49 protein-coding genes and 1 tRNA gene (2 of these 50 running past the window's edge) are annotated in these 57,671 nt (G+C 59.7%); 23 read left to right on the top strand and 27 right to left on the bottom strand.

Going from position 1 to position 57,671, the window contains the following annotated elements; genetic code table 11:
- Positions 1-433 carry the start of an alanine racemase gene (gene alr, locus OKC42_RS01510; RefSeq protein ID WP_042056513.1) on the bottom strand. The gene continues 794 nt to the left of window position 1, outside the view, so only the first 433 of its 1,227 coding nucleotides appear in the window; its start codon is at positions 431-433; the stop codon falls past the left edge of the window.
- Between the two features lie 173 nt (positions 434-606).
- On the opposite strand from alr, the gene OKC42_RS01515 reads away from it, so the two are divergent.
- Positions 607-1,056, top strand: a complete 450-nt coding sequence (locus OKC42_RS01515) for a methyltransferase family protein (RefSeq protein ID WP_042056515.1) — start codon at positions 607-609, stop codon at positions 1,054-1,056.
- A 94-nt stretch (positions 1,057-1,150) separates the two neighbouring features.
- On the opposite strand, the gene tapW is transcribed toward OKC42_RS01515, so the two are convergent.
- Complete coding sequence (tapW, locus tag OKC42_RS01520; RefSeq protein ID WP_005353124.1) at positions 1,151-2,290, bottom strand: type IVa pilus ATPase TapW; 1,140 nt, start codon at positions 2,288-2,290, stop codon at positions 1,151-1,153.
- A 60-nt stretch (positions 2,291-2,350) separates the two neighbouring features.
- Positions 2,351-2,707, bottom strand: a complete 357-nt coding sequence (locus tag OKC42_RS01525; protein ID WP_005337656.1) for a DMT family protein — start codon at positions 2,705-2,707, stop codon at positions 2,351-2,353.
- Positions 2,708-2,819: 112 nt separating this feature from the next.
- Here OKC42_RS01525 and OKC42_RS01530 point away from each other — a divergent pair, with 112 nt between their 5' ends.
- From OKC42_RS01530 to OKC42_RS01540, 3 genes are all read left to right on the top strand, one after another.
- Entirely contained in the window at positions 2,820-3,551 is a 732-nt protein-coding gene (locus tag OKC42_RS01530) for a substrate-binding periplasmic protein (RefSeq protein WP_064336458.1), read from the top strand.
- A gap of 97 nt (positions 3,552-3,648) precedes the next feature.
- Positions 3,649-4,656: a vitamin B12 ABC transporter permease BtuC gene (gene btuC, locus OKC42_RS01535; protein WP_270819000.1), complete on the top strand. Its 1,008-nt coding sequence runs from the start codon at positions 3,649-3,651 to the stop codon at positions 4,654-4,656.
- Between the two features lie 65 nt (positions 4,657-4,721).
- On the top strand, positions 4,722-5,519 hold the full coding sequence (locus tag OKC42_RS01540; protein ID WP_270819009.1) for an ATP-binding cassette domain-containing protein: 798 nt from the start codon (positions 4,722-4,724) through the stop codon (positions 5,517-5,519).
- Between the two features lie 116 nt (positions 5,520-5,635).
- On the opposite strand, the gene OKC42_RS01545 is transcribed toward OKC42_RS01540, so the two are convergent.
- Positions 5,636-6,697, bottom strand: a complete 1,062-nt coding sequence (locus tag OKC42_RS01545; RefSeq protein WP_064336455.1) for a 3-deoxy-7-phosphoheptulonate synthase — start codon at positions 6,695-6,697, stop codon at positions 5,636-5,638.
- 144 nt (positions 6,698-6,841) lie between these two features.
- Between OKC42_RS01545 and OKC42_RS01550 the strand changes: the two genes are divergently transcribed.
- Positions 6,842-7,222 (top strand): diacylglycerol kinase, encoded by a 381-nt coding sequence (locus tag OKC42_RS01550; protein WP_005337641.1) that lies wholly within the window; start codon positions 6,842-6,844, stop codon positions 7,220-7,222.
- A gap of 81 nt (positions 7,223-7,303) precedes the next feature.
- Here the strand turns inward: OKC42_RS01550 and serA are convergent, their stop codons facing one another.
- The 5 genes from serA to OKC42_RS01575 form a co-directional block, all read right to left on the bottom strand.
- Complete coding sequence (serA, locus tag OKC42_RS01555) at positions 7,304-8,536, bottom strand: phosphoglycerate dehydrogenase (RefSeq protein WP_005337639.1); 1,233 nt, start codon at positions 8,534-8,536, stop codon at positions 7,304-7,306.
- 324 nt (positions 8,537-8,860) lie between these two features.
- The gene (gene rpiA, locus OKC42_RS01560; protein ID WP_005353106.1) at positions 8,861-9,514 is read right to left on the bottom strand and encodes a ribose-5-phosphate isomerase RpiA; all 654 of its coding nucleotides are present in this window, start codon (positions 9,512-9,514) and stop codon (positions 8,861-8,863) included.
- A 161-nt stretch (positions 9,515-9,675) separates the two neighbouring features.
- Positions 9,676-10,272 carry a 5-formyltetrahydrofolate cyclo-ligase gene (locus OKC42_RS01565; RefSeq protein WP_216953270.1) on the bottom strand — a complete coding sequence of 199 codons (597 nt, stop codon included), beginning with the start codon at positions 10,270-10,272 and terminating at the stop codon, positions 9,676-9,678.
- A gap of 212 nt (positions 10,273-10,484) precedes the next feature.
- A complete protein-coding gene (locus OKC42_RS01570) occupies positions 10,485-11,819 on the bottom strand; it encodes a Na+/H+ antiporter NhaC family protein (protein ID WP_069555428.1) in 1,335 nt (444 codons plus the stop codon).
- 438 nt (positions 11,820-12,257) lie between these two features.
- Positions 12,258-13,238, bottom strand: a complete 981-nt coding sequence (locus OKC42_RS01575) for an alpha/beta hydrolase (RefSeq protein WP_270803804.1) — start codon at positions 13,236-13,238, stop codon at positions 12,258-12,260.
- A gap of 273 nt (positions 13,239-13,511) precedes the next feature.
- Between OKC42_RS01575 and dapB the strand changes: the two genes are divergently transcribed.
- The 4 genes from dapB (at position 13,512) to OKC42_RS01595 (ending at position 20,829) form a co-directional block, all read left to right on the top strand.
- Entirely contained in the window at positions 13,512-14,324 is an 813-nt protein-coding gene (gene dapB / locus OKC42_RS01580; RefSeq protein WP_005347132.1) for a 4-hydroxy-tetrahydrodipicolinate reductase, read from the top strand.
- Between the two features lie 670 nt (positions 14,325-14,994).
- Complete coding sequence (carA, locus tag OKC42_RS01585) at positions 14,995-16,131, top strand: glutamine-hydrolyzing carbamoyl-phosphate synthase small subunit (protein ID WP_005337628.1); 1,137 nt, start codon at positions 14,995-14,997, stop codon at positions 16,129-16,131.
- 20 nt (positions 16,132-16,151) lie between these two features.
- The gene (gene carB / locus OKC42_RS01590; protein WP_005337626.1) at positions 16,152-19,376 is read left to right on the top strand and encodes a carbamoyl-phosphate synthase large subunit; all 3,225 of its coding nucleotides are present in this window, start codon (positions 16,152-16,154) and stop codon (positions 19,374-19,376) included.
- Between the two features lie 301 nt (positions 19,377-19,677).
- The gene (locus OKC42_RS01595) at positions 19,678-20,829 is read left to right on the top strand and encodes a DUF1615 domain-containing protein (protein WP_047437512.1); all 1,152 of its coding nucleotides are present in this window, start codon (positions 19,678-19,680) and stop codon (positions 20,827-20,829) included.
- Positions 20,830-20,989: 160 nt separating this feature from the next.
- On the opposite strand, the gene tyrA is transcribed toward OKC42_RS01595, so the two are convergent.
- The 12 genes from tyrA to hinT all read right to left on the bottom strand — a co-directional run bounded on the left by tyrA (position 20,990) and on the right by hinT (position 33,446).
- Positions 20,990-22,117, bottom strand: a complete 1,128-nt coding sequence (gene tyrA / locus OKC42_RS01600; protein WP_270803803.1) for a bifunctional chorismate mutase/prephenate dehydrogenase — start codon at positions 22,115-22,117, stop codon at positions 20,990-20,992.
- Positions 22,118-22,252: 135 nt separating this feature from the next.
- Positions 22,253-23,326: a 3-deoxy-7-phosphoheptulonate synthase gene (locus OKC42_RS01605; RefSeq protein WP_115521029.1), complete on the bottom strand. Its 1,074-nt coding sequence runs from the start codon at positions 23,324-23,326 to the stop codon at positions 22,253-22,255.
- Positions 23,327-23,735: 409 nt separating this feature from the next.
- A complete protein-coding gene (gene glgC, locus OKC42_RS01610) occupies positions 23,736-25,037 on the bottom strand; it encodes a glucose-1-phosphate adenylyltransferase (RefSeq protein WP_005334047.1) in 1,302 nt (433 codons plus the stop codon).
- A 289-nt stretch (positions 25,038-25,326) separates the two neighbouring features.
- Entirely contained in the window at positions 25,327-26,244 is a 918-nt protein-coding gene (secF, locus tag OKC42_RS01615) for a protein translocase subunit SecF (protein WP_270803801.1), read from the bottom strand.
- A gap of 151 nt (positions 26,245-26,395) precedes the next feature.
- Entirely contained in the window at positions 26,396-28,198 is a 1,803-nt protein-coding gene (secD, locus tag OKC42_RS01620) for a protein translocase subunit SecD (RefSeq protein ID WP_159143488.1), read from the bottom strand.
- Between the two features lie 158 nt (positions 28,199-28,356).
- Positions 28,357-28,791 (bottom strand): hypothetical protein, encoded by a 435-nt coding sequence (locus tag OKC42_RS01625; RefSeq protein ID WP_081253334.1) that lies wholly within the window; start codon positions 28,789-28,791, stop codon positions 28,357-28,359.
- A 94-nt stretch (positions 28,792-28,885) separates the two neighbouring features.
- Positions 28,886-29,743, bottom strand: a complete 858-nt coding sequence (locus OKC42_RS01630; RefSeq protein ID WP_064336756.1) for a DUF6279 family lipoprotein — start codon at positions 29,741-29,743, stop codon at positions 28,886-28,888.
- Between the two features lie 3 nt (positions 29,744-29,746).
- On the bottom strand, positions 29,747-30,592 hold the full coding sequence (locus tag OKC42_RS01635) for a phosphotransferase (protein ID WP_159143489.1): 846 nt from the start codon (positions 30,590-30,592) through the stop codon (positions 29,747-29,749).
- On the bottom strand, positions 30,582-31,178 hold the full coding sequence (gene lpoB, locus OKC42_RS01640) for a penicillin-binding protein activator LpoB (protein WP_005334041.1): 597 nt from the start codon (positions 31,176-31,178) through the stop codon (positions 30,582-30,584). The genes OKC42_RS01635 and lpoB overlap by 11 nt, the downstream gene beginning before the upstream one ends.
- Entirely contained in the window at positions 31,178-31,576 is a 399-nt protein-coding gene (locus OKC42_RS01645) for a YcfL family protein (protein ID WP_270803800.1), read from the bottom strand. The genes lpoB and OKC42_RS01645 overlap by 1 nt, the downstream gene beginning before the upstream one ends.
- Before the next feature lie 83 nt (positions 31,577-31,659).
- The gene (locus tag OKC42_RS01650; protein WP_270803799.1) at positions 31,660-33,096 is read right to left on the bottom strand and encodes a COG3014 family protein; all 1,437 of its coding nucleotides are present in this window, start codon (positions 33,094-33,096) and stop codon (positions 31,660-31,662) included.
- A complete protein-coding gene (hinT, locus tag OKC42_RS01655; protein WP_270803798.1) occupies positions 33,096-33,446 on the bottom strand; it encodes a purine nucleoside phosphoramidase in 351 nt (116 codons plus the stop codon). The genes OKC42_RS01650 and hinT overlap by 1 nt, the downstream gene beginning before the upstream one ends.
- 252 nt (positions 33,447-33,698) lie before the next feature.
- Here hinT and OKC42_RS01660 point away from each other — a divergent pair, with 252 nt between their 5' ends.
- Positions 33,699-35,711 (top strand): methyl-accepting chemotaxis protein, encoded by a 2,013-nt coding sequence (locus OKC42_RS01660; protein WP_270803797.1) that lies wholly within the window; start codon positions 33,699-33,701, stop codon positions 35,709-35,711.
- A 69-nt stretch (positions 35,712-35,780) separates the two neighbouring features.
- Here OKC42_RS01660 and OKC42_RS01665 read toward each other — a convergent pair whose 3' ends face one another.
- On the bottom strand, positions 35,781-36,656 hold the full coding sequence (locus OKC42_RS01665) for a 6-pyruvoyl trahydropterin synthase family protein (protein ID WP_270803796.1): 876 nt from the start codon (positions 36,654-36,656) through the stop codon (positions 35,781-35,783).
- Positions 36,657-36,736: 80 nt separating this feature from the next.
- On the opposite strand from OKC42_RS01665, the gene OKC42_RS01670 reads away from it, so the two are divergent.
- The 5 genes from OKC42_RS01670 to OKC42_RS01690 all read left to right on the top strand — a co-directional run bounded on the left by OKC42_RS01670 (position 36,737) and on the right by OKC42_RS01690 (position 42,105).
- Positions 36,737-38,080 (top strand): dihydroorotase, encoded by a 1,344-nt coding sequence (locus tag OKC42_RS01670; protein ID WP_270803795.1) that lies wholly within the window; start codon positions 36,737-36,739, stop codon positions 38,078-38,080.
- 112 nt (positions 38,081-38,192) lie between these two features.
- Positions 38,193-38,269, top strand: a tRNA-Pro gene (locus OKC42_RS01675).
- A 216-nt stretch (positions 38,270-38,485) separates the two neighbouring features.
- Positions 38,486-38,917: a CC0125/CC1285 family lipoprotein gene (locus OKC42_RS01680; protein ID WP_041235087.1), complete on the top strand. Its 432-nt coding sequence runs from the start codon at positions 38,486-38,488 to the stop codon at positions 38,915-38,917.
- 204 nt (positions 38,918-39,121) lie between these two features.
- Positions 39,122-40,381, top strand: coding sequence for a dicarboxylate/amino acid:cation symporter (locus OKC42_RS01685; protein ID WP_005334018.1), 1,260 nt, complete (start codon positions 39,122-39,124; stop codon positions 40,379-40,381).
- Positions 40,382-40,485: 104 nt separating this feature from the next.
- Entirely contained in the window at positions 40,486-42,105 is a 1,620-nt protein-coding gene (locus OKC42_RS01690) for a methyl-accepting chemotaxis protein (RefSeq protein WP_270803794.1), read from the top strand.
- A gap of 63 nt (positions 42,106-42,168) precedes the next feature.
- On the opposite strand, the gene OKC42_RS01695 is transcribed toward OKC42_RS01690, so the two are convergent.
- Positions 42,169-42,771, bottom strand: coding sequence for a DUF924 family protein (locus OKC42_RS01695; protein WP_270803793.1), 603 nt, complete (start codon positions 42,769-42,771; stop codon positions 42,169-42,171).
- A gap of 251 nt (positions 42,772-43,022) precedes the next feature.
- Between OKC42_RS01695 and OKC42_RS01700 the strand changes: the two genes are divergently transcribed.
- The 3 genes from OKC42_RS01700 (at position 43,023) to OKC42_RS01710 (ending at position 46,005) form a co-directional block, all read left to right on the top strand.
- Positions 43,023-43,163 carry a hypothetical protein gene (locus OKC42_RS01700; protein ID WP_167572119.1) on the top strand — a complete coding sequence of 47 codons (141 nt, stop codon included), beginning with the start codon at positions 43,023-43,025 and terminating at the stop codon, positions 43,161-43,163.
- 1 nt (position 43,164) lies between these two features.
- Positions 43,165-44,085: a DUF808 domain-containing protein gene (locus OKC42_RS01705; RefSeq protein WP_201957679.1), complete on the top strand. Its 921-nt coding sequence runs from the start codon at positions 43,165-43,167 to the stop codon at positions 44,083-44,085.
- 123 nt (positions 44,086-44,208) lie between these two features.
- Positions 44,209-46,005 (top strand): M3 family oligoendopeptidase, encoded by a 1,797-nt coding sequence (locus OKC42_RS01710; RefSeq protein WP_270803792.1) that lies wholly within the window; start codon positions 44,209-44,211, stop codon positions 46,003-46,005.
- Positions 46,006-46,068: 63 nt separating this feature from the next.
- On the opposite strand, the gene OKC42_RS01715 is transcribed toward OKC42_RS01710, so the two are convergent.
- Positions 46,069-47,475 (bottom strand): nucleobase:cation symporter-2 family protein, encoded by a 1,407-nt coding sequence (locus OKC42_RS01715; protein ID WP_270803791.1) that lies wholly within the window; start codon positions 47,473-47,475, stop codon positions 46,069-46,071.
- Between the two features lie 505 nt (positions 47,476-47,980).
- Between OKC42_RS01715 and ycfP the strand changes: the two genes are divergently transcribed.
- Together ycfP and OKC42_RS01725 are read left to right on the top strand one after the other, a co-directional pair.
- Positions 47,981-48,520 (top strand): alpha/beta hydrolase YcfP, encoded by a 540-nt coding sequence (ycfP, locus tag OKC42_RS01720; RefSeq protein WP_005334000.1) that lies wholly within the window; start codon positions 47,981-47,983, stop codon positions 48,518-48,520.
- Between the two features lie 74 nt (positions 48,521-48,594).
- Positions 48,595-49,887 carry an NAD(P)/FAD-dependent oxidoreductase gene (locus tag OKC42_RS01725; RefSeq protein WP_005353047.1) on the top strand — a complete coding sequence of 431 codons (1,293 nt, stop codon included), beginning with the start codon at positions 48,595-48,597 and terminating at the stop codon, positions 49,885-49,887.
- Between the two features lie 84 nt (positions 49,888-49,971).
- Here the strand turns inward: OKC42_RS01725 and OKC42_RS01730 are convergent, their stop codons facing one another.
- The 3 genes from OKC42_RS01730 to OKC42_RS01740 form a co-directional block, all read right to left on the bottom strand.
- The gene (locus OKC42_RS01730) at positions 49,972-50,613 is read right to left on the bottom strand and encodes an energy-coupling factor ABC transporter permease (RefSeq protein ID WP_270803790.1); all 642 of its coding nucleotides are present in this window, start codon (positions 50,611-50,613) and stop codon (positions 49,972-49,974) included.
- A gap of 88 nt (positions 50,614-50,701) precedes the next feature.
- The gene (gene pflA, locus OKC42_RS01735; protein WP_080768686.1) at positions 50,702-51,499 is read right to left on the bottom strand and encodes a pyruvate formate lyase 1-activating protein; all 798 of its coding nucleotides are present in this window, start codon (positions 51,497-51,499) and stop codon (positions 50,702-50,704) included.
- Positions 51,500-51,564: 65 nt separating this feature from the next.
- Positions 51,565-54,501, bottom strand: coding sequence for a sensor domain-containing phosphodiesterase (locus tag OKC42_RS01740; protein WP_270819001.1), 2,937 nt, complete (start codon positions 54,499-54,501; stop codon positions 51,565-51,567).
- Between the two features lie 135 nt (positions 54,502-54,636).
- Here OKC42_RS01740 and OKC42_RS01745 point away from each other — a divergent pair, with 135 nt between their 5' ends.
- The 3 genes from OKC42_RS01745 to OKC42_RS01755 all read left to right on the top strand — a co-directional run.
- Positions 54,637-56,325 (top strand): FAD-dependent oxidoreductase, encoded by a 1,689-nt coding sequence (locus tag OKC42_RS01745; RefSeq protein ID WP_270803788.1) that lies wholly within the window; start codon positions 54,637-54,639, stop codon positions 56,323-56,325.
- A gap of 214 nt (positions 56,326-56,539) precedes the next feature.
- Positions 56,540-57,199, top strand: a complete 660-nt coding sequence (locus OKC42_RS01750) for a DedA family protein (protein WP_005353037.1) — start codon at positions 56,540-56,542, stop codon at positions 57,197-57,199.
- A gap of 165 nt (positions 57,200-57,364) precedes the next feature.
- A protein-coding gene (locus tag OKC42_RS01755; RefSeq protein ID WP_270819002.1) for an alpha-2-macroglobulin family protein crosses the window boundary here: on the top strand, positions 57,365-57,671 show its 5' end (the start). It continues 4,580 nt past the right edge of the window; 307 of the gene's 4,887 nt are visible here — the first part of the coding sequence; the start codon lies at positions 57,365-57,367; its stop codon lies beyond the right edge, outside the window.

Raw genomic sequence — 57,671 nt, forward strand, 5'->3', positions numbered from 1 at the left:
TCACCAGACTGCCGATCAGCTCCTCCATCTTGTAGGGCAGGGCCTGCTCTACTTCATCCGGGGTGGCAGCACGCACCCGCATCAGACGGCCGGTAAAGCCCTTCTCGCGGGCGACGCGCGCCTCTTCGTTGCTGGCGATGCCGATGCAGGGGATATTGGCCTTGACCACGGAGGGGACCAGCAGGTCGATGCCATGACCGTAAGCGTCGGCCTTCATGATGGCGCAGATCTGCGGGCCCTTGTCGCCGAGGCGATCCTTGAGGGTCTGGATATTGTGTTCAAAGGCGCCCAGATCCACTTCCAACCAGGCGTTGCTGGCGGTTTGCTCCTGGCCGTTGCGATGGTCCGTCGCAAGGGGCAGATAGGGAGCCGCAACGGCTTGGCCCGCGAGCAGGCCGAAGATCAGGGTAGCCAGCAGAGTTTTCTTGTGCATGGTGATTCCTTTTTGTTATTCGCGTTGGATAGTTTGGACGGGGTCGGCCACATTGGTGGTGGTTTAACCACAACTTGTTGTTATTATTATGATCTTTGTCACTCTCAACAGGCGCTGACTGGTTGGGAGTCTACCGCAACACGGGTTCGGCCGACACTCGTCAGGGGAAGAAAATGGTCAATCTTGAGTTACGTTTGCCACCACCGCTGATCTTCCTGCTCTGTGCTGGGGCCATGTGGTGGCTAAGAGGGGAGAGTCAGCCCGGCATCTGGGCAATGGCGCTGATGGCTGTGCTGGTCGTTGCGGGGGCCATCATGGGCTTTGGTGCCCTGCAACGGTTTCGTCACCACCAAACCACGGTCAGCCCCACCAAACCTCAGCACACCAGTCGTCTGGTGACCTGTGGCGTCTATCGTGTCAGTCGCAATCCCATGTATCTGGGACTGCTCTGCTGGCTGGTCGCCTGGGGCTGCTATCTCGGTGGAAGTTGGGTCTGGGTTGGGCCAATCGTGCTGGTGGCCTGGCTGACCCGCTTTCAGATCATGCCGGAGGAGCGGCTGCTACGCGCCCGTTTCGGCGACGAGTATGTGGCGTATTGCCAGCGCGTTCGCCGTTGGTGCTGACTGGCTGTGATCTGCGTGGGCTGAGCGGATAAGTCGGGTCAGCCGTGCTGGATAAAGAGAACCCCGGGCGGGCCCGGGGTTCTCGAGGGGCTAGTTAGAAAAAATCGCCCTTCTCGTCCTTGGTGGGTTCGAGGCTCCAGCCGGTGGCATCGCTGCTGCTGGCAATCTGCCCCTTCTCCTTCCACAACTTGATCTTGAGGCGCAGGTTGTTGGCCGAGTCGGCGTTTTTCACCGCCTCTTCTTCCTCAATTACCCCTTCCACTACCAGATCAAACAGGGCACTGTCGAAGGTGACCATACCGAGGGCCTTGGATTTTTCCATCACCTCTTTGAGGCCGCCAAATTCGCCGCGCTTGATCATGTCGCGGATGGTGTGGGTGCCGAGCATGATCTCCACTGCGGCCCGGCGGCCGCCATCGGTGGTTTTCACCAGCCGTTGGGAGACAAAAGCCTTGAGGTTGTTGCCCAGATCGTTGAGCAGCTGGGGGCGGCGCTCCTCGGGGAAGAAGTTGATGATGCGATCCAGCGCCTGGTTGGCGTTGTTGGCGTGCAGGGTGGAGATGGCAAGGTGGCCGGTTTCGGAGAAGGCCAGCGCATGTTCCATGGTCTCGCGATCGCGGATCTCGCCGATAAGAATGACATCCGGCGCCTGACGCAGGGTGTTTTTCAGGGCGGCGTGGAAGCTACGGGTATCCACGCCAACCTCCCGCTGGTTGATGATGCTCTTGCGGTGGCGATGAACGAACTCCACCGGATCTTCGATGGTGATGATGTGGCCGCCGCTGTTGCGGTTGCGATGGTCGATAAGCGCCGCCAGCGAAGTGGATTTACCCGAGCCGGTACCGCCGACAAACAGCACCAGACCGCGTTTCTCCATGATGGTGTCGAGCAGCACAGGCGGGAGTTTGAGATCTTCAAAGCGGGGGATTTCGGTCTTGATGTTGCGGGCCACCAGAGAGACTTCGTTGCGCTGCTTGAAGATGTTGACCCGAAAGCGGCCGATCTGGGGCAGGGAGATGGCGAGGTTCATCTCCAGATCCTTCTCGAACTGCTGCTTCTGCTCGCCATCCATGATCTCGGCGGCGATCCGCGCCACTTCCCCCGGCTCCAGCGGCGTTTCGTTGAGGGGGCGCAGGCCGCCGTTAAACTTGGCGCAGGGGGGCGCGCCGGTCGACAGATAGAGGTCTGAGCCATCCTGCTTGGCCAGGATCTGTAACATGTCTCGCAATTCCATTTTTTTTTGCCTCGTCGATCAATGAGATGCCATGAGCGGGATGATATTGAGTGTACAGCCTCAGGCGCCGGTCAGTTTCTCGCGAAAGACAAAAAAGACCGCCCCGAGAATGCAGAGCCCTGCCCAGAGATAGTCCCATTTCAGATCTTCCTTGAGATAGAAGATAGAGAAGGGGACGAATACGGTGAGTGTGATCACTTCTTGCAGGATTTTAAGTTGGCCCACGCTCATCACCGTATGGCCGATGCGGTTGGCGGGCACTTGCAGCAGGTATTCGAACAGGGCGATACCCCAGCTCACCAGGGCGGCAATGATCCAGGGTTTATGGTTCATGCTCTTGAGGTGAGCGTACCAGGCGAAGGTCATAAAGACGTTGCTGCAGAGCAGCAGACCGATACTGGTGAAAATCGGGTTCATAGGGTTCTCCTTGAAAATCCGGCGCATTTTATCCCTGAACCACGGGTTTTCATACGTGGTGCGGGAGGGTATTTTTAACCAACAGGATAAGCCGTGCGAGGTATGCGACGGGATGGGCAAGTTATGCGGGATAGTGTTTTTACTGTTATTTGCCATGCCGGTGCGTGCGGCCCCGACGCTGACGGTGGCCACCGATCTGTGGCCGCCATTTCGCATCCTGCAAGCGGATGGCCGGTTGCAGGGGCTCGACATGGACATCCTGCGCCGGTTGCAGCAGGCGAGCGGCATTGAGTTGCAGGTACGGCGGATGCCGTGGGGCAGGGCGCTCAAGCAGATGCAGACCGGTCAGGTCGATCTGATGATTGGCCTCGCCTATACCGCCGAGCGGGCGCAGTTCATCGACTATCTGCAGCCTGCCTACTACCAGTGCTGGCCCGCGTTTTATGGTCAGCCGGTCAATGTGGCCCGGATCCACCAATACCGCGATCTGCAGGGGGTTAAGGTGGGCTATGTGCTCAACTCCGCCTACTTTGAGCCCTTCAACAGTGACAGCCGCCTCGACAAGCACGGAGTGCCCACCGAAGATCAGCTGCTGCGCATGGTGCAGCGCGGTCACCTGCCGCTGATGATTGGCACCGACTGTCAGGTGGACTATGCCTTGAGTCAGGAAAATGCCAGCCGGATAGGCAAGGCGGACTACCGCCCCGCCACGCCGGTGACCCTCTATCTGGGGATGAGCAAGCACTCACCTCACCAGTCGCTGCGCCAGCCCTTGCTGGTGGCTCTGCAAAATCTGGTGGCCAGCGGCGAGATAAGCGTGATGGCCAAGCGTTACCAGCCTTGACCTTGGGTGGCAAGCCACTGTTATCATGCCCTTTTCCTGCTTCTCCCCCGGCGCTGCGACAGGGCCGGGGGGAAGCCTTGTTATTCGGGGATCATCCTTGTACCTCTCCCTTATCGCCCGCCAGCAGCGCTGGCAGCGGCGCTGGCTCTGTGGCCTGACGCTGCTGACCCTGCTGCTGTTTCTCTTCTCCCTCGTCTGGGGCGAGTTTGTGCTGCTGCCCTGGCAGCCCCTTGGCGATCTCGAACAGAGCATCCTGCTGGAGCTGCGCCTGCCGCGCGCCCTGCTGGCCCTATTGGCTGGCGCCGCGCTCGCTTGTGGCGGCGCCGTATTGCAGGTGATGCTGCACAACCCGGTGGCCGAACCCGGGCTGCTTGGCGTTTCAGGCGGAGCAGGACTGGCTGCCATGGTGGCGATGGCGGTGGCCAAGTCCCTCGGCCTCTATCTGCCCGGCTGGGGGCTGTCGCTGGCGGCCTTTGGTGGCGCCTTGCTGGTGACCATGCTGCTCATTCGGCTGGCTCGCCGGGCGCGTCTCGGTCATGCTCGCTTGCTGTTGTTTGGTGTGGCCATCGGCATCCTCACCAATGCGGCCATGACCTGGCTGATGTACTTTGCCGACGATGGCTCCTTGCGTGAATTCATGTTCTGGATGATGGGGAGCCTCTCTTACGGCAGCCAGCAGTTTGCCTGGTGGTGGCTGGTGCTGCCGCTCACCCTGGGCTGGCTCTGCTGGCAGGGCAAGGCGCTGCAACAGTTGTTGTTGGGGGAGACTCAGGCCCGCCTGATGGGGATGGATGTCGACAAGATGCGGGGGCGGCTGGTGCTTGCGGTCTGTCTGCTGACCGGTGTGGCGGTGTCGTTGTGTGGTGTCATCGGTTTTGTCGGGTTGGTGGTGCCCCATCTGCTGCGGCTCTGCGGTGGCAGCGATCAGCGCTTCCTGCTGCCCGCCTCGGCGCTCGGCGGCGGGGCCCTGCTGCTGGCGGCCGATCTGGTTGCTCGATCCAGCCTGAGCGCGGGGGAGTTGCCTATAGGGGTCATCACCGCCTCGGTGGGGGCGCCGCTCTTTATCTACCTGCTATTGAGGCAAACTGCCGATGGTGCTGCATGAATATCTGCATGATTTGGTCGGGGCGCGCAGTCTCCTTATTTACCCGTTGTTGAGGCAAGATGCCGATGTCACCCGCTGATCCCATGCCGGTTTCTTCTCGTGCTGCTGCGCCGCTGCTGGAGGCGCACGCACTCGCTATTGCCGGACGGCTCTCTCCCCTAGATATCCGCTGGCATGGCGGCCAGTTGGTGGCGCTGCTTGGCCCCAATGGCAGTGGCAAGTCGACCCTGCTCGGGGCGCTGGCGGGGATTTTACCCGCCGATGGCACAGTGCTGCTGGGGGGGGCGGTGCTTACTGACCTGAGTTGGCCCGAGCTTGCCAAGCAGCGTGCCATGCTACCCCAGCGTCAGCCCCAGCTGTTTCATATTCCGGTGTTTCAGGTGTTGAGCCTGGGGTTCGATGAGGCGGTTGCGCCCGCCAGACAGAATGAGGCGATAAACGCACTGTGCGAGGCATTGGAGCTGGAAGCCTTGCTGGCTCGTGACTTTAGCCGGTTGTCGGGGGGCGAGCAGCAGCGGGTGCTGATTGCCCGCACCCTGCTGCAGGTGTGGCCGGGCCTCAATCCGACCGGCAAGGTGCTGCTGCTGGATGAACCGCTGGCGGGGCTCGATCTGCATCATCAGTTGGCGCTGTTGCGGTTGCTGAAAACCCTGGCCGGGCAGGGATTACTGGTGGTGCTCGCCATCCACGATATCAATCTGGCCATCGACTGGGCCGACCGCATTCTCTGCCTGCAAGGGGGCGCGGTGGTGCGCGAAGGGGGTGTCGAGCTGGTGGATGAGGCGCTGCTGGCGCAGGTATTCCAGATCCGCTCCGACCGCATCGAAGCGGCAGGCCGGGTGTGGTTTATGCCCAGTTTGTAAGTAGGGTGTACAGGAAAGAGGGCGCATGTAGGGCCGATTAGCGAAGCTTAATCGGCTGACAGCAAGAAGAAGGGGCCGGTATCAAAAATACCGGCCCCTTTGGTTTTATTCGCAGTTCAAGCCTGTTTGCTCAGGCGTACCTGCGCGGCTTCTGCCAGCATCGCCAGCAGAGTTTCGGTATCGCTCCATGACAGGCAGGCATCGGTGATGCTCTGGCCGAAGGTGGCGGCGCAGCCGTTCTCCACATCCTGACGCCCTTCCACCAGGAAGCTTTCTGCCATGATGCCGGCGATGCCGGTACGGCCGCGGCGCAGCTGATCGCAGATATCTTGCGCCACCAGCAGCTGACGACGGTGATCCTTCATGCTGTTGCCGTGGCTGAAATCGACCACCAGACGCTCCGGCAGGCCCACATCGGCCAACGCTTCACAGGCTTCATCGACACTGGCGGTGTCGTAGTTGGGTCGGTGGCCGCCACGCAGGATCACATGACCAAAGGGGTTACCGGCGGTGCGGTAGATGGTCATCTTGCCGTCCTTGTCCGGCGAATAGAAGATGTGGCTGTGACGGGCGGCGCGCACCGCATCGATGGCGATGCGGGTATTGCCGTCGGTGCCGTTCTTGAAGCCAACCGGGCAGGAGAGGGCCGAGGCCATCTCGCGGTGTACCTGGGATTCGGTGGTGCGTGCGCCGATGGCGCCCCAGGTGATGAGGTCGGCAATATACTGGCCGGTCACCATATCGAGGAACTCGGTGGCGGTGGGCATGCCGATCTCGTTGATGTCGACCAGCAGTTTACGCGCCAGTTTCAGCCCTTCGTTGACGTCGAAACTGCCATCGAGGCGCGGATCGTTGATGAGCCCTTTCCAGCCGACGATGGTGCGCGGTTTCTCGAAGTAGGTGCGCATCACGATGCAGAGGCTCTCTTTATACTGCTCGCGCAGGGCGTTGAGGCGCTGGGCATACTCGCGAGCAGCAGCGGGATCATGGATAGAGCAGGGGCCGACAATGACCAGCAGGCGCTGATCGTCTCCGGCCAGAATGGCTTCCACTTCGCGACGGGCATCCAGCAGATTCTGGGCAATGGTATCGGTGATCGGAAACGCGTGTGCAAGCTCGCTCGGAGTGATCAGTGACTCCAGGCGACGGGTGCGCAATTCATCTGTGTGAATGGACATACAACTCAAGTCTCGAGTGGGTGGTGTCAGCCGCAAGGGGCGAAAAAGCAAAGAGATAAAATAAAGCAAAAGTCCCCTGATTGAAACCTTGGGGGGCTCTGATAGGATGTGAGGCCAAAATCGATTCCAAATGAGGTAGATAGCGTGGCAAAGCCAGGGGCAACAGGGGTCACCCGCATCATCAACGCAACCGGTTACAGCATGAAGGGGCTCAAGTCAGCCTGGATTAACGAGGCGGCTTTTCGGCAGGAGCTGATGCTGATCCTGTTGCTGATGCCACTTGCCTTCTGGCTGGGGGATTCTCTCAACCAGATCCTGCTGCTTATCGTCATCAGCTGGCTGGTGGTGATCGTCGAGATCCTCAACTCCGCCATTGAAGCTGTGGTAGACAGGGTTGGCTCCGAGCATCATGAGCTCTCCGGCCGCGCCAAGGATCTGGGCTCCGCCGCCGTCTTTATCGCGCTGGCCCTCAATGCTCTGGTATGGGGGGCGCTGGTGGGGCGCAACCTGTTGGGGTGGTGGTAAGCCATCACGCTGCCTTTAGGTTCTGCTTCATACAAAAGCCCGTCATCACGACGGGCTTTTTGCTGCGCAGATAAGGGTCTATCAGTGGAGAATGCGGGCTCGGATGGTGCCGTTGATCTCCTTGAGCTTGGCGAGCGCCTTCTCGCTGTGCTCGGTCTCCACGTCGATCACCACGTAACCTATATGGCTGCTGGTCTGCAGGTATTGACCGGCGATGTTGATCCCCTCTTCGGCGAAGATCTGGTTGATCTGGTTCATCACGCCCGGCTGGTTGCGGTGAATGTGCAGCAGGCGGCTGGAGCCCTTGTGGCCTGGCAGCGACACTTCCGGGAAGTTGACGGCGGAGAGGGTAGAGCCGTTGTCGGAGTATTTGACCAGCTTGTTGGCTACTTCCAGCCCGATGTTCTCCTGCGCCTCATGGGTGGTGCCACCGATGTGCGGGGTCAGGATGACGTTCTCCAGCCCACGCAGCGGGCTTTGGAACTCTTCGTCATTGGACTTGGGCTCGACCGGGAAGACGTCGATGGCGGCACCGGCGATATGGCCGCTCTTGATGACGTCAGCCAGCGCATCGATATCCACCACGGTACCGCGGGCGGCGTTGATGAAGATGGCGCCCGGTTTCATCATCCGCAGCTGCTCGGCTCCGATCATGTTCTTGGTGGAGGCGGTCTCCGGCACGTGCAGGCTGATGACGTCAGACATATTGAGCAGCTCGACCATGCTCGGCACCTGAATGGCGTTACCCAGCGAGAGCTTGTTCTCGATATCGTAGTAATAAACCTTCATGCCGATGCTTTCGGCGATGATGCCAAGCTGGGTACCGATGTGGCCGTAGCCGATGATGCCGAGCTTCTTGCCGCGCGCTTCCACCGAGCGGTTGGCCAGTTTTTCCCACACGCCGCGATGGCACTTGGCGTTTTTCTCGGGGATGCCGCGCAGCAGCAGCAGGATCTCGCCCAGAACCAGCTCGGCGACCGAACGGGTGTTGGAGAAGGGGGCGTTGAAGACCGGAATACCGCGGATCTGGGCCGCTTCCAGCTCGACCTGGTTGGTACCGATGCAGAAGCAGCCGATGGCAACCAGCTTGTTGGCGGCGTCGAGGACTTTCTCGGTGATCTGGGTGCGGGAGCGCAGCCCGATGAAATGGACGTCGCGGATCTGCTCGATCAGCTCCTCTTCGGAGAGCGAGGTCTTGAGATACTCCACACTGGTGTAACCTGCGGCACGAAAGGTCTCTACGGTGTTGGGATGAACCCCCTCCAGCAGCAGAACCTTGATTTTATCCTTGTCCAACGAAAACTTGGCAGTCATGACGATCCCTCTGTATGTGCAAACGTAAGTGCAGATTTGGTGTGCGAAGAAAACCGTAAAGTAGCAAAAACGTTTGGGAGAGGGAATATTTGTGACGAAAGTCAAATTCTTTGAAGTTATCAACGAATGTTGTAAACATCCGTATGCAACTTGTTGAGGGATAAATAAAAACGGCGCCATCAGGCGCCGTCATTTATTCACAGTGCAATGTTTGGGTCATATCCCATCCCGGGGCTCAATCAACGCCGCTGCTGCGTCAGAGGTTGCAGAGTGGCGCTGGCGTGCGAGGGAGGATGCCGCTGCACTGTGCTGCCGGTGTCGGGATTACTGGGTAATCACGCCGTCCGGCGTACCGATCAGGACCACATCGGCGCCGCGGGCGGCGAACAGGCCGTTGGTGACCACACCAACAATGGCGTTCAGTCGTACTTCCAGCGCCTTGGCGTCGGTAATGGCCATGCCTTTCACATCCAGAATGTGGTTGCCGTTGTCGGTGACGACCCCTTCACGCCACACCGGGTTGCCACCCAGTTTGCGAATTTCGCGGGCCACGTATTCGCGGGCCATCGGGATCACTTCGACCGGCAGCGGGAACTGGCCCAGCACGTCGACGGTCTTGGTGTTGTCGATGATGCAGATGAACTTGTCAGCGACGGCGGCAACGATCTTCTCGCGGGTCAGGGCTGCGCCACCACCCTTGATCATGTCGCGGGTTGCGTTGATCTCGTCGGCGCCATCCACATAGACGGAGAGGGCGTCGATCTCGTTGAGATCATATACGGTGATGCCGAAGCCCTTGAGGCGCTCGGTAGAGGCCACGGAGCTGGATACCGCCCCCTTGATCTCGTCCTTCATGGTCGCCAGCGCGTCGATAAAGTGGTTGACGGTAGAGCCGGTGCCCACCCCGACGATGGTGCCGGGAACCACATACTTGAGCGCAGCCCAACCGGCCGCCTTCTTCATTTCATCTTGAGTCATGATCGTTCCTTAAGAAAAAAGCGGGCGCATTATATCCAACCCGGTACCCCGTCGCGACCTTGTTGCTCACGTTCCTGGGCAAAAAGAGGAACTTTGTAAATCGTTTGCCTGTTTATTCTGCGTTTGCGCGCACAAAGCCGGGGCTGCCGGCCAAAAACAGCCTATTCAAAGCGCCAGCAGTGGCTTGGGGTGATGATCTGGGGCAGCGGCACATCCCACTCCTCTTGCGGGACGGAATCTACCTGCTGGCAGTCGTGGGCAATGCCGAGTGGCTTGGGCCCCAGCTTGTGCTCATGCCAGATGGCGAGAGTGCGATCATAGTAGCCGCCCCCCATGCCAAGACGATTGCCCTGGGCATCGAAGGCGACCAGCGGGGTGCAGATAAGATCGAGCGTGCTGTGGGGCACCACCTGCAGGATATCCAGCTCCGGCTCTTCGATGCCGTAGCGGTTGCGTACCATGGGGCTGGTGGCGGTATAGCGCAAAAAGAGCAGGTGACCCGGGGTAAAGGGGTGGAGCACCGGCAGGTAGACCTCTTTGTGCTGGGCCCACAGCCAATGGATGGTGGGCAAGGGGTTGATCTCCCCGTCATTGGCCAGATAGAGGGCAATGCGTTTGGCGGCGAGGATCTCGGGGTGTTGCTTGAACTGGGCCAGCAGCTGTTGGGCCGCCAATTGCTGCTCGGCCGGACTCAGATTTTTGCGGCGTTGACGAACCAGTTGGCGCAGGGATTGACGTTCGGGTTGGGACTCATGCATGGGGAACCTCTGGTATAGCTGCGCATCGATGGCTTGAACGCGCTCTACCTTAGCACATTCACTCTTGACGTTAAGGGGGGCAGGGGAACTCCCGCCCCGGACGGCTGATGCCCGGGACGGTGGGATAAATGCTGGTGGATCCGTTAGTGAGCCAACAAGGGCCAGGATGTGGCCCGTGTTGATGGCATGTCGGCGCGTCAGCCTCTGGTCAGTTACTTCTCAGCCTTGCCGCGCATCTGGTGCTTCACAAACACGGCAATCAGTGCCGCTACAGCCAGCGCCATCGGGTAGAAACTCATGCTCACCACCGCCAACGGCGACAGGGCGAAGATGGATCCCAGCAGCAGCGCCTGTGCGCCCCAGGGGATCAGACCCTGTACCACGCAGGAGAAGATATCGAGCATGGAGGCGGCGCGGCGCGGGGTGACACCGTGGTGTTCGGCCAGATCTCGGGCTACCTTGCTGGCGACGATAATAGCCACCGTGTTGTTGGCGGTGCACAGGTTGGTTAGGCTCACCACCCCGGCGATGCCGAGCTCGGCCGCTTTCTCGTTCTGTTCACCATTGTGCTCGCGAGTGAAACGGGCAATCAGGGCGCTGATGCGCTCGCTGATCCATGCCAGTCCACCTTGACGCTCCATCAGGGCGCCGAGGCCGCCGATCAGCATGGAGAGCAGGAAGATCTCCTGCATGCCTGTAAAGCCCTGATAGATATCCTTGCTGAACTGACCGATGGCGTAGCCGTTGATCATGCCCACCACTCCGGCGGCCAGAATACCTATCCCCAGCACCACAAACACATTCACTCCGGCGAGCGCCAGCCCCAAGATCAGCAGATAAGGCATCACCTTGAACAGCTCGATGGCGCTGCCGCTGGCAGGGGATTCACCCACTGAGCCCAGGGTCAGATAGAGCAGGATCACCGCGATGGCAGCAGGGGCAGCAATCTTGAAGTTTTCGCGGAACTTGTCCTTCATCTCGCACCCCTGACTGCGGGTTGCTGCTATGGTGGTGTCGGAGATGATGGAGAGGTTATCGCCAAACATGGCGCCGGAGAGAATGGTGCCTGCCATCAGTACCGGATCGATACCAGCCGCCTGCGCCACGCCCAGCGCGACCGGCGCCACGGCACCTATGGTGCCCATGGAGGTGCCCATAGCGGTAGCAATAAAGGCAGAGATGAGGAACAGTCCGGGCAACAGCGCCCAGCCGGGAATGAGGGAGAGACCCAGCGCCACGGTGGCATCAACGCCGCCGGTGGCCTTGGCCACGCTGGCAAAGGCCCCCGCCAGCAGATAGATAAGGCACATCGCCATGATATTGCTGTGGCCGACCCCCTTGAAGAAGGTCTCCAGATTGCTGTTGAAGCTCTCTTTGCCAAGCAGCAGGGCGAGCATCACCGCAGGCAGGGCAGCAACCGGAGCGGGCAGCTGATAGAAGGCGAATTCGACCCCCTGCAGGGTCAGCCAGGTACCGGTACCGATAAAGAGTGCGAGAAAAACCAGAAGTGGCAACAAGGCCCTGGCACTGGGTTGAGTCTGGATCATGTGTTCCTCTGAAATTGAACAATGACCTCCTGTCATAAACTGCTTTGTACCTGTATCGGATAGGGATAGGGGGAAAACAGGGCGGGCATCCTGCCGCATTGGGGTGCCCACAGTAGTGAGTCAACCTCGCTTGGTCAAGATAGACGTCCAGATGGATAGGTGTTTTTGTTTGATGATTCTGGTGTTGTTGAGATATCCAAAGAATATTCGGAAAAAGAAGTTAGTGCTGATTATTGTTCATTGCTGTTCTGACACAGTCCGCCGGTATCTGGGGGTATCGCGTGCCTTTAATAAGGAAAGAGGTAAACGATAAGATCTCTGCATGCCATCTTGGGGATTTCTCCCGCAGCCAAACGTCAGCCGCACCTCTCTCTATCTCTACGTGAGCATGGTACGGATATTTCCAGAACGCGTGGACACAAGACCTGGGCTGTGTGGTTACTGTGCCAGTTTCTCCACCGCCTGAACGGCTGTCGCGAGAGCATCCTGTTCCAGCGTCAGGGGAATGTGGCCAATACCGGGCAGCAGGGTGACAGGCCAGGAGATGCCGAGACGTCTTAACTCAGGTTCAAGTTGATCTGTTTGGAAGGCTTCGTCATTTGCACCCGCGATCACGGCGCAGGGGCGTTGCACATTGCGTATGTTCTGCTGGTAGTCACGCTCCGGCTGAAAGTTCGAAGCAAGGTTGAAGGAGTAGGAGGGGGTCAGCAGGGATTTCGCCTCATCATTGAGGGCAAAGTTCAGCACGGTCAGATGGTTGAGTGCGGAAATATGGAAACCGTTGAGGATGCTCAGGGCGATGAGGCGAGGCAAGCCGACACGCACCCAGCCACCGCTGTTGGGCCGGTAGTTGGCGGCGGTGGGGCCAAGATAGGGGGAGAGCAGCAGATAGCTCTCGAACAGGGTTTGTCGCGCACTGCCAGCAACGCGCAGCACAAAGCCACCCCCTGACGAGAAGCCGACGAGTGTTGCAGGCTTGTCGGGGGCTACCGACTTGATGAAATCTTCCAGATCGTCCTCAAGCTGGCCGATGTAGGCAATGGTGCCTTTGTTGCCCGATGCGCCATGGCCGCGAATATCGAGGGCGTAGGCGTCATATCCCGCTTGCGAAAAGGCGTCCGCCATCTTGTGCATGCTCTGGCTGCTGGCAGAAGAGCCATGAACCAATACCACACTGCCCTTGACCTTGTTGTTCTTCGTATTGCCCTCTGCGCCATAGTGCCGATAGGCCAGCTGCGTGCCGTCACGCGCCGGGTATCTTGAGAGGGGTGGCATGTTGCTCCAGCCACTCCCCTTGAAAGGGTCGTTGATGCTGGCCATCGCCGATGCCGAGCTCGGCCCACCAAACAGCAGAGCCGCGGCCAGTATGACCAGGGTCAGTGATATCAACCCCACAGCAAACAGCAATCCTGCGCTCATCCTTGCACCTCGTTTGATATCGACACGGGCGTTGCCCTGATTTTGCTTATGCTGGCATTTCACTCGTTCGAACCTATCAGATGGCACCCGGTCTGCCAAATGATGGAGTGAGACGATGAAAAACGGCCTGTGACCAAAAGGAAGTTCTTGGCCAGCCAGTGTGCGCTGCCGTTGGCGAGCGCAGCAAGGAGTGGTGGCATCATGGCTTTTCAAACCCGGCGCGGGCTGGTAAAACGGTCTCTTTCCATAATTAAAAGAGATGAGAGGGTGGAGATGGACAATCCGATCCGTGTGGCCGTGATGGGCTGTAATGGTCGTATGGGCAAGGTGCTGCTGGAGGCCATCACCAACACCGATGGCGTAGTGGTCGGTGCCGCGCTGGAGCGGCCGGGTTCGGCGGTGATCGGTCTTGATGCCGGTGAGCTCAATGGGCTGGGCCATCTGGGTGTGGCCATCAGCGACAGTCTTGACAAGGTGCGCGATGAGTTTGATCTCATCATCGACTTCACCCGCCCCGAGGTGACCCTGGCCAATCTGGCCTTTGCGCTGGCCCACCACAAGCAGATGGTGATCGGCACCACCGGTTTTGACGATGCAGGCAAGGCCGCCCTGAAAGAGGCGGGCAAGCAGATCGGTATCGTGTTCGCCTCCAACTACTCGGTCGGGGTCAACCTGGTGTTCAAGCTGCTGGAGCAGGCCGCCAAGGTGATGGGGGATTACACCGACATCGAGATCATCGAGGGCCACCATCGCCACAAGGTGGATGCGCCATCCGGTACTGCGCTCTCCATGGGGGAAGTGGTCGCCAAAACCCTGGGTCGGGATCTGAAAGAGTGCGCCGTCTATGGCCGCGAGGGGATCACTGGCGAGCGGGATCGCAACACTATCGGCTTTGCCACCATTCGTGCTGGCGATCTGGTGGGGGAGCATACCGTCATGTTTGCCGATATAGGCGAGCGGGTGGAGATCAGCCACAAGGCCTCCAGCCGTCTGACCTTCGCCAATGGTGCTGTGCGGGCGGGCAAGTGGCTTGGTCAGCAGGGTGCCGGTCTTTATGACATGCAGGATGTGCTCAATCTCAAGTGATGCCTCTGAGCGGCACTTTCGTACTACTGCTACCCCAGTGAAAAACCCCGGCTTGCCGGGGTTTTTGCTGTCAGTCAGCCAGAGTTTGTATAAAAAGACACACTGCCTGCAATTTTTATCTGAATGCCTTATAAATCACACTATTGCGTTATCCACCAGATTTTCCCTTCCTGAATGTCATCACCAGGTAACAGATTTGAGCATCTTTATGGCGGATAAAGCCATTTTTTTACACGGACCGAAAAAGACTAAAAATTCAAACACAGAAAAACGTTTTCCATTTTTCACGTTCACTCTTGTCATCGTAAAAGCGTTAAATTTGTCATTAATGTTTTTTGTGTAAAAATAAATGCCATTGTTTTAATTGGTTTTTTTGTTTGTTTTTGTCGTTATCGCTGGCTTGGCGGCATCTTTTGATGGTGGTTTTTCCTTTTCTTTCGTGGGAGGGGGTTGCAAAGCGATTGAGTGCATAGATAATGGGTAATGTTGCTTTTTTATTGAATTTAGATGCATTTCATCTGAGAAAAGACGTTGAAATGCCACTTTTTTTAAGTAGAATGCGCCCAATTTGCCAGAAATCTGCCGGGTTCGAGTCCTGTCCAAGACCGGAACCGAGCCCGCAACACCCAGGTAAATTGCTGAATTTAAAGCTAAATAACTGGAGGTTGTCTTGAATCACACTGCATTGCTAGTGCTGGAAGATGGAACTGTGTTCAAAGGCGTGTCGATAGGCGCCGAGGGATGTTCCGTTGGTGAAGTGGTTTTCAATACGTCGATGACGGGCTATCAGGAAATCCTCACCGATCCCTCTTATTCCCGTCAGATAGTCACCCTCACTTACCCCCATATAGGCAACACCGGCACCAACAGCGAAGATGAAGAGTCCAGTCAGATCCATGCTCAGGGATTGATCATCCGGGACCTTCCGATACTTGCCTCCAATTTCCGCAATCAGCAATCCCTCTCCGAATACCTCAAGTCTCACAACATCGTTGGCATCGCCGACATCGACACCCGTAAACTGACCCGCATTCTGCGCGAGAAAGGCGCTCAGGCGGGCTGCATTCTGGCCGGGAAACAGGTCGATGAAGCCTATGCTCTCGAACAGGCCCGCGCCTTCCCTGGTCTGAAGGGGATGGATCTGGCCAAAGAGGTGACGGTTGGTGAGGCGTACAACTGGACCGAAGGGAGCTGGCAGCTTGGCAAGGGGCACGTCACCCCGGATGCCGACCAGCTGAAATATCACGTAGTGGCCTATGACTTTGGCGTCAAGCGCAACATCCTGCGGATGCTGGTTGACCGCGGCTGCCGCCTGACCGTGGTGCCTGCCAAGACCCCGGCCGCCGAGGTACTGGCGATGAACCCGGATGGCATCTTCCTCTCCAACGGCCCCGGCGACCCCGAGCCGTGCGACTACGCCATCGAGGCCATCAAGGCTTTCCTTAATACCAACACGCCGGTGTTCGGTATCTGTCTGGGTCACCAGCTGCTGGGTCTGGCCTCCGGTGCCAAGACCGTCAAGATGAAGTTTGGCCACCACGGCGCCAACCATCCGGTGAAGAGCCTTGATGACAACACAGTGATGATCACCGCCCAGAACCACGGCTTTGCGGTAGACGAGAACAGCCTGCCGGATTGCCTGCGCGCCACCCACGTCTCCCTGTTCGATGGTTCCCTGCAAGGTATCCATCGCACCGACCGTCCGGCCTTCAGCTTCCAGGGGCACCCCGAAGCGAGCCCGGGCCCGCACGACTGTGCCGGTCTTTTTGACCACTTTATTGAATTGATTAAGCAGTATCGCGCCTAAGAAATAGAGGAAAGAGTTTCATGCCAAAACGTAACGACCTTCAGAGCATCCTGATCCTCGGCGCCGGCCCCATCGTCATCGGCCAAGCCTGCGAATTTGACTACTCCGGTGCCCAGGCGTGCAAAGCCCTGCGCGAGGAGGGCTACCGCGTTATTCTGGTCAACTCCAACCCGGCCACCATCATGACCGACCCGGAGATGGCAGACGCCACCTACATCGAGCCCATCACCTGGGAAGTGGTACGCGAAATCATCAAGAAAGAGCGCCCGGACGCCATCCTGCCCACCATGGGCGGCCAGACTGCGCTTAACTGCGCACTGGCGCTGGAGAAGCATGGCGTGCTGGCCGAGTTCGGTGTCGAGATGATCGGTGCCACCGCCGACGCCATCGACAAGGCCGAAGACCGCTCCCGCTTTGACAAGGCGATGCGCAGCATTGGCCTCGAGTGCCCGCGTGCCGGTATCGCCCACAATATGGAAGAGGCGTGGGGCGTGCAGCAGATGGTCGGCTTCCCCTGCATCATCCGTCCCTCCTTTACCATGGGTGGCTCCGGTGGCGGCATCGCCTACAACACCGAAGAGTTCGTCGAGATCTGCGAGCGTGGTCTGGATCTCTCCCCGACCAAAGAACTGCTCATCGACGAGTCGCTGATCGGCTGGAAAGAGTACGAGATGGAAGTGGTGCGGGATCGCAACGACAACTGCATCATCGTCTGCGCCATCGAAAACTTCGACCCCATGGGTATCCACACCGGTGACTCCATCACGGTCGCGCCAGCCCAGACGCTGACCGACAAGGAGTACCAGCTGATGCGCAACGCCTCCATGGCGGTGCTGCGCGAAATCGGCGTCGAGACCGGCGGCTCCAACGTCCAGTTCGGCATCAACCCGAAAGATGGCCGCATGGTCATCATCGAGATGAACCCGCGGGTGTCGCGTTCCTCCGCGCTGGCTTCCAAGGCAACGGGTTTCCCCATCGCCAAGATCGCCGCCAAACTCGCCATCGGTTACACCCTCGACGAGCTGATGAACGACATCACCGGCGGTCGCACTCCGGCCTCCTTCGAGCCGGCCATCGACTACGTGGTGACCAAGGTGCCGCGCTTCAACTTCGAGAAATTCGCCGGTGCCAACGACCGTCTGACGACCCAGATGAAGTCGGTCGGTGAAGTGATGGCCATCGGCCGCAACTTCCAGGAGTCCCTGCACAAGGCGCTGCGCAGCCTCGAAACCGGCAAAACCGGCTTCGACCCCATGGTTGACCTCAATGCCCCGGACTCCCTGACCCGCATCCGTCACGAGCTGCAGGACGCCGGTAGCGACCGTATCTTCTACATCGCCGATGCATTCCGCGCCGGTCTCTCCATGGATGGCATCTTCAAGCTGACCAAGATTGACCCCTGGTTCCTGGTGCAGATTGAAGACTTGGTGAAACTGGAAGAAGAGGTGAAAGAGCGCGGCATGGCGGGTCTGGATGCCGACTTCCTGCGTGCCCTCAAGCGCAAAGGCTTTGCCGATGCCCGTCTGGCCAAGATCCTCGGCGTGGCCGAAGGGGAAGTGCGCAAACTGCGCGCCCGCCACAACATCTTCCCGGTCTACAAGCGGGTCGATACCTGCGCTGCCGAGTTCGCCACCAACACCGCCTACATGTACTCCAGCTATGACGAGGAGTGCGAAGCGGCCCCGAGCAACCGCGACAAGATCATGATCATCGGCGGCGGCCCGAACCGTATCGGTCAGGGTATCGAGTTCGACTACTGCTGCGTCCACGCGGCGCTGGCCCTGCGCGAAGATGGTTACGAGACCATCATGGTCAACTGCAACCCGGAGACCGTCTCCACCGATTACGACACCTCCGACCGTCTCTACTTCGAGCCGGTGACCCTGGAAGATGTGCTGGAAATCGTGCGCATCGAAAAACCCAAGGGCGTCATCGTTCAGTACGGTGGCCAGACCCCGCTGAAACTGGCCCGTGCACTGGAAGCCAACGGCGTGCCGATCATCGGTACCAGCCCAGATGCCATCGACCGCGCCGAAGACCGCGAGCGCTTCCAGTCTGCCGTCGAGCGCCTCGGCCTCAAGCAGCCGGAAAACGGCACCGTCACCGCGCTGGAGCAGGCCGTGCTGCTGGCCGAGCGCATTACCTACCCGCTGGTGGTTCGCCCCTCCTACGTGCTGGGTGGCCGCGCCATGGAAATCGTCTATGACGAGCAGGATCTGCGTCGCTACTTCGCCGAGGCGGTGAGCGTCTCCAACGAATCGCCGGTACTGCTGGACCGCTTCCTGGACGATGCCACCGAGCTGGACGTGGATGCCATCTGCGACGGCACCGACGTGGTCATCGGCGGCATCATGGAGCACATCGAGCAGGCCGGTATCCACTCCGGTGACTCCGGTTGCTCCCTGCCTCCCTATACCTTGTCCAAGAAAATTCAGGACGAGATCCGCGAGCAGGTGCGCAAGCTGGCGCTGGAGCTCGGTGTTATCGGCCTGATGAACGTGCAGTTCGCGGTCAAGGGCGATGACATCTACCTCATCGAGGTGAACCCGCGTGCCGCCCGTACCGTGCCGTTTGTCTCCAAGGCGACCGGTGCTCCGCTGGCCAAGATTGCCGCCCGCGTGATGGCCGGTCAGTCGCTGCAAGAGCAGGGCTTCACCAAAGAGATCATCCCGCCCTACTACTCGGTGAAAGAGGTGGTACTGCCGTTTGCCAAGTTCCCGGGGGTTGACCCGCTGCTGGGGCCAGAGATGCGCTCTACCGGTGAGGTGATGGGAGTGGGCAGCAGCTTTGCCGAGGCCTATGCCAAGGCGCAGCTGGGTGCCAACCACGCCGTACCGAAAGAGGGTCGTGCCCTCTTGTCAGTGCGTCACAGCGACAAGGCGCAGGTGGTTGACTTGGCCGCCAAGCTGCTGGAGCTGGGCTACGAGCTGGATGCCACTCACGGCACAGCCGTCGCGCTGGGTGAGGCGAGCATCAACCCGCGTCTGGTCAACAAGGTGCACGAAGGTCGCCCGCACATTCTCGACCGCATCAAGAATGGCGAGTACACCTACATCGTCAACACCGCCGAAGGGCGGGTGGCGATCCAGGACTCCAAGCAGCTGCGTCGCGCCGCCTTGCAGAACAAAGTGGCGTATACCACCACCATGAATGAGGCGTTTGCCACCTGCATGGCCATCAGCGTGGATGCAACCGCCAACGTCAACTCGGTGCAGGAGCTGCACCAGAAGGTGAAAAACCGCTAAGAGTTTGCAGCGGGCATCAGCCCGACTTGCCAGACGACCAACCCCCGCCAGCGATGGCGGGGGTTTCTTTTTATCTGTCGCTCACCGTTCGGTTCGGGCCGGGTGAATCCTTGAAGAAGGTCATGAGTTCCGTATCGCAGACAACGGATGGCGCGTGGGGTGGCAAAAGCTGGCAAGGGGAGGGGATGCTGCGAGCGCGGGTTTCAACTGCAGCAGGCAATCCTCTACAATGGCCCCACTTTGCTTGTCAGTGCAGTGCCAGCGGCGCTGCCTGTAGGGCCTACAAAAAATGGACATGCTTATGACCGCTTTGCCTTCCTGTCGTCTTCTTGCCTTCTGCTCTGCCTTGCTGCTGGCCGGTTGTGCCAGTGATCCCGCCTCCGCGCCTGCCAAAGAGGCGAGCGTGAGCAACCCCAAAACGCCGCCTGCCATGCAGCCGCGCAAACCGGCGGATATGAAGAGCCGCATCGTGCGCTTCTTGCCCCGCCAGGTGCCTGACAAACAAGGGTGGGCCAACGACGTGGTGACGGCGCTCACCACCCAGGGGGTGACGGTCAATGATCACAATGTCTGTAGCGTGCTGGCGGTGGCGGAGCAGGAAGCCACTTATCAGGCCGACCCCGTGGTGCCGGGCCTTGGCAAGATCGCCTGGAAAGAGATCAACTCACGGGCAGCCAAGCTGCTGATCCCCGAATTTATGGTGCGTGCCGCGCTCTCCATCAACTCGCCCACCGGCAAGAGCTACGCCGAGCGGATCGACAAGTTGCGTACCGAGCGGGAGATGAGTGAAATCTTCGAAGACATGATCAGCATGCTGCCGATGGGCAAGACGCTGTTTGGCAACCTCAACCCGGTGCATACCGGCGGCCCGATGCAGGTGAGCATCGCCTTTGCCGAGGCCAACGCCCGTGGCTACCCCTATCCAATCAAGGATTCCATCCGCCACGAGGTCTTTACCCGTCGCGGCGGCATCTGGTTTGGCACCAAACATATCTTCGGTTATCCCGCCGACTACCCGGATACCCTCTACCGCTTTGCCGATTTCAACGCCGGCTGGTACGCCAGTCGCAATGCCGCTTTTCAAGCTGCCGTCAGCCGTTTGAGTGGCAAAACTCTGGCGCTGGACGGGGATCTGATCCGCTATGACTCGGATCTGCCGGGCAATACCGAGCTGGCCGTCTACACCCTCGCCAACCGGGTCAATATGAGCAAACAGGCGATCCACCAGAGCCTGCGTAAAGGGGATACCGCCGAATTTGCCGAGACCGATCTCTACCATCGCATCTTTACCCTGGCCGACAAGCAAGCGGGCAAGCGATTGCCCCGTGCCATCCTGCCCGGCATTCAGCTAAAGAGCCCGAAAATCACCCGAAACCTTACCACCGCCTGGTTTGCCAAGCGGGTGGATGACAGAGAGCAACGCTGCGTGCGGCAGATGGCGACGATTCGGTAGGACTGGGTTTGCTGCGAGACTAGTTGCAAAGCGGGTTGCCATTGTTAATGGCAACCTGCACGCTTAATCGCCCCTTCCAATGGAGATCTTTGGCTCGCATCCAGTCATGAACGGTGGCGGCTCCTTCCGAGTGGCATGAGTTGTTACTACTTTTGCAGGATCAGCCGTGTTGGCGGCGGTCGTTGGCCTGGGCCAGTAGCATGCGGCTTTCACGCAGGAACTGGTCGGCGTGTTCGCCGAAGAAACCGGAGACTTGCGAGAAGGCCGCGATGAAACCGTCCCTGTCCCCCCGTTCCAGCAGCCCCAGCGCTTCACCGAAGTTTTGGTAGTAGCGACGGATCATCGCCAGATTCTGCGGTGACGACAAAATGATGTCGGCATAGAGGTGGGGATCCTGAGCGAACAGCCGCCCCACCATGGCGAGCTCCAGCCGGTAGATGGGGGAGCTCAAACTCAGCAGGCGATCCAGATTGGCCTGCTCTTGGGAGAGGTGCCAGCCATAGGCAAAGGTGGCGAAGTGACGCAGTGCCTGAATGAGGGTCATGGCATCATCGTGGGCCTTGGCTTCCACCTGTTGCAAGCGGGCGCCCCAGATGGTCATCTGATCCAGCAGCCATTGGCTGGCGGCGGGGTCACGACCCTGGCAGCAGACGATCACCTGCTTGGCGAGACTCGCCACATCCGGCCCGAACATGGGGTGCAGTCCCAGTACCGGCCCTTGGTGCACCGCCAGCATATGTTCGAGCGGTGCCGCTTTCACGCTGGTGACATCGACCAGCAGGCAGTGGGCGGGCAGGTTGCCGAGGCGGTCGATGATCTGGCAGGTGATATCGATGGGCACCGCCACCATCACCAGACCGGCTCCGGTGAGGAGCTCGTCAGCACGCGGCCAGTCGGCTTGTTCCAGCGTCTCGACCCGATAGCCTGAGAGGCTGAACATGTGGCCGAACAAGCGGCCAAGCTGGCCCTGACCACCGATGATGACCACCTTGCCAAGATCCGGCTTTATGCATTTGAAGCCTGTATCTTTCTCGCTGGCATAAGATTCACGCATCACCCGGCGCAGCACGTCTTCGATGAGATCGCCGGGCACCCCCAACTGCTCAGCCTCGGCGCGGCGGCGGGCCAGCATGCTCGCTTCCCGATCCGGTGCATAGATGGGCAGGCCGTGGCGGCTCTTTACCTCACCCACTTCTCCCACCAGGGCCAGACGGGCGGCCAGCAGATCGATCAGCTGCTTGTCCACCGCATCTATCTTGTCCCTGAGTACATTCAACTCTTCAGCCATATCCAGTCCCTGCTGGCGCCGCGAGCGGCGGCGCCCTGAAAATCAAGATGCAACAAGGTATCACGGCGTGAGCGGCTTGATGCCACCAGCGGTGATACCTCGATTGTTCAATAGGTTACGACAAGATACCACGGCTTACCGTGCAGTTCTGCCCTTGAGGGGGTCAGCCAGCTGGTTGTGGCAGCGGTCCAGCAGGGTAGCGGTGGTGTCCCAGTCGATGCAGGCATCGGTGATGGAGACCCCGTAGCGCATCTGCTCCTTGGGCTGCTCGCTGGACTGGTTTCCCTCGAACAGGTTGGATTCGAGCATCACCCCGATGATGGAGCGGTTGCCCTCCTGGATCTGGTGGATGACGTTGTCGGCCACCTTGGGCTGCAAACGGTGATCCTTGCTGGAGTTGCCGTGGCTGCAATCTACCACCAGACCGGGCAGCAGGCCCGCCTTTTCCAGTGCCTCTTCCGCCAGCGACACATTGACCGAGTCGTAGTTCGGGTGCTTGCCGCCGCGCAGGATCACGTGGCCATCCGGGTTGCCCTGGGTCTGCAGCAGCGCAACCTGACCCTGCTGGTTGATCCCCATAAAGGCGTGAGGGGAGGAGGCCGCCTGCAACGCATTAATGGCTGTCCCCAGGTTGCCGTCGGTGCCGTTCTTGAAGCCGACCGGCATGGAGAGACCTGACGCCATCTCCCTGTGGGTCTGGGATTCGGTGGTGCGGGCGCCGATGGCTGACCAGGAGAAGAGCTCCGCCAGGTATTGCGGGCTGATGGGGTCGAGCGCTTCGGTGGCCAGCGGCAGCTCCAGCTCCGCCAGCCAGCAGAGTAGCTCGCGGGCACGGTGCAGCCCCAGCTCCACATCGAAGGTGCCATCCAGATTGGGGTCGTTGATAAAGCCTTTCCAGCCGACCGTGGTGCGCGGCTTCTCAAAGTAGACCCGCATGACAATGTAGAGAGAGTCCTGATAGGCATCATGCAGCGCTTTGAGTCTGGTTGCGTACTCTTTGGCGGCGTCCATGTCGTGGATGGAGCAGGGACCACAGATCACCAACAGGCGGTGATCGCGGCGGTGAATGATGTCGGCGATGGTATTGCGGGCCCCTTGCACGAATGCCAGCGCCTTGTCGGAGATGGGTAACTTCTCCTTGAGCTGGGCAGGCGTGATCATCACTTGTTCGGACTGGATATGGATGTTGTTCAGGGGGTCTCTTTGCATGATTTCATTCTCTCTACTGTATTAAGCCAAAAGCGGCTGTACCTATATGTTTACACTGGTACCTGCTTTGTTACGCAACCGCCATCACCTTACCAAGGAAAAACAAACAATCAAGTGAAACCAGTGGGTTTACCGCTAAAAAGTCAGATAAAGGAGCTGCTATATAGCGCGAACAGGAATAATACAGAGGGTTTTTCGGAGGCTTAATGGTTTTTGTGTAACCTAATGTTTACGACTTGAGGGCGTGAAGGCTGCGTTGTCCAGCTGTTTACCCACAGTAAATGGTATCTCTGGGAGACTGCAACGCGATGGCAATGATGGTGTGAGGTGGCTATCTGGTCAGCCATAGAAAGAGGGTGCCATAATGGCTCCCTTTGCGGTAGGAAGGGGGATCCCGTCTGGCTGCGGATCAGCGCTTTTGTTTTCCCTGCAGCTCTTTGTTCAGGCGAGTGAGCATCCCCTGGGTGACCAGCACTATGCCCTGCTCGGAGCGGTGGAAGCGACGTGCATCTTCATCGGCGTTTTCACCTATCACCGTGCCTTCCGGCAGTTTGCACCCCTTGTCGATCACCACCCGGCGCAGTCGGCAACCGGCACCAATCTCCACACCCGGGAAGATAACGGCCTGATCCAGAGTGCAGAAGGAGTCGACCCGCACATTGGTAAAGAGCACCGAACTCAGGATGAAAGAGCCACTGACGATGGTGCCCCCGGCAAACATGGAGTTGATGGTCATGCCGTGCTGGCCGTTTCGGTCCTGCACGAACTTGGCGGGAGGAGTCATGTTCTGACTGGTCCAGATGGGCCAGTCCTGATCGTAGATATCCAGCTCAGGCGTGACGGAAGCGAGATCCATATTGGCCTCCCAGAAGGAGTCCACGGTGCCCACATCGCGCCAGTAGGGGCGGCGATCCGGACAGCAGCCGACACAGGACATGCCAAACGGGTGAGCGAATGCGGTGCCCTCTTTCACCACGCGGGGGATCACGTCCATGCCGAAATCGTGATGGGACTGCTCGTTGGCAATGTCCTCTTCCAGCAGCTGATAGAGATACTCCGCATCGAAGATATAGACGCCCATGGAGGCCAGCGCGGTGTCGGCCTTGCCCGGCATGGCGGGCGGGTTGGCAGGCTTTTCGACGAAGGCATTGATCTTGCGATCATCATCCACCGCCATTACCCCGAAGGCGCTTGCTTCACTGCGTGGCACCTCGATGCAGGCAACGGTCACCTTGGCGCCCATATTGACGTGGTCGAGCAGCATGGCGGCGTAATCCATCTTGTAGATGTGATCGCCTGCCAGCACCACCACATATTTGGGGGCGTGATCGCGGATGATATCCAGATTCTGGTAGACCGCATCGGCGGTACCCCGATACCAGTTCACCTCATCCACCCGCTGCTGGGCAGGGAGCAGATCGATAAACTCGTTCATCTGGTAGCGCAGGAAAGACCAGCCCGATTGGAGATGGCGCAACAGGCTGTGGGATTTGTACTGGGTCACGACACCGACCCGACGAATGCCGGAGTTGATGCAGTTGGAGAGCACGAAATCGATGATGCGGAATTTGCCGCCGAAATGAACGGCAGGTTTTGCACGGTTGTCGGTTAACTGTTTGAGGCGACTACCCCGCCCTCCTGCGAGTACCAAAGCCATGGTCTCGTTCAGCAACTGTCTGGATTTTGCTGTATTGGCAGGTTGTAACAACATCTCATATCCCTTTGTAGATAAATCACTACAATGTTGCCTCCTTTGAGCCCTCAAGAAAGTGCTTTCAGTCACATTTTATGGTTTCTGACGTAATAAAATGACTTTTTTGTTATTAAAAATGACGGGTTGATCCGTCATTGCTTTCAATATGGTCAGTTGTCAATTGAAGCGAGCCGAGCAACAAAAGGGGCGGCGAGAGACCGAGAGGAGGGATGGAAAAAGCCCCTGCCAATGGTTGGCAGGGGCCCGGTTCGTTGAGACCCGGTAAGCCGGGTCTGATTAACAAGGTTCAGGCTGCGTTGGCCAGTGGCTCCTCGGTCTTCTTCTGGTAGGCCTGCGGGGTGAGCCCAAGCAGCTCCTGCACGGTCGAGGCGACGGTAATGGAGGAGACGGTGCCCACCAGGATCCCGGCAAACAGGGTGAAGGAGAAGCCGTAGAGGGCGTCACCGCCAAACAGCAGCAGCGCACCCACGGTAAACAGGGTGGTGCCCGAGGTGATCATGGTGCGACTGAAGGTCGCCTTGATGGCCACATCGGAGCATTCGTGGATGCCCATCTGGGTACGCGAGCTCAGCAGATCCCGCAACCTGTCCGAGATGACGATGCTGTCGTTGAGGGAGTAGCCGATCACCGCCATCAAACCGGCGATGATGTTCAGATCGAATTCGATCTGAAAGAGTGACAGCAGCCCCAGCGCCACGATGGCGTCATGGACCACCGAGAGCAGAATGCCGATGGCCTGACGCCACTCGAAGCGAAACGCCAGATAGGCCGACATCGCCAGCGAAGCGACCAGCACCGCCAGCATACCCTGCTGGAACAGTTCGGCACCCACCTGAGGGCCGACGATGGTGGTGCGCAGCAACTCGACCGGCATCCCCAACTGCTGGGTCAGCATGGTGGCGAGATCCGCCGCGGGCCAGGGAAGTTCGTGGGGGGGCAGCTTGATCAGCCACTCGCCGGGAATACCGGCCGAACTCAGCTCAACGGCTCCCGCCAGCGGGGAGACCAGCATGGCATTGAGCTCATGGGCCTCTTTCAGGGTCTGGATATGAAACTCCAGCAGGATCCCGCCGGTAAAATCGAGCCCCAGTGTCAGGCCGTTCACCAGCAAGATGGCGACACTGGCCACAGTCAGCAGGATGGAAGCCCACAGGCCGATATAACGCCAACGGGTCAACCCCATTGCAACGATCATTCTCAACATAATTCTCTCCTTGGCCAGCCAGCATCAGGCTGTTGGCCCATCACGACGTGTCGCGACACGCCGGGAAAATAGTGTTCTGCTTTGGCCGCTCCGGCCATATCCATGGCCGATGGCGCAGCCAAAGCCGCTCATCAGAGGGACAACTGTCCCGTTACACCTTCAGCGTGCGCTCGCTGCTGCGTCCCCAGAGGGGGTTGATGATGGCACGCGTTCCCCAGATCCCGGTGATCATGCTGGAGAGCAGACCCAGAATGAGGGTGATGGAGAAGCCCTGCAGCGGCCCGGAGCCGATGGAGTAGAGCACCACAGCGCAGATGAGCGTAGTGATGTTGGCATCGAAAATGGTGTGGAAGGCCGAGCGATAGCCAAAGTCGATGGCGTTGGCCAGTGAGCCCCCTTCTCGCAGACGGTCCCTGATCCGCTCGAAGATCAGCACATGGGTATCCACAGCCATGCCCACCGTCAGCACCAGACCGGCGATCCCCGGCAGGGTCAGCACGGCGCCCGGCAGCACTGCCAGCATACCGACTTGCATCAACAGGTTGGCGACCAGCGCCGTGATGGCAACCCAGCCGAACTTGCGGTACCAGGCCATCATGAACAGCATCATGCCTGCCATGCCGAAGGCCAGCGCGGTGAAGCCCGCCTCGATATTCTGCATCCCCAGCGTCGGGCCAATACTGCGTTCTTCCAGGATCTTGAGAGGGGCGGTGAGGGCGCCGGCACGCAGCAGCATGGCCAGCTCCTGAGCTTCCGGCAGACTGCCAATGCCGGTGATGCGGAACTGGTTGCCAAGGGCAGTCTGGATGGTGGCGACGTTGATCACCTCGCTCTGGGCGCGCAGTTTGCCTTGGGCGTTGGTTTTGTACTCGGTGAAGACGGTCGCCATCGGCTTGCCCACATGCTGGCGGCTGAACTGGTTCATCTTGCTGCCGCCCAGGGTGTCGAGCACGATATTGACCTGGGGTTGACCCATCTCGCCCATGTTGGCGCGGGCATCGACGATGTGCTCGCCGGTGAGTACCGGCTTGCGCGCCATGCCGACGGCCTGGCCGTTGCGATCGGCGATATAGAAGTGGCTGTCGGCTTTGGCCTCGTAGAAGGCCAGCGAGGCGGTGGCGCCGATCACCTCTTTCGCCTGCTTGGGGTTGTGTACCCCGGGCAGTTCGATACGGATGCCATCTTGGCCCTGACGCACCACCGATGCCTCGACGATGCCGAGCTCGTTGATCCGTTTTTTCAGGATCGACAGGTTCTGGGTCACGGCGTTGTTGACCAGCAGGGTACGCTCAGCATCGCTCAGCACCAGTTTCAGATCATTGCCGGAGCGGGTCAGCTTCCACTGATCCTGACGGGTACCGGCACTCTCTTTGATGATGGCGAGCCAGCTCTCCTGTTCGGCAACCTCCGGCAGGGTGACGGCTACGGCGCCCTGTGCGCTGCGCGTGACGCTGGCGCCGCGCAGATTGGCTTCACGGAAGCGGGTGCGCAGGGTATCCACCAGATTCTTGGTCTGATTGTCGATGACAAAGTCCACGTCTACCCCGATCAGCAGCTGGGAGCCGCCACGCAGGTCGAGTCCCAGCTTGATGGGATCGGCGCCGAGGCGGGTGATCCAGGCCGGTGCGTTGGAGTGAAACTCCAGGGTCAGGGCGGCACTGTCGACCCCTTGCTGCTCCAGCAACTGCTTGGCGCGCTGCTGTTCGCCCTGGTTGGCAAAGACCAGCTCGACTCGCTCGGGTTGCTCGATCACCTTGAGCGGGGTCAGGTGTTTGTCGCTCAGCAGCATCTGCTGCTGGGTGGTCAGGCGCGGCTGTCCGTGCAGGCCGAGGGAGGGCTGCTCACCGAAAAAGGTGGGCAGGGAGTAAAAGGTAAAGGTCAACAGCATCAACAGCAGCAGTGCGTACTGCCACTTGCTCATGCGGTTGAGAACTGTTCGATTGCTCTTTCTCATGGCAAACAAGCCTCTGTCAGGAGAATGGTGCCCGGGCCGATAGCAACAAGGCTCGGCAAGGCGCAAAAAATGGGATGCATCAGATGCGGATCAGGCAGTTGCCGGATCCGTCAGGAAGAGGAGATGAGCAAACAGTGGATGTGCCAGCCCCTCCGGGGTCAGGCGCTCAGATAGCTCTGGGTGAAGCGATATTGCAGATGTTGGCGCTGTAGATGGCGCCGGTGGATCGCGCCAAAGCGCTCGCGAAAACTCTGTTTGTGATAGAGCTCGGGTGCCAGCATCAGCCAGCCGAGCAGCAACAGCAGGATGGCCTGGGCCGACCAGCTCTGGATCAGCTCGTAGACCACACTCTTGGGCTGGTTGTCACTGCGCAGGGATTGTTCGAGACGCAGCAGGTGATTCTGATGGCTGCCGACAAACTTGATGATGCCATCATCGCTGTCGCTAAGCTGATTGAACACCTGAGTCTGCTGCTGTTCACTCTGGGGAGATGCGGGTAGCAGCGGGCCTTCCATTCGGGCGATGGAACAAAGCAGGGTGAGGGCGATAACCAGAGTTACCAGCACCAGTTTTACTTTGTCGATAAGGCGCAAAAGTTAATTCCCGATAAATAGGAAGGGCAAACTACCATAAGCGCCCGGTTTGAACAAGGTTGCCCGGGCGCATGGCACCATTCGGTGCCGCTCGTCAGCTGCCGCTCATCTGCTTGAAGTCGCGGGCGTAGCCCTTGAGCAGGGAGTAGAGATGGGCTCGCTGGGAGATATCCAGCGACTGGCTCATGGCGCTCAGCCAATTGACGGTACGCTGGCGTGACTGCTCGGTATAGCCGGTAAAGCGGCCATCCATCAGTCCATCCCCCTCGGCCAGCAGGTTGGTCAACTCGCGGGTAAAGTCGGGACTCTGGCGCTGCTTCATCAACCTGTCCAGCTCCTGGGTCCAGGACTCCTGAAACTCGAGCCAGGGGGGCATCAGCTCGTATTGCCATTCGGCCCACTGGGCCACCAGTGGCGCCTGTGCCGGTTTCACCTCACCAATCCAGAACTCGAGCCGCTTGTTCATCTTGTCGCGAAACTCCGCCAGCATCTGCTCTTTGGGCTCAGTGGCAAAGTCCTTTTGCCGCTCCTGTTGCCGCTTGACCCGATCGGTCATAAAGCGGGCCACCTGCTCGTCGGTCAGGGTGCGCGCCAGCCTGACCGCACGGGGGATGGTGTTTTCCAGCGTGCGGGTCAGGCTCTGCTGCACCGCATCGAGATTGGTCGAGATCTGCTCCGGCGTCATGGGGCTGGCCACCGCCTTGGCCAGTGCATCGAGATCCCTGGCGTAGCGCGGCAGCTCGTGTTGGCGATGCCAGGCCATCAGCCCCTTCACTTCGCGGCTGAGCAGATCCTTCTGCGAATAGGAGAGGGCAAAGTAGTCATCAAGCTGCCAGATGATGGCGGTATCGAGCCAGTAGTAGATCACCCGGGTGGAGCAGCCGGTCAGCAGCAGGCCGATCAGCAGCAGACCCCAGGTTTTCGGCTTGTGCCAGCGCACCTTGTTTATCATCTGTTACTCCAGTCGTTGCCGGTTGATGGCGATCAGGGTGTCATAGTCGAGTGAGGGCTGTTGCTCTGCCATCAGCAGGGCCCAGAGCAGGCCGATATAGTCGACCCAGGGTAAAAATGCCTCGCTCTGAAAATCGGGCCACTGGTGGCGCGGCACGGCCTGCAGATAGTGCGCTTCCAGCTCGTCGCGCCGCTCGGCGGGCCACTCATGGGTGCGCTGGATGCTGGCGAGCTCAAAGCCGGGGTGACCTGCCGCGCCATACTCCCAGTCGATGACCCAGGGTTTGCTTCCCAACAAGTTAGCCGGATTGAGATCATGGTGGCAAGGGCGCCAGCAATCATTTGGCTCACTGCTGGCGAGCAAGCCCCGCTCCAGGGCGGGCAGCCAGGAGGGAATGTGGGCCAGTCGGGCGCGATAGCCCGCGGCGTGGGCTCGCACCGCCATCACCACCGCAGGCAGCGGCAAGCGATGGAGCTTGCGCAGCACCTCAGCCAGCAGACGGGGCTGATCGACTGCCGGTGGCGCCGCGTGTACCCAGTTTGGCTCATCGCACCATTCGAGCAGCATCAGACCGCTGGCGGGATCGCCATAGTGGCAAGGCAGCGCCAACCCTTCGGCCATCGCCCCCTGATAAAGCTGCCACTCGGTGGGACGGTCGATACCAAGGCGCACCGGGTCGGGGTGCCCCTGACGCAAAAAGTAACTGCGCCCCGAGGGGAGGCGCAGTCGATAGTTGCAGTTGGTCAGGCCTAACCCGAGTGGTTCCAGCTGCCCCTCCCGCCAGGGGGCGGGCAGGCTGGCCAGTAGCGGATCACAGTTGCCTGTCTGCGGGAGCCTGTTACCAGCCAAAGGTGGATTTCTTCGCCTGTTTGCGGATCTCTTTCTGATCGGCCCACAGCAGTTCGCCGTTTTGCAGATCCATCAGGTTCATGGTCATCTGGTAGTAGACATCCTTCACCTTGCCATTGTCTTTGACGATGCTGGCGAGGTTGCCATAGACCATGTAGCGGGCACCGGTCTGCTTGCCCAGACGTACCATGGAGGCAGGATCCACCATGCCGCTGCTCTGCTGATATTCGAGCTGCTGCTTGACGGCGGCGACTTTGCTCATGTCGACGAAGCGGAACTTGCCGGCCCGCAGCAACTTGGTGCGGATGGTGTCGGTGATGGCTTCGGTATCGATGTGCTCGGAGGTCTTGTTGCGGATAGAGTCCATAAACATCACCGGACGGCCGCCTGCGGTGATCTCGCTGGTGGCAGGGGAGGCGAGCATGGAGTCTGCCATCTTGTCGGCGATGGCCTGCAGATCGCTTGAGCCGTAATCGACGGTGACGGTTTCGGTTTCAGTGGGATCGCCATAGCTGACCGTGGTGCTGGAGCAGCCGCCCAAGAGCAATGCAGAGGTCAATATCAGCAGGGCATGATTCATTTTCATCAGTAGGATTCCTCAATCACTTCGCGTACGTAAATCCGGTAACCCTGCGCCGCCGGGCTGGGCGCCAGGGCCGAGAGGGTGCGGGTCTGATAGCCATGCAGCTTGATGGGGGTCCAGCCGCAGCCATCGCTGGCGACCTCCTGACCGGCCTCATCATACCAATAGAAGATATATTGCAGCTTGTTATCGCCGCGCTGGGTGCTGGCGGCGGCTACATTGACCTGCAGCAGGCCATTTTGCTGGCGGCGGCTCAGCTCGGTCAGGGTGACGTTGACGTTTTGATGCTGCTCCAGCGTGGGTGCACCGCCCGCCGGGCCATAGAGCGCCACGCCGGAGGTGTTGGTGGCGCAGCCGGTCAGCAGCAGCGCGAGCCCGAGGGCCAACCCGTATGCTTTCATCTTGCTCTCCTTAATCGGGGTGAGTGGGGCCGCGTGTGAGCCTGCCCGGTTAATTGTCTTGCTCATATCTCTTCGCCATCTGCTCAGAGCGGCATCACCCGGGTGGTCAGACCGGCGCCGAGGCGCTGTACCCAGACCAGGGTGGTGCGTCCCTTGTGGATGGTGAGCGGCAATTGCCGCTGCGCTGCCCCCGCGCCCAGGGTGAGATTGATGTCACCGGCCGGCACCATTCCCTGCCAGCTCGATGCCTGAGCTGGCAGCGTCAGCCAACTGCGGGTATCGGCCCGCTCCGAGAGGGTGTTGAAGATCCCCACCAGAATATTGCCCACATCGCCCCCCTCTTTGGCGGCAGTGCGGCGCATCTGCTCCTTGGCCACCAGCCGCAGCGCCTGGCGGGTCAGCATGCCGGGCAGCCGCTCCTGCAGATCTTTGGCGGCCAGCGCTTCCAGCCGCACCAGTTCGCTGGTCTGCCAGGCCCGCTTGCCGACTTCCACCGTCAGCGGGCCGGTGTCGCTGGCCCGATTATCGTAATAGGGGATGGCGACGGTAAAGGTGCGAAAATCGCCGCGGGAGGTGGAGATGGGCAGCGGCAGGAACAGTTCGCGCCGCGCCGGGATCAAACCATCTTCAAACAGCACCACCAGTTGGCCTTGATCTTTTGCAAGCGGCGGCGCTTTGCGGCCTATCTTTTTCTCGGTCTCGCGGATCTCGTCCGGTGAGCCACGCAGCCGCGCCAGACGCAGCAAGGCATCTTGCAGGCTGCGGTTGTCCGGCGCTATCTGGTAGCCGCGCTGATAGTCGACCCAGGCATCGTTGAGATCCCCGGCCGCCTCATAGAGCACGGCGGAAAAATAGAAGGTGTAGGCGTTCTGAAAACCGTTCTTGACCTTGCCGATCAACCGGTCGAGATCCGGTGCGCCGCGCGACATCAGCTGGCGCATCTCGCCTTCTGCTTCGGCCTCTTCGCTCTCATCCTTCGCTTTGCGTACCTCATCGGCTCGCCGTTTCAGGGCCTGCTCCTGCACCTGATTGGCCCGGCGTACCTCCACCAAGGCGCCATCGGCATCTCCCCGTTGCAGGTAGTTGAGGGCCAGATAGTGGTGCAGCATGGTGCGTTCGTAATCGGGGGTGAGATAGGCCATCGACTGGTCGTTGGTGAGCAGACTGCCCACCTGATCCAGACCATGGCTCAGCCGGTATTCGGCCTGATTGTCTTCCCACTGAAGGCGGCTGTCGGCGGCGGTAAACGCCTGCTTGCTGCCCGCATCCTGACCCGCCAGCCAGGCAATGCGCCCCTGTTCGAGCCGATCCAGCACAAAGGTGTCATCCCCAAGAGTGGAGTCACGCACCTCGGGCAGCGCCTCGGCGGCATGACCCAGCAGCAGCTGGTTGCGCAGGGGCACCATCTGATCGGAGTAGGAGACGAACATATCCTGCCAGCGGGAGGCGCAGCCTCCCAGCAACAGCAGGGCACCGCAGAGCAACAGGGCGCTGCGGCAGGTTGAGGCGTGGCGATTCATTACAGGCTGAGCAGCGGTCCCAGCGGCTGGCCACCGACCAGATGCATGTGGATGTGGTAGACCTCCTGCCCGCCGTGGCGGTTGCAGTTCATGATGAGGCGGTAGCCATCTTCGGCGATGCCCGCCTCGCTTGCCAGTTTGCGGGCCACGGTGAACATCCGGCCAAGGGCCAGTTCATGTTCGGCTTTCACGTCATTGACGGTGGGGATCAGCACATTGGGGATGATCAGAATATGGGTCTTGGCCTTGGGCTGGATATCCCGGAATGCGGTGACCAGATCGTCTTGATAAAGGATGTCGGCGGGGATCTCTTTACGGATGATTTTGCTGAAAATGGTTTCTTGCGCCATGGCTAACTCCCTTATATGAAACAGAAAATTGAACTAGAACCCCAAGCGGCTCCCGAAAGGGGGGCGAGCAGCACGCCAAGTGTGACACAAGCCGACATTTGACACAGCTGATGTCCCATTCCCTTCAGTTATTGTTAAAAATACCGATAGCCAGAGGGACGTCATCTGCAGCGCCTGTTCAGGGTGGTCTGCAGGGTATCAAAAGGACGGGGTACTCAGGCAAGGGACTTTTGCATATACAGCGGGACAATAATGAAACAAACAATGTCGGATCTCTCCATCTTGCAGCGAGTCTACCTTGGCTTCGCGATCCTGGTGGCCGTGATGGTGGCCAGTTCACTGCTCACATTTCGTAGTCAGGAGACCCTGGGGAACGCACTGGAGCAGGTGACCCAGCAGTCTATGCCGCTGGTGATTGCCAGCAGCCAGACCCAGATCACCCTGCTCAGCGCCAACAAGTGGCTGGGGGATGTGCTCACCGAGCAGGACCCCAAACAGCTGCCGGCCGAAGTGGCCGAACTGAAACAAGCCAAGGCCGCGGTGGGCCAGAGCCTTGATGTCTTGCGCCAGCAGGTCGCCCACCACCCCGAACTGCAAGGGGAGATGAGCAACCTCAGCCAGCAGGTCGACAGCTACCTGCAACTGACCGATACCCTGCCCGGCGAACACGAGGCGCTGCTCACCCGACTGCACAAGGTCAATCTGGCCAAGGGGCAGTTTCAGGTCAGTCTGCCCCAGTTCAAGAAGAGTCTGGGTGACATGATGGTTACCATCGACGACAGCTTTATCAAGATGCTCTCCGAGACCCTGACCACCAAGCTCTCCGCCATTGAACTCTCCACCATGGACGCCCTCAATCAGACTATTCCGGCTCCCATCGAAGGGGCGCTCAAGCGCAACAAGATGCAGATCGAGGGGTTCAACAGCACCATCAAGGATCTGCAGGGGGAGCTGAAGAACTTCGAGAACGACATGGGCCACTATGTTCACGGCTTCGTGCGCGACACCACCGCAAGCGAAGGCGTGCTCTCACAGTATCTGGCGCTGATGAAGCAGCAGGAACAGATGCGGGAGAAGAGCAAGCAGGCGAGTGCCCTGATCGTCGAGATCCAGAACCGGCTTGAGCGGATCACCGGCCAGAGTCAGCAGCTGATGAGTCAAAGCATTCAGCACGCCAAAGCCACACAGAGCCAGAGCACCCTGACACAGGGAACCAGCATCGTCGTCGCCATCCTGATCGCCATGCTGGTGGCTTATACCCTGGGCAAGGCCATTCGCCGTCCGCTCAGGGAGTTGCTGCGGGTGCTGACCGAAGTGACTCAGGGCGACATGACCCAGCGCATCGGTTTTCGCAGCAAGAATGAATTTGGTCAGCTGGGCAGCCAGATCAACCTGCTGATTGCCCAGATGGGGGAGGTGCTGGCGCAGCTTTCACAAGCGTCGGCCCAGCTTAACGATGCCGCCCACGGCAATCGCCACACCACCGAATCAGTGCGGGCAGATCTGGAGAAACAGCGGCAGGAGACCGCCTCGGTCGCCGCCGCCATGACCCAGATGGAGGCCTCGGTGCGCGAGGTGGCGCAGGCTGCCAACCAGACCCTGGAGCGGGTGCAGGATGTGGAGAAGGCCTCCGAGATGGGACGCAAGGTGATGGCAGGCAATATCACCACCACTCATCAACTGGCGGGCAAGCTGCAACAGACCGGCAAGGTGATTGGCGATGTGAGCGCCATGAGCAGCCAGATCGGCAATATCCTCGATGTCATTCGCGGCATCGCCGAGCAGACCAATCTGCTGGCCCTCAACGCTGCCATCGAAGCGGCGCGGGCCGGCGAGCAGGGGCGCGGTTTTGCGGTGGTGGCCGATGAGGTGCGCAGTCTGGCGGGCCGCACCGCCCAGTCCACCAGCGAGATCCAGACCATGATCGAGAACCTGCAGCAGGGGGTAGCCAAGGCGGTGACCGTGATGCAGGAGTGCTCTCGCGAGATGGACAGCTGCGTGGATCAGAGCTCTCACGCCAACAACGCCATGGAGGAGGTGCAGGGGATTGTGGTGCTGATCAGCGACATGTCGAGCCAGATCGCCTCTGCCGCCGAGCAGCAACAGGCCACCAGCGCCGATATCGCCACCAACCTCAACCGCATCTCCGATATCTCGGATCTCAACTATCAGGGGATTGAGCGGGTAGCCGAGACCAGCCAGCAGCTGGACTCCCTTGCCGAGCAGCAAGAGAGCCTGGTCAAGCGTTTCCGCCTCAGTGCCTGATGGCAACGAGCTGACAACAGCAGGCCCCGCAGTCGCGGGGCCTGCTTATTTGGGTAAGTGATAAGAGGATCAGGCGTAGGCAATGGCGCCCTTGCCGACCCCTTCATAAGCGACAATCTTGACGAACTTGTCGCCCACCATCTTCTTCACTTCGCGGGCGATATAGCAGGCCAGCAGCTCAACCGTGGTGTCAGTGTCGATCATCTCCACCTCGGCGCTGGGGATGGCCAGCTGGAACAGCCCTTGCGGCGCCACATATTTGAAGCCGCAGTGATGCGCACCAAGCTGGGCATTGGCACGGGGGCTCAAAGCGAGCTCGGTCAGCGCCACCTTGTCCTCCTCGGTGCCGAGATAGATATCGCCCCAGCGCTCGGCCCAGTTGAGCTCAAGCTCATGGTCGCGCTCGCCATCGACGTGGATCTCGATGGGAGAGCGGTGGCCGTGGGCGATGCGCTGGCAGTTGCCATCGTGCTTTTTCAGGCCGTGGCTGTAGTGGTAGAAGGCACCGGTGATCGCCTCCTGACGCAGAGTCAGGGAGAGATCCTTGATATTGCCCGGCAGCCGTTTGGCCAGCACCGCCAGCAGGTAGCGGGTCACCGACTCTTTATCAACTTGCGGGGCCGGGATAAAGGCAAAGCCCTGGGATGGGCAGCGCAGATGGATGGAGCGACCCGGGCGCAGCAGATCCACTGTGCTTTCGTCACCATCCAGTGTCTCGACGTGGATCAGCGGGCACTCGGTCGGCACCAGCAGCTTGTGGTCCACCTCTTCATCGATGATCGACTTGATCAGCTTCTTTACCCGGCCAAAGTCCAGCAGCATGCTCATTTCGTTGAGCTCACCGCTCATTTCGATATCTACCAGCCAGCTCTCGCCCACCATGCCGCGGCGTTCGCACAGGTAGCTGGAGTCGATCACGGTCAAATCTCTTACAAATAACTTCATCAGTCAGGCCTTGCTACAGAGAAAGGGCAGTTTTGCGCTATTATGACCCGCGATTATCGGCAAAGGAACTGGAACCCCCCATGAACAAACTGCTTATCAAGAATGCCACCTTGGTCAACGAAGGCCGCATCTATGCCTCCGATGTGTTGATCGAGGGGGAACGGATTGCCCGCATCGCCCCGGATATCGAGGCGCCCGATGCGCTGGTGATCGATGCCGCAGGTCGCCATCTCATCCCCGGAATGATCGATGATCAGGTCCACTTCCGGGAGCCGGGATTGACCCACAAGGGGACTATCGCCAGCGAATCCCGCGCCGCCGTCGCCGGTGGTACCACCAGTTTCATGGAAATGCCCAACGTCAATCCCCAGACCACCACCCTCGACGCCCTCGAAGCCAAATACCAGATCGCTGCCAACACCTCCGTCGCCAACTACAGCTTCTATCTCGGTGCCACCAACGACAACCTGGAAGAGATCAAGCGTCTCGACCCCAAGCAGTCCTGCGGGGTCAAAGTGTTTATGGGCTCTTCGACCGGCAACATGCTGGTGGACAATCAGGAGACCCTGGCGGCCATCTTCCGCGAAAGTCCGGTGATGATCGTCACCCACTGCGAAGACACTCCGACCATCGCCAAGGCCGAAGAGGCGGCGCGGGCCAAGTGGGGCGAGAATGTGCCGATGGGCGAGCACGGCCGCATTCGCAGCGACGAAGCGTGCTACAAATCCTCCAGCATGGCGGTGGCGCTGGCGAAAAAATACGGTGCCAAGCTGCATGTGCTGCATCTGACCTCGGCCAAGGAGCTGTCGCTGTTTACCGCCAGCCACGACCTGAGCGAGCTGAAGGACAAGAACATCACCGCCGAGGTGTGTGTGCACCACCTCTTCTTCAATGAAGCCGATTACGAGACCCAGGGCAGCCTGATCAAGTGCAACCCTGCGGTGAAGAGTGCCGCCGACCAGCAGGCACTGCTGGATGCGGTACGTAACGACGTGCTCGACATCATCGCCACCGACCACGCTCCCCACACCTGGGAAGAGAAGCAGAACAGCTACTTCAAGGCGCCGTCCGGTGTGCCGCTGGTGCAGCACTCTTTGCAGGCGCTGCTGGAGCTCTACCACAACGGCGTGTTTACCCTGGAGACTATCGTCAAGAAGACCTCCCATGCGGTGGCCGAGCGCTTCCAGGTGCAGGATCGCGGTTATATCCGCGAGGGGTATTTCGCCGATTTGGTGCTGCTGGATCTGGGCAAGCCCTATGTGGTCAACGATGACAACATCCTCTACCACTGTGGCTGGTCGCCCTTCAACGGCTACCGCTTCCACAGCACGGTGGAGATGACGTTGGTGAATGGCCAGATCGCCTGGCAAAACGGGCAGGTGACTGACCAGATCCTGGGCAAGCGGCTGACCTTTAACCGCTGATTGTTCGCAAAGCAGGCGAACGCACCGTGGCCGAGGAATTGGCGGCGTTTCCCTGTTGACAGGGCAGGGTCATCTCCATAAACTCTGCCCCCGTCAGCCGAGCTGACTCCGTCGGTGTGTAGCGCAGCCAGGTAGCGCATCTGCATGGGGTGTAGAGGGTCGGAGGTTCGAATCCTCTCACACCGACCAAATTCCCCGGTAAAGGCCTTGTCAAACGACAAGGCCTTTTCTTTTGCCTGCGATTTGCCGCACAGGCGTGAAGCCAGTGGTGATGCATGCTGGTCGCTGCTGGCGCGAGCGGATTGTGCAGCCACTGCGCTTTATGTTGTAGTAACGACTCTGTTGCTCATTTGCCTGGCGAGGTTTCTCGTGTCTGCATCCGTATCTAAACCCTGTTGTCTGCTGATGCTCACCCTGCTGCTGGTGGGCTGCGCCACCCCTTACGAGAGTGAAAAGTCATTCTGGAACGGCCAGACCGGCTTCTCCCAGACTCGGCTTGGCCCGGACAAGTGGCAACTGGAGTTTGTCGGCAACGATCTGGTGGACAGGGAGACCGCCCGCAAATATGTGCTCAAGCGGGCAGGGGAGCTGGCACTGGCAGAGGGTTACTCCTGGCTCAAGGTCGATGAGCTGACCATTAACCGCGATGCCGTCAGGGTGACCCCATCACGGCCGATCTTCGGCTTTGACGAAGATGAACCTGATCTCTTTATGGCCCAGATGCAGGTGCAGCATACCATCTCGGCGCTGCTCACTTTTCGCCTGTTGCCACGGGCACTCGATGAGCGAACTCTGAATGCGAAATATCTCGCCGAAATCAAAATAAACAGTGATTAATATTGGTGGTTTGCAAGATCTATATCACATACACCTAATGGCAGGATAAAATTCTGGATAAAGCCTCTAGATTTACCCCCTGCTTTTAGGCATTCTCCCAGCATACCAGCCGCCAGGAATCAACGGCTCGGATCACAAAAACGGACTGTAGTGGCTCCCACGCCACTGTTTACGGCTTGCACCAATCAAAACCGGGACTCCCCCATGAAAATGAATAAACTGACGGTCGCCATCCTCATCTCCATGATGTTTGGCATCCTCACCGGCCAGGGCTATCGGATGTTTGCCGCAGATCAGGCTGCGGATTTCGCCAATAACATCACGATCCTGACCGATATCTTCCTGCGCCTGATCAAGATGATCATCGCTCCCCTGGTCTTCACTACCCTGGTGGTCGGTATCGCCAAGATGGGCGACACCCGCACCGTGGGGCGTATCGGTGCCAAGACCCTCGGCTGGTTCATGCTGGCCTCCCTGATGTCCCTGAGCCTGGGTCTGGTGATGGTGACCCTGATGCAGCCGGGTGTGGGTCTCTCGCTCTCCCTGCCCAATGACACCGCCAGCTCGGGCATTGCTGCCGGTGCCATTACCCTGAAAGATTTTGTGACCCACGCCATCCCCAAGAGCGTGGTCGAGGCGATGGCCACCAACGAGATCCTGCAGATCGTGGTCTTCTCCCTCTTCTTCGGTCTGGCTGCCGCCGCGCTCGGCGATCTGGCCAAGCCGGTGGTGGTGCTGATGGCCAGCGCTGCCGAGATCATGCTGAAAGTGACCGGTTATGTGATGAACTTTGCACCGTTCGCGGTATTTGGCGCCATCGCCGCCATGGTGGCCAAAGAGGGGCTGGGTATTCTGGTCACTTACGGCAGCTTTATGGCCCAGTTCTATATCGCGCTGGCCTGCCTCTGGTTGCTGCTGATCGCCATGGGCAGCGTCTTCCTGCGTGGTCGCGTCATCAAGCTGCTGGCGATGATCCGCGAGCCCATCCTGCTGGCCTTCTCGACCGCCAGCTCCGAAGCGGCCTATCCGAAGACCCTGGATCGTCTCGAGAAGTTCGGTTGTGACAAGCGCATTGCCAGCTTCGTGCTGCCGATGGGGTACTCCTTCAACCTCGACGGCTCCATGATGTACTGCACCTTCGCGGTAATGTTCATCGCCCAAGCGTATGGTATCGAGCTCTCCATGGCCCAGCAGATCACCATGCTGCTGCTGTTGATGGTCACCTCCAAGGGGATGGCCGGGGTACCGCGCGCCTCTCTGGTGGTGATTGCCGCCACCCTGAACCAGTTCCATATTCCGGAAGCGGGCATTCTGCTGCTGCTGGGGATCGACCACTTCCTCGACATGGGCCGCTCTGCCACCAACGTGTTGGGCAACGCCATCGCCGCCAGCGTGGTCGCCAAGACCGAAGACAGTCTGGGTGAAACCGTCGCGCTGGGCGAGAGTGAGCCAGCCAAAGCCTGATCACAACGCCATGAAAAATAAACAACAACGGCCCGCCAATGCGGGCCGTTGTTGTTTATGGCTCGTCTACACTGCTAGATAGTTTTCATCTGGAGTGTACGGTTATGAACATTGCTCGTCGGCTTCAACTGATAGCGCTGCTGGTTATGCTGGCGCTTGTTTTCCTCAGCTGGTTCAGTATCAACCGCCTTGGGGCTGGCAATCGAGACTTGAGCTATGTGACGGACAATACGGTGCCCAGTATTGCGCTGATCAAGGAGGTGCAGGCTGCGTTCTATGAGCTGCACTCCCGGGTTCAAAGCCATATCCTCAACACCGACAATGACAAGATGCAGCAGATAGAAGCGGATATTGCCGAGCATCGCAAACAGATCAATTCGCAACTGGAGAAATATAAAGCAGAGATGCTCTCCAATGACGAAGACCGGCGCCTGACCGACGATGATCAACGCATTATTGCGCAATATTATCAGGAGATAGACAAGGTTCTGCAGCTCTCCAGACAAAACAAAAACGATGAAGCGCGAGACATGTTGGCAGGAGAGGCCACCAGAGTGTTCCAGCAGTTTGCCAAGGCAATCGAGCTCCACGTCAACTTCAATATGGATTTGGGACTGGCGCTCAAGAAGCAGGGCCAGGAGAATTATGACAACAGCCTGCAAACCCTGTTGTTTATCGCCGGTGGTGCCACCGTACTGACGATGGGGCTGTTTGTCTGGTTGTTCAATCAGGTGGCCAATCCCCTTCGCACCGCCATGGATACCCTGACCCGGATCCAGCGCGACCTCAACTTTACCCTGAGAGCAGATGTGAAACAGCAGGATGAGATTGGCCTGACCCTCAATGCGGTCAACCGGCTGCTCGATACGCTGCAACAGACATTTACCGAATTTTCCGTCGGCAGCTTGCAGATCAAGAGCACCGCCGAATCCCTCTCTCAGGCAGCGCAGCACCTGGCCAGCTCGGCTAATCAGGCCAATGATGCCACCAGTCTGATAGCCGCTGGTGTGGAAGAGATGACGGTCAGCATCACCGATATCTCCCAGCGTACCCAGGAGACGAGCCGTATCACCAACGAGTCGGGGCAGCTGGCGACCGAGGGGGGCCGGACCATCGAGCGCACAGTCCATGCCATCAACGAGATCGCCGACTCCATTCGGCAGGCCTCGGTCGAGGTCATTGCGCTGGGTGAGGGCATTTCGCGCATTGGCGGTGTGGTCAACGTGATCCGTGATGTGGCGGGGCAGACCAACTTGCTGGCCTTGAACGCGGCCATTGAGGCGGCGAGGGCCGGGGAGTCCGGCCGTGGCTTTGCGGTGGTGGCAGATGAAGTGCGCAAACTGGCTGAGCGCACAGCCCAATCCACTCAGGAGATATCTGCCACTGTAGAGGCGATCCAGCAGGAGTCGAACAATACGGTCTCCCGCATGCATCTGGTGGAGGAGAAGGTGAGTCAGGGGGTCACCATGGCGACCGAGAGTGGCGCCATTATTGCCGAGATCCGCAGTGCGTCGCACCGGGTGATGGAGCAGGTGGGCGAGATCACCAATGCCATCCGCGAGCAGAGCTCGGCAGCCGAGTCGATTGCTCATCAGGTGGAGCAGATAGCTCAGGTCGTGCAGCAAACCAGCAGCACAGCAGAGGAGACCTCTGCCGCAGCCGAGGAGCTCAATGTCACCACCGAGAGCATCCACCAGCAGATATCCCGTTACCGCATTCAGTAATACTGACGGTTGTTATCCATCTGCTATCCCCGCCAGCTGGCGGGGATTTTTTATATGGCTTGCTTAGAAGCCTGAGCCCGGTTGCTGCAAAAATGCCGCCTCTTCCGGTGTGCTGGTGCGACCCAGAATGTCGTTGCGGTGGGGGAAGCGGCCAAAGCGTTCGATGATCACCTGATGGCGACGAGCAAAGTCGGCAAATCCGGCAAAGGTCGCCTGCGCCGGTGTGCCAGCCTGCTCGGCAGCGAGTGCCTCGAACAGGGCCACACTTCTGGCTTGTTGTTCGCGGGATTCGGCATGCTCCAGCGGCAGATAGAAAAAGACCCGCTCCAGTGGTGAGAGGGATTTGTCCGCCCCGATGGACAGCCCTTTCAGGCAGAGATCCCTTGCCAGCGGATCTTGTGCAAAGGCCGCAGGCGTGCCGCGATGGATATTGCGGGACAGCTGGTCAAGCAGCAGGATCTGCGCCAGCCGACCGCTAGGAGCATCGGCCCAGTGGGCGAGGCTGCCCTTGGCTGCCGCCTCTGCCAGCTCGCCAAAGCGGCTGGCCAGCAGGGCATCCGTTTCGCTGCTTTTTCCCCACCAGAGGGGGGCTTGCCGTGTGGCCCGCAGGACATCATCGGCCTCGTCGCCAAACCAGAGATCGAGCAGAGGTTGCCAGGGTTGCATGGGAACTCCTTGAGGTGATTCAGAGGGAACCAGGAACAAATGGCTCAGGGGTGCTGCCGAAACGGCGGCTTCTCGTTACACTGTGCCATCTTTTGCCCGAAAGACGTAACCCCCCGATGGCGAGCGCCGAATTCTTGGCTCGGCCGATGATGGCCTGCAATCGCCATGAGGTGGTCCTGTTGACCTTGGTGGTTATCGGGACGTACACCTCTCTCCCGGGGTTGTTCTCACTGATATAAGGAATCTTTGATATGGCCGGAACCAGTTTGTTGGCCCTGCTCGACGATATCGCCAGCGTGCTTGATGACGTGGCGCTGATGACCAAGTTCGTGGTGAACAAGCGCGAGACATTTTTCGGGAAGACGTTTCTCACTGATATAAGGGATCTTTGATATGGCTGGAACCAGTTTGTTGGCCCTGCTCGACGATATCGCCAGCGTGCTTGATGACGTGGCGCTGATGACCAAGATGGCGGCGAAGAAGACCGCCGGGGTGTTGGGGGATGATCTGGCCCTCAACGCGGAGCAGGTTTCCGGGGTGCGTGCCGAGCGGGAGCTGCCGGTGGTGTGGGCGGTGGCCAAGGGGTCATTTCGCAACAAGCTGATTCTGGTGCCCGCCGCCATCGCCATAAGTGCGCTGGTGCCCTGGCTTATCACGCCTCTATTGATGCTGGGAGGCGCCTACCTCTGCTTTGAGGGGGCCGAGAAGCTGGCCCACAAGTTCCTGCCCCATGAGGCGAGTGAGGGGGAGGCACACACTGCTCCTATTCCCGATGATCTGCTGGCGTTTGAGCAGCAGAAGGTGAAGGGAGCGATCCGCACCGATTTTATTCTCTCTGCCGAGATCATCGTCATCGCCCTTGGCACGGTACAGGGAGCAAGCCTCGCGCTGCAGCTCTCGGTAGTGGCGGGCATCGCCCTGCTGATGACCATCGGGGTCTACGGGTTGGTGGGGCTGATCGTCAAGCTCGATGACATCGGTCTGCATCTGCTGCAAAAGCCCGATGGCAGCGCCCTGCGTCGCGGGGTGGGGCAGGGACTGTTGGTGACGGCTCCTCGTCTGATGCACCTGCTGGCACTGGTCGGCACCATCGCCATGTTTATGGTGGGCGGTGGCATTCTGGTGCATGGCTGGCCCTTTGCCCATCACCTGATTGAAGGCGCAGCCGCTGTCGTTGCCACCCTGCCCACAGTAGGGGCCGTACTGGCGGCGGTGACGCCGACTCTGCTCAACGCCGTGGCCGGTGTGGTGGCGGGTCTGCTGCTGGTTGCCGTGATGACGCTGGTGAGCCGTCTTGCCCCGGCCAAGGGATAAGCGAGCTTGCGGGCCATTGTCTCTTTTTTCCTCTCTTCATTTTTTGGCCTTCGGGTTGCCCGGTCTCTGACTTGCTGCCCGCAGGTCTGCTGCACCTCCCGATAAAGGTCTTTGCGAGAAGTTATGTATCAACAACAGTGGAATAACGACCATATCTACCCGGGCCTCGACAGCCCCGAGCTGGAAGCGGACATGCGCGCCGCCCGCCACGCGCTGGAAGAGCTGGCCAGCTATATGGCAGGCCTGGACGGGGTGCGCGGCGATGACGCTGCGCTGCAGGATTTCTTGCGGGAAGTGCGGCTGCGCGCCCGCGATATTCGCCATATCGGCTGGAACGTCGCCATTCTGGCCGCGTGCCGCGGCAGTCAGGATGCGCGGGATCCGCAGGCCAAACAGCTGGCGTCCCGTGCCCGCGCCCTTAACGCCGATCTGTTCAAGATCCTGGCGCCGGTGGAAGATCTGATGCTGGCGCTGCCGGAAGTTGAATTTGCCGCGCTGATGAGTGATCCGCTGCTCGGCGAGGAGGCGTACCGCTTGGGCCATGAGCGTCGTTTGCAGGATCAGCGCTTGCCGGTGGCGGCGGAGCAGCTGGTGATTGGTCTGGGCACCGATGGTCTGCACGCCTGGGGCAACCTCTATAACGATCTGGTGGGCAAGATCCGCTTGACCATTGATGGCCGCGAGATGGGGCTGGCCGAGGCGAGCAATCTGCTCTCCAGCCCGATACGTGCGCTGCGTTTAGAAGCCTTTGATGCCATCAGTGCTGGCTGGGAGGGAGAGCAGGAGACGGTGGCCGCCATCCTCAATGCCCTCAACGGCTGGCGGCTGGAGCTGGCCCGTCAGCGCGGTAAAACCCGTGTGCTCGATGCGCTGGATCTCTCCTGCCACCAGAGTCATATCGAGCGAGCCACCCTCGATGCCCTGATGAGCGAAACCTGGCGAGCCCGTGGGTTGGGCCAGCGCGCCCTGGAGCTGATGGCCGAGCGCCTTGGTCTCGACGATCTGGGGCCGGAGGATCTCTTTGCACCGCCGCCAGCTTCCAGCAGCCGCGACATTCCTTTTGATGAGGCGATCGAGTTGATTGCCGATGCCTTTAGCCGATTCGATCCCGAGATGGGGGCATTTGCCCGCATGATGGCCGAGAAGGGGTGGATTGATGCGGCGCCCACGCCAAATCGCCGCACCGGCGCCTACTGCACCAAGTTTGCCGAACCGGTCGAACCGCGGGTCTTCGTTACCTATGCCGGTACCATGGACAACGTCATTACGCTAGCCCATGAGCTGGGCCACGCCTGGCACAACTGGGTGATCCGCGATCTGCCGATGAGTCAGCGCAGCTACCCCATGACGCTGGCGGAGACCGCCTCCATCTTCGCCGAAACCCTGGTGCGCAGCGCCCTGTTCGAGCAGGCGCAAAGCCCGGAAGAGCAGCTGGCCATCACCTGGGCCGAGGCCGACGGCGCGGCCACCTTCCTGGTCAATATCCCGGCTCGCTTCGATTTCGAGCAGGCCTTGGTGGCCGAGCGGGCGCAGGGTTATGTGTCGGCAGAGCGGCTCAAGGCGTTGACCGACGAGGCGTGGGGACGCTGGTATGAGGGGAGCCTGACCCGCTATCACCCCATGTTCTGGGCGGCCAAGGCGCACTTCTCCATCGCGGGGCTGGGCTTTTACAACTATCCCTATCTGTTCGGTTATCTGTTCAGCCTCGGGGTCTATCAGCAGTTGATGAGCCGCAAGCCGGCGGGGAAAGAGGGCATTGCCGAGGCGTATCGTGCCTTGTTGCGCGATACCGGCCGGATGAGCGCCGAAGATCTGGTAGCCAAGCATCTGGGGCAGGATATCCGTGAGGCCGCCTTCTGGCAGGGGAGTCTGGCACAAGTAGCGCAGGCGATAGAACGCTTCGCACAGTTGCCTGCCTGATTGGGTCAGCGGTGATATGAACAACAGGCCCCCGGACAGTCTCGCTGTCCGGGGGCCTGTTTGTTATGCCTGCTTTTGTTGCGGTTTGATGGGACCAACGAACAGGGGGCGGGTCTGGTGAGTCAGATCCGGCTGATAGCCGTTGAAGAAGAGGTTGAGCAGCACCGAGCTGATGGTGGCCAACAGAATACCGCTATGAAAAAGCGGTTGTAGCTGCGCCGGAAGTTGTTGGAAAAAATTCCCGGAGACCGTCGGGATCATGCCAATTCCGAGACTGATGGCGACGATATAGAGGTTGTGACGGTTGCTGTTGTAATCGGTGCGCGCCAGGATGCGAATGCCGGTGGCCAGCACCATGCCGAACATCACGATACCGGCGCCCCCCAGCACGAAGGGCGGGATGGAGGCGACCAGCACCGACATCTTGGGGATGAGGCCAAAGGCGAGCAGGATCCCCCCCGACATCACGCAGACCCAGCGACTCGATACCCCGGTCACGCTCACCAGACCGATATTCTGGGAGAAGGAGGTGTGGGGGAAGCTGTTGAATACCCCACCAATAATGGTGCCGATGCCATCCACCCGCAGCCCGCGTACGATATCACCGCGCCTGGCCGGATGGCCGACGATGTCGCCAAGGGCCAGAAACATCCCCATGGATTCGATAAAGGTGATGAGCATGATCACCGTCAGAGTGGCGATGGAGATGGGATCGAAGGTGGGCCAGCCGAAGGCGAAGGGCACTATGGGGGCAAACCAGGCTGCCTCGCCGAGGCCATCGAGGCTTACTTCGCCCATGGCGATGGCCACCGCGAAACCGAAGATGATCCCGAGCAGCACCGAGATATTGCTGAAAAAGCCCTTGGTGAAGCGGGTCACCAGCAGGATAAAGACGAGCACCAGAAAGCTGGTGCCGATATAGCGCAGGCTGCCATATTCCGGATTACCCTTGCCCCCCGCCATCCAGTCGATCCCCACCTGCATGATGCTGATCCCGATGGAGGTGATAACCACCCCGGTGACGACGGTGGGGAAGAGTGGCATCAGCCGACCTATCAGCGGCACCAGCAGGGTCGAGATGATACCGGCGGCGATGGTGGCACCGAAGATGCCCGTCAGCCCCAGATCCGGGTTGGCTCCGATGGCCAGCATCGGCATCACGGCGGCAAAGGTGACCGACATGATGACCGGCAGCCGGATCCCGGCAAAGCGGCCAATCCCGACACATTGCAGCAGGGTGACGATGCCGCAGCAGAAGAGATCCGAACTGATAAGGTAGGAGATTTGATCCTTGGGCAGCCCCAGACTGCCGCCAATCACCAGTGGCACCGCCACGGCGCCGGCGTACATCACCAGCACATGTTGCAGGCCCAGGGTAAAGAGTTGGCCCATGGGGAGCATGCGCTCCACTTCATCCACCGGGCGCTTGCGCGCACCCGGTCGGGGGGAGGGGGGATTGGTCTCGTTCATGAACAGATCACTCCTTGAAGCCCGCGCAACTGCTACAGGCAAGATAGTGAAAGCCGCAGCTTTCCCGGTCATTGATCTCGTGTATTGACAGAGGAGCCAGATCCCTCGGCAGTAGTGAGAGGGATCCGGTGCAGCACGGGTCAGTGCACAAAACATGCACAACACCGCTCACGATAGAAAGCGTTTGGCGATAACGCCTTGTTTTTGCGGGATGAGTCACATACCGGCCAGATAAGTGTCCGGTTGCTGGCAGGGGAAGGAGGTGAGGGCATCTCAGATTGGTAAGGGGTTTATCATTATTGGTCTGGCGATCTCACTTTGATAGCCGGGCACCATAATGTTGCTCGCAATGCCCCCCTCTGCATGTGACGGCGCTCGCGGGCCACAGGGCGCAATCGGGGGCGGGGGCGTGATCCAAAGCAAGAAAGTTGGATGTTTTGGTGGCGCACGGGGCCGCCGCTGGGGTAGTTTCGATAAAACCGACACAGATCCTGAGGTCTTATCCATGATCATCTATCTGCATGGCTTTGATGCCACCAGCCCAGGCAATCACGAGAAAGTGCTGCAGTTGCAGTTTATTGATGATGATGTGCGTTTCGTGCACTACAGCACGGTTCACCCCCGTCATGATATGAGCCATCTGCTCAAGGAAGTGAAAAAACAGCTCGATATGAGTACCGATCCCAAACCGCTGATCTGCGGCGTGGGTCTTGGTGGCTACTGGAGCGAGCGGATCGGCTTTCTGTGCGGTATTCGCCAGGTGATCTTCAACCCCAACCTCCATCCGGAAGAGAACATGCAGGGCAAGATCGACCGGCCGGAAGAATATGACGATATCGGTACCAAGTGTGTAACTGAATTTCGTAAGAAAAATTCAGGAAACTGCCTGTGTATCCTTTCCGTTCAGGATGAAGTGCGCGATAATCGGGACACTGAACGTGAATTGAAGAACTATTACGACATCGTGTGGGATGAGCGCGAGACTCATAAGTTCAAAAATATCTCGCATCATCTGCAGCGGATGAAGGCCTTCAAAGAAGCCTGATCCATCACGTCGACCGATTTCGTTTTAGGGAGCCAATGGCTCCCTTTCGTTTTGAGGAACCGAGGAAAATCATCATGATGAATATTGTCGTTGTAGGCGGCGGCGCCGGTGGCCTGGAGCTGGCCACCAGTCTGGGTCGCAAGCTTGGCAAGAAGAACAAGGCCAAGATCACTCTGGTCGATCGCAACCGCACCCACCTGTGGAAACCCCTGCTGCACGAAGTAGCCACCGGCTCCATGGATGCGGGCATCGATGCCCTGAGCTACCAATCTCACGCCAAGAACCACGGTTTCGACTTCCAGCTCGGCACCCTGACCGACATCAAGCGTGACGATAAACGCATCGTGCTGGCCCCGATCCACGACGACAATGGCGACATCGTGGTCAACGAGCGCGAGCTGCCCTACGACTATCTGGTGATGGCCATCGGTTCTGTCTCCAACGACTTCAACACCAAGGGCATCAAGGATAACTGTATTTTCCTCGATAGCCCCTCCCAGGCGCACCGTTTCCACAACAGCATGATGAACCGCTTCCTGCAGTTCGCCACCGAATACCAGCCGGGCGACAAGGTGAAGATTGCCATCGTTGGCGGCGGCGCCACCGGCGTCGAGCTCTCTGCCGAGCTCTACAACGCGGTCGAGCAGCTCTACGCCTACGGCTTCAAGAACCTCACCACCGACAGCCTGAAGGTGACCCTGGTGGAAGCGGGCCCACGCATTCTACCGGCTCTGCCGGAGCGCATCAGCGGCGCCGCCCATCAGGAGCTGGTCAAGCTGGGTGTGGACGTGCGTACCGCCACCATGATCACCGAAGCGACCAGCGACGGTCTGCACACCAAGGATGGCGAGCTGATTGAAGCTGACCTGATGGTGTGGGCGGCCGGTATCAAGGCTCCGGATTTCATGAAGGATATCGCTGGTCTTGAGACCAACCGCATCAACCAGCTGGTGGTGAAAGAGACCCTGCAGACTACCCGTGACGAGAACATCTTCGTTATCGGTGACTGCGCAGCCTGCCCGCAGCCGGATGGCAAGTTCGTGCCGCCGCGCGCCCAGTCTGCCCACCAGATGGCCAGCCAGGCGTTCAAGAACATTCTGGCCAAGATGAACGGCGGCGAGATGAAGCCCTACCTCTACCACGACCACGGTTCGCTGGTCTCCCTCAGCCGCTTCTCCACCGTGGGCAGCCTGATGGGCAACCTGATGCGCGGTTCCATGATGGTCGAGGGTTACATTGCCCGTCTGGTCTACATCTCCCTCTACCGGATGCACCAGATCGCCCTGCACGGCTACGTCAAGACCGGTCTCATCATGCTGGTGGGCCGCATCAACCGGGTTCTGCGCCCGACCCTGAAGCTGCACTAAGCCGGGATTTGGCACCATGTTGAATACCAAAAGGAGAGGCGATGGCCTCTCCTTTTTTATGGGCGCAGATCAGGAAAGAGAGCGTTACTTGCCCAGATAGGCACGGTCGAAGAAGGTATTGACCCAGTGAGGGCGGTAGATGGCCAGCACCGTCATCGCCATGCCGTTGAGCAGAGCTTCGGGGAACAGCAGCAGTGGCCAGATGGAGAGGTAATCCGCCGTGATAGTGTGCCAGGGGTAGCTGTCACTTAACCCCATCAGCAATGCGCTGGCGGCCACCTTGACCGAGATGGTGATGGCGCCACCGAGAAAGGCGGCCACGAAGATATAGACAAAGAGATGGCGCGGAAGCCAGGCCCAGCTGGCCAGAAACAGCAGCCAGCTGGTGGCTACCGGCAGGGCGATGCCCACCAGCGCTTGCCAGCCAAAATCGGCCAGATTGGTGACACCGAAGTAACCGAGCACCAGCAGGGTCAGGCAGGGGGCGAGCAGTGCCAGCCGCCAGCCCAGCAGCAGGGTGAGGGAGGTGAGCCCGAGAAAATGGACCTCCAGCCCCTCGTGCAGACCGGCCCTTAGATACCAGAGCGGCACCAGCGCGATGGCACTGCCCAGCAACAGGTGCTGATAGAGGGGGTTGTCATAGAGGGTTTGCCACAGGGAGCGGCGCAGGCTGAAGGCCAGCAGTACCAGCCAGATCAGGAGGGCGGCGAGTTGTCCTTCACTCATCTTGTCATCCATTCATGCAGTAGAGTCCGGGCGGCCTTCCCGACCGCCCCATAGCAGAGCAGGCTGACGAGTCAGCCTGCTTTTACCATCAATATTTGACGTTGTTGTGGTACTTGCCGAGGATGCCCTTGACCCGTTCCATGGTCTCCTTGCTGGGGGGCTTGATCCCGCTCAGCTCGTACGGGTCGCCCAGTACGTCCCACTTGTGTTTGCCGAGCTCATGGTAGGGGAGCAGCTCCACCTTCTCCACGCTATCGCCCAGCTCGGCGATAAACTGGCCCAGCCCTTCGGCGCTCTCGTCGTCGTCGCTCCAGGTCGGTACCACCACGTAGCGGATCCACATGGTCTTGCCTTTGGCTGCCAGATAGCGGGCAAACTCCAGGGTGTATCTGTTGCTGACGTGGGTCAGCGGAATGTGTTTCTCGTCATTGATCTGTTTGATGTCGAGCAGCACCAGATCGGTCTGGTCGAGCAGCTTGTCCACCTGTTCGTCGAGATGACGGACGAAGCCGTTGGTGTCGAGACAGGTGTGGATCCCTTTCTCTTTGCAGGCAGTAAAGAGTTCGGTAATGAAAGCCGGTTGCAGCATGGCTTCACCGCCGGACGCTGTCACGCCACCGCCGGAAGCATTCATGAAGTGGCGATAGCTGGTGATGTCACTCATCAACTCCGGTACGGTCACTTCGCGGCCACCTTCGGTATCCCAGGTATCGCGGTTGTGGCAGTACTTGCAGCGCATCAGGCAGCCCTGCATGAATACGATAAAGCGTATTCCCGGGCCATCGACAGTGCCGCAGGTTTCGACGGAATGGATCCGGCCAACGGTGCCGTGAGCTCCGGCTGGCTGGCTGATTTCAACGGCAGGGATCCGATTAATGACAGACATAAACAACTCCAACGATTCGAGCAGGCCGTTATTTTATTACATAAACCCCTATTGATCCTACACCTTTAGTCCGGTGCCCGGCTGCCAAGCAGCTGCTCCAGCCCCTTGACGGTGAGCGGCCGACTGGTGAGAAACCCTTGATAATGCTGGCATCCCAGCGCTTTGAGGATGGCCAGCTGCGCCTCCTCTTCCACCCCTTCGGCGGTGACGGTAAAACGGAAGACCTGGGCCAGATCGAGTATCGCCTTGACGATGGCTCTGTCCTGTTCGCTGTGTACAAGGGTCTGAATGAAGCTTCTGTCCAGCTTCACCTCATCGGCGGGCAGATCCCGCAGATAGGCCAGCGACGAGTAGCCGGTGCCGAAGTCATCGATGGAGATGAGGATGCCGAGCTCCTTGAGCTGGCGCATTCTGGCAATACTCTCCTGCCGATTCTCCAAGACTACCGATTCGGTCACCTCCAGCAGCAGGCGGGAAGGGGGCACACCGGTGTCGCGCAAGATGTACTCCACCTGTTGTACGAAGCCCTGGGTGTGGAACTGGCGGGCACTGACGTTGACCGATAGATGGGGGATCTGCAGGCCACGGTTGAGCCAGAAGCTGTATTGGGCGCAGGCGGTCTTCATCACCCAGTAGCCGATCTCGAGGATCAGGCTGGTCTCTTCGGCGATGGGGATAAACTCCCCGGGTGGCACCATGGTGCCGTCGCTGCGCTGCCAGCGCAGCAGCGCCTCGATACCCGACAGCGAGCCATTGTCGACCCGATATTGCGGTTGGTAGTGGAGTTGCAGCTCGTGGTGACGCAGGGCATCGCGCAGCTCATTGGTGAGGGTCAGCCGGTTCTTCTCATGCTGGGCCATCGCCTCGGAAAAGAAGACGTAGTGGCCCTGACCGGCGCGCTTGGCCATGTGGGTCGCGGTGTCGGCCTGTTGCATCAGGACCAGATGATCCGTCTCGTTGCCGGAGAAGAGGCTGATCCCCACCGAGGCGCTGCAGTGCAGTTTGTGATCGCCGATGTCGAACGGGGTGCGAAACAGCCCCATCAGCTCGCGGGCGAAGTGCTCTGCCAGAATTTTGGCGGTGACTTCCCCTTGTCCCAGCTGGGTAAAGAGCAGGGCAAACTCATCCCCCGAGATGCGCGCCTGCACCAGATTGTCCTGGGGCAGCTCCCTGAAACGCTGCACCACGGCCTGCAGCAACAGATCGCCGCAGGCGTGACCGAGGGAGTCGTTGATCGACTTGAAGTTGTCGAGATCCACCAGCAGCAGGGCGCCCCACTGGCCGTTGGTGGCGCTCAGGGTCTGCTGCAAAATATGGTTGAGGCTGCGGCGGTTGTGCAGACCGCAGAGATCGTCGTAGTAGGCGAGCTGCTCGATATGTCTGGCCGCCTCTTTTTCCTGGGTGATGTCGTAGAAGCTGCAGATGAAGTGGCTGAGCTCCCCCTGCTCATCCTTGACGCCGTTCACCATCAAGCGCACCGGAAAGAGATGACCATCCTTGTGCAGGCAGCGCTCTTCCCCGAGCCAGAACTCCTGCTCGTTGACGGTGCGGCTGACATCTTCTTTGAGATGATCCCCGTAGTAGGTGGGGCGCAGCTTGCGAATGGAGTGACCGATCACCTCTACCTCGCCAAATCCGGTGATCCGGCTGAAGGAGTGGTTGACCTTGAGGATGATGCCGTTGTGATCCATCACAATCAGCCCATCGTGGGTATTAAAGGCTACCTCGGCCAGCCGCAGGGCATCGTCGGTGGCGAGGCGCTTGAGTTCGATGGCGGCCCGCTCGTGCTGGCTGCTCAATAGATCCAGCAGCTGTTCGGGCTCCTCAAGGGGGGTATCGAGCAGCAGGGTGATCTGGCCAATGGGGGCGCCGCTCTGGCCATGGAGCGGAATGCCGATGTAGGCGCTGGCATTGAGGGCCAGCAGCCGGGTCGCCTTGGGATAGCGCACTGGCAGATCTTCCACATAGATGGCCTGACCATGCTGGAACAGCTCCTGAGCGGGGCCGGGGTCGAGCTGGATGGGCTTGAGGGTGGAGCAGATCTCCTCGTTGATGACGCAGCGGGGGATGATCCAGAGATCCTGACCGCGGGGCTGGAACTCGCCGATCCAGCCCACCCGGGCACCGCTGGCGCTCATGGCCCAGCTTACCAACGTCTTGCAGTAGTCGATGCCGGTCTGCTGGTGCAGCTCGGGCGGGAGGGCCAGCTCGGCGCGGTGCTCTTCTGGTTGCGGTTGCCAGTGGCCGAGCAGCTGGGCGCTGCTGCGCACTAGTTGCAACATCTCCTCGCTAAGCGGGGTGGGATCGAGATACTCCAGACTCAGCACCCCGAACAGCTTGTCCTGCTCCAGCAGGGCACCATCGAGGCGTGAGCGCACACCGGCACTGGTCAGATAGAGGTGATTGCTCAGCATCGGCTGGTGGGCGGCCTCCGAGAAACTCAACGATTTGCGGGTACGCAGGGCGCGGATATAGCGGCTGTCACCACGAATGGGGTAGAGCGCTTCGACCCCCAGGGTGAACACCGGGGTGAGTTGCTCGCTGCCGAGATCGCCGTTGGCCTGATAGTGCCAGAGGATGAGCCGATCGGCCCCCAAACTCTCTTTAAGGGCCTCGAGCAGGGGCGCATACTGCTGCTGGCTCGCCATCTGGCTGAGGCGCGGCAGTTGTAATGCCAGATCGGCGATGGGCTCCTGACGAAGGTTCTGCAGACAGATGAGCCAGAAGCCATCCTGCTCGTGGGCGAGGGCGATATGCCACAACTGGCTGGCAAAGCGCACGGTGATCTTGCCGCCATGGCCGTTGGCCAACAGTTGTTCGATGGGCAGGCGCAGGGCATCGGGCAGCTGGGCAGGCCAGGGGGCGCGCGGTTCGTCGAGCCAGTAGAGCGGGGTTTGCATCACGTCGGTCAGGGCGACCAGCCGTTGACTGCGCAGATCCAGACGGAAAAAGAGCGGCGTCTGGAGGGCAGGAGGAAGATGACTGAGTGCGGTAGACGACATGAACAAACAACATCCTGTTAAGCAACCGTCGGGGTTGCAAGAATACTGCAAAATGGTGCGAAACAAAATTTCATTGAATTCTAAATTAGAAAAGTCTAATTTATTGCCCATTATCATGTATGAGGAGTCTTGCAGATGAAACGGATCCTGATTATCGGTGGTGTCGCGGGGGGCGCATCGGCGGCGGCTCGTGCTCGTCGTTTGAGTGAAGAGGCAGAGATCGTGATGTTCGAGCGGGGCGAGTTTGTCAGCTTCGCCAACTGCGGTCTGCCCTATCACATCGGGGGCGATATCCCCGACCGGGATGCCTTGCTGCTGCAGACTCCCCAGAGTTTCAAGCGCCGTTTCAACGTCGATGTGCGGGTCTTCCACGATGTGATTGAGATCGACAAGGCGGGCAAGACCTTGCTGGTGCGCAACCTGCAAACCGGTGAAGAGCAGCGCGAGCATTACGATGTGCTGCTGCTGAGCCCGGGGGCGGCGCCGATCCGTCCTCCCTTCCCCGGTATCGACAGCCCCCATGTCTATACCCTGCGCAACATCCCGGACATGGATCGCATTCTGGCGGCCCTGCACCACGATCAGCCGCGCCACGTCACTGTGGTGGGCGGCGGCTTTATCGGGTTGGAGATGATGGAGGCACTGCACCAGCGCAAGCTGGATGTCACCCTGCTGGAGCTGGCCGATCAGGTGATGGCACCGGTGGACAAGGAGATGGCCAACATGCTCCATGCCCGCATCCGGGAAGAGGGGATCGACCTGCGCCTGCGCACCGGCCTCACCGCCATCGAGAGTCTGGATCTGCCTGCCGAGAAGACCTCCGCCGTGCCGACCGCCAAAAGCGGTGGCCTGCGCCTGACCCTCAATGACGGCTCCCATCTTGATACCGGTCTTTTGATCCTCGCCATCGGCGTCAAGCCGGAAACCCTGCTCGCCGCCAAGGCGGGGCTGGAGCTGGGCCCACGGGGCGGCATCAAGGTGGATGCCGGGATGCGTACCTCGGATCCCTTCATCTACGCGGTGGGGGATGCGGTGGAAGAGATTGACTTCGTCACCGGCGAATCTGTGTTGATCCCGCTGGCGGGCCCCGCCAACCGGCAGGGGCGCATCGCCGCCGACAATATGCTGGGCCGAAGCGAAACCTACAAGAAGACCCAAGGCACCGCCATCTGCAAGCTGTTCGATCTGGCGGTGGCCAGCACCGGCCTCAACGAGAAGCGACTGGTGCAACTGGGATTGCCGTTCGAGAAGGTTTATGTCCATCCGGGCAGCCACGCCGGTTACTACCCGGGCGCCCATCCGGTCAGCCTCAAGCTGCTGTTTGCCCCGGATGGCAAGATTTACGGTGCCCAGGCCATCGGCAAGGATGGCATCGACAAGCGCATCGACGTGCTGGCAGTGGCCCAGCGCGCCGGTCTCACCGTGTTTGACCTGCAGGATCTGGAACTCACCTATGCGCCGCCGTTCGGGTCGGCCAAGGATGTGATCAACATGGCCGGCTTCGTGGCAAGCAACCACCTGAAGGGGGACACCCTGCTCTGCCACGTGGCCGAGGTGCAGGCTCGTAACCCCCATCAGCTGGTGGTGGATGTGCGCAATGGCCCTGAGCTCGACAAGCTGGGCCGCATTCCGGGGGCGCTGCATATTCCCCTCGACGAGTTGCGTGGTCGCCTCCATGGGTTGCCCAAAGAGAAAGAGCTGCTGATCAGCTGTCAGGTCGGGCTGCGCGGCCATGTCGCCTGCCGCCTGCTGAGCCAGCACGGCTTTAAAGTGAAGAATCTCTCCGGCGGCTTCAAAACCTGGCAGATGGCCACTGCCGAGTAACCGTTTTATTTCTGTGCCTGTTTGCCCCTCTCCCTTGTGCGTGCAAGATGAGGGGCTTTTTGTTTCTGCTTTTCGCCCTCCTTGCATTCCCTAATTGCAGCAATATTTCGACACACTTTATTTCCTGTGCCGGACAAAATTAACGTTTTGTTCAGGGGATGGGTGCTATAACCCCTGCCTCGTTCATGATGAACCGTGTAGTAGGGAGAGTGACATGCTGGATATGCTGATGGCCATTTGGCATCAGGATTTTGACGCCCTGGTTCAGATGCAGGCGGTACCCCTGCTGATCAGTTGCCTGATGCTGGTACTGCTGCTGGAGTCCGCATTCGTCTTCCTGCCCCTGCCGGGGGACAGCCTGGTACTGCTGGCCGGTGGGTTGGTGGGCATGGGGGTGTTTGGCCCCGAAGTGACTCTTGTCTATCTGCCGTTGGCTGCTGGCATAGGTTCCGTGCTCGCCTACTGGCAGGGACGGGCCCTGCAGCGCACCCGCTTTATGGATCATATCGAACGGATGTTGCCTCCCGACAGCCTGCCCAAGGCGACCCGGCTGCTGAAAAAGTACGGTTTTCTGGCGATGTTCTCCTCCCGTTTTATCCCGTTCGTGCGGGTGCTGACCCCCATGCTGATGGGGATTGGCCGCCTGAGCGTGCTGCGCATGTGCGTGGCCAGCTTTGCCAGTGCCTTTATGTGGGCGCTCTGCCTCAGTTTGGTGGGCAAGCTGGCGATGAATACCCCCTTCTTCCTCCACCACAGCGAACTGTTGACCCGGGCCCTGCTGATTACCTCGCTGGTGCTGTTTCTGGCGGCCGTCATGGCCATCCTGTTTCGCTGGTTCAAAGGCGGAGCAAAAAACGAGACCAGCCACGACTAGATGACAACCCTTGCCGCACTGGATCAGTGGGCAAGGGGGTTCTCGTGCTGCAGGGGCGCGGAATTGTGCCCATTCGGGTAATGAGCTTTGTGTCGGGTGAGCAGGATGCCTTATCCTGTTTCCAGCCACGCTGCGTTTGCAGCGCTCCAACTCGGGATGGAACCTATGCGCCTCTTCGACTCTCCCTCTGCTTCTCACCGCTCTACCGCCGGAACCGGCGCTCTGCGCCGCCGCTGCTCGGCCCTGCTGCTATCCGGGCTGACAGGTTTGCTGCTGGCTGGTTGTGGCCCTGACAAGCCCGCCAGCCAAGTACTGACCCCAGAATCTACAGCCCAGCAGGAGGCCGGGGCGCCAACTTCTGTAGTGCAGGCCAATGCCCGCCAATATCGCGATGCGCCAGCGCTGGCGCTGGTCTTCTCCGGCCCCCTGGCGCCGAAGGCAAACTGGCAGAGCTGGCTCGGGGTCAGTGAGG

It is taken from the genome of Aeromonas sp. Y311-2 (assembly GCF_027706025.1).
GTDB classification, from domain to species: Bacteria; Pseudomonadota; Gammaproteobacteria; order Enterobacterales; family Aeromonadaceae; genus Aeromonas; species Aeromonas veronii.

What these genes read in the sequence shown, in the direction of transcription:
- OKC42_RS01605 (WP_115521029.1), bottom strand. Translation starts at nt 23,326, where the DNA reads ATGCAAAGAGACCCCCTGAACAACATCCATATCCAGTCCGAACAAGTG.
- OKC42_RS01660 (WP_270803797.1), top strand. Translation starts at nt 33,699, where the DNA reads ATGAAACAAACAATGTCGGATCTCTCCATCTTGCAGCGAGTCTACCTT.
- carB (WP_005337626.1), top strand. Translation starts at nt 16,152, where the DNA reads ATGCCAAAACGTAACGACCTTCAGAGCATCCTGATCCTCGGCGCCGGC.
- OKC42_RS01685 (WP_005334018.1), top strand. Translation starts at nt 39,122, where the DNA reads ATGAAAATGAATAAACTGACGGTCGCCATCCTCATCTCCATGATGTTT.
- OKC42_RS01695 (WP_270803793.1), bottom strand. Translation starts at nt 42,771, where the DNA reads ATGCAACCCTGGCAACCTCTGCTCGATCTCTGGTTTGGCGACGAGGCC.
- rpiA (WP_005353106.1), bottom strand. Translation starts at nt 9,514, where the DNA reads ATGACTCAAGATGAAATGAAGAAGGCGGCCGGTTGGGCTGCGCTCAAG.
- OKC42_RS01730 (WP_270803790.1), bottom strand. Translation starts at nt 50,613, where the DNA reads ATGAGTGAAGGACAACTCGCCGCCCTCCTGATCTGGCTGGTACTGCTG.
- secD (WP_159143488.1), bottom strand. Translation starts at nt 28,198, where the DNA reads ATGAGAAAGAGCAATCGAACAGTTCTCAACCGCATGAGCAAGTGGCAG.
- OKC42_RS01530 (WP_064336458.1), top strand. Translation starts at nt 2,820, where the DNA reads ATGGGCAAGTTATGCGGGATAGTGTTTTTACTGTTATTTGCCATGCCG.
- glgC (WP_005334047.1), bottom strand. Translation starts at nt 25,037, where the DNA reads ATGTTGTTACAACCTGCCAATACAGCAAAATCCAGACAGTTGCTGAAC.
- OKC42_RS01745 (WP_270803788.1), top strand. Translation starts at nt 54,637, where the DNA reads ATGAAACGGATCCTGATTATCGGTGGTGTCGCGGGGGGCGCATCGGCG.
- OKC42_RS01540 (WP_270819009.1), top strand. Translation starts at nt 4,722, where the DNA reads ATGTCACCCGCTGATCCCATGCCGGTTTCTTCTCGTGCTGCTGCGCCG.
- OKC42_RS01545 (WP_064336455.1), bottom strand. Translation starts at nt 6,697, where the DNA reads ATGTCCATTCACACAGATGAATTGCGCACCCGTCGCCTGGAGTCACTG.
- tyrA (WP_270803803.1), bottom strand. Translation starts at nt 22,117, where the DNA reads ATGGCTGAAGAGTTGAATGTACTCAGGGACAAGATAGATGCGGTGGAC.
- lpoB (WP_005334041.1), bottom strand. Translation starts at nt 31,178, where the DNA reads ATGAAAATGAATCATGCCCTGCTGATATTGACCTCTGCATTGCTCTTG.
- tapW (WP_005353124.1), bottom strand. Translation starts at nt 2,290, where the DNA reads ATGGAATTGCGAGACATGTTACAGATCCTGGCCAAGCAGGATGGCTCA.
- OKC42_RS01725 (WP_005353047.1), top strand. Translation starts at nt 48,595, where the DNA reads ATGATGAATATTGTCGTTGTAGGCGGCGGCGCCGGTGGCCTGGAGCTG.
- OKC42_RS01525 (WP_005337656.1), bottom strand. Translation starts at nt 2,707, where the DNA reads ATGAACCCGATTTTCACCAGTATCGGTCTGCTGCTCTGCAGCAACGTC.
- OKC42_RS01650 (WP_270803799.1), bottom strand. Translation starts at nt 33,096, where the DNA reads ATGAATCGCCACGCCTCAACCTGCCGCAGCGCCCTGTTGCTCTGCGGT.
- dapB (WP_005347132.1), top strand. Translation starts at nt 13,512, where the DNA reads ATGGACAATCCGATCCGTGTGGCCGTGATGGGCTGTAATGGTCGTATG.
- pflA (WP_080768686.1), bottom strand. Translation starts at nt 51,499, where the DNA reads ATGTCTGTCATTAATCGGATCCCTGCCGTTGAAATCAGCCAGCCAGCC.
- ycfP (WP_005334000.1), top strand. Translation starts at nt 47,981, where the DNA reads ATGATCATCTATCTGCATGGCTTTGATGCCACCAGCCCAGGCAATCAC.
- OKC42_RS01575 (WP_270803804.1), bottom strand. Translation starts at nt 13,238, where the DNA reads ATGAGCGCAGGATTGCTGTTTGCTGTGGGGTTGATATCACTGACCCTG.
- OKC42_RS01630 (WP_064336756.1), bottom strand. Translation starts at nt 29,743, where the DNA reads ATGATAAACAAGGTGCGCTGGCACAAGCCGAAAACCTGGGGTCTGCTG.
- OKC42_RS01705 (WP_201957679.1), top strand. Translation starts at nt 43,165, where the DNA reads ATGGCTGGAACCAGTTTGTTGGCCCTGCTCGACGATATCGCCAGCGTG.
- OKC42_RS01715 (WP_270803791.1), bottom strand. Translation starts at nt 47,475, where the DNA reads ATGAACGAGACCAATCCCCCCTCCCCCCGACCGGGTGCGCGCAAGCGC.
- OKC42_RS01690 (WP_270803794.1), top strand. Translation starts at nt 40,486, where the DNA reads ATGAACATTGCTCGTCGGCTTCAACTGATAGCGCTGCTGGTTATGCTG.
- hinT (WP_270803798.1), bottom strand. Translation starts at nt 33,446, where the DNA reads ATGGCGCAAGAAACCATTTTCAGCAAAATCATCCGTAAAGAGATCCCC.
- secF (WP_270803801.1), bottom strand. Translation starts at nt 26,244, where the DNA reads ATGTTGAGAATGATCGTTGCAATGGGGTTGACCCGTTGGCGTTATATC.
- OKC42_RS01595 (WP_047437512.1), top strand. Translation starts at nt 19,678, where the DNA reads ATGACCGCTTTGCCTTCCTGTCGTCTTCTTGCCTTCTGCTCTGCCTTG.
- OKC42_RS01740 (WP_270819001.1), bottom strand. Translation starts at nt 54,501, where the DNA reads ATGTCGTCTACCGCACTCAGTCATCTTCCTCCTGCCCTCCAGACGCCG.
- OKC42_RS01565 (WP_216953270.1), bottom strand. Translation starts at nt 10,272, where the DNA reads ATGCATGAGTCCCAACCCGAACGTCAATCCCTGCGCCAACTGGTTCGT.
- OKC42_RS01750 (WP_005353037.1), top strand. Translation starts at nt 56,540, where the DNA reads ATGCTGGATATGCTGATGGCCATTTGGCATCAGGATTTTGACGCCCTG.
- serA (WP_005337639.1), bottom strand. Translation starts at nt 8,536, where the DNA reads ATGACTGCCAAGTTTTCGTTGGACAAGGATAAAATCAAGGTTCTGCTG.
- OKC42_RS01645 (WP_270803800.1), bottom strand. Translation starts at nt 31,576, where the DNA reads ATGAAAGCATACGGGTTGGCCCTCGGGCTCGCGCTGCTGCTGACCGGC.
- OKC42_RS01710 (WP_270803792.1), top strand. Translation starts at nt 44,209, where the DNA reads ATGTATCAACAACAGTGGAATAACGACCATATCTACCCGGGCCTCGAC.
- OKC42_RS01680 (WP_041235087.1), top strand. Translation starts at nt 38,486, where the DNA reads ATGCTCACCCTGCTGCTGGTGGGCTGCGCCACCCCTTACGAGAGTGAA.
- OKC42_RS01570 (WP_069555428.1), bottom strand. Translation starts at nt 11,819, where the DNA reads ATGATCCAGACTCAACCCAGTGCCAGGGCCTTGTTGCCACTTCTGGTT.
- OKC42_RS01670 (WP_270803795.1), top strand. Translation starts at nt 36,737, where the DNA reads ATGAACAAACTGCTTATCAAGAATGCCACCTTGGTCAACGAAGGCCGC.
- OKC42_RS01515 (WP_042056515.1), top strand. Translation starts at nt 607, where the DNA reads ATGGTCAATCTTGAGTTACGTTTGCCACCACCGCTGATCTTCCTGCTC.
- OKC42_RS01665 (WP_270803796.1), bottom strand. Translation starts at nt 36,656, where the DNA reads ATGAAGTTATTTGTAAGAGATTTGACCGTGATCGACTCCAGCTACCTG.
- OKC42_RS01700 (WP_167572119.1), top strand. Translation starts at nt 43,023, where the DNA reads ATGGCCGGAACCAGTTTGTTGGCCCTGCTCGACGATATCGCCAGCGTG.